Genomic DNA, 45,440 nt, shown 5'->3' on the forward strand with positions numbered 1-45,440 from the left:
CAATGGTTAGCTACACACTTAGCAAGACTGAATTATGAGTGTTTTTTACGTTAACTGTAGATTGATGCTAATTTTTCGGGGACAGCCTGTCAGTCCAGACAGGAATCTCTGCGTTTATAGCAGGAACTTGAATATCAAAGTTCAGATATTGCCAGTTCCTGCTAATGAACTTACATATTTATCCGTTTCTTTCTATTAGTTGAAATATGCGGTTTTGTGTTTGATCTGTATTTGGAATAACTTTATTTACTTTTTGATATCCAATTCATTAATGATATTCTTCGCTCCTCCTAATACATCTATGCACCATAAAACATAGCGAATATCTACATTAATGGATCTTTTAAAATTTTTATCAAAAGCAATATCACCGCTCATCGCTTCCCAATTTCCGTCGAAGGCCAGACCTATTAACTCACCTTTTCCGTTAATTACAGGAGAACCGGAGTTACCGCCGGTAATATCATTGTTTGAAATAAAGTTGACAATTAAAGTCCCGTTTTTGCCATACTGGCCGTAATTCTTTGCATTGAAAGCTTCAATGAAATTAGCAGGCAAATCAAACTCATCATCTTTAGGAATATACTTCGCCATTGCTCCTTCTATAGTAGTAGTCTCTTTATAAAGGACACCATCTTTCGGAGAATAGTTCTGTACGTTTCCATAAGTAATTCTCATGGTAGAATTTGCATCCGGATACATCAATTTATTATTATTCTTTTTCAGTAAGGCCTGCATGTATAAATGATCCAGCTCAGCTTTTTTATTTTCAAAATTTTTCAACCTGTCGCCAAAATTCTCCTTGATATAATCGGCAATCACCAGATTTTTAGCATAAGCAAAGGCAATATCCCCTTTATATTTAGCTAAACTCGGGTCAGCTAAAAATGCTCTCAATTTATCGGGCTGAATCAGGTTCGATTCTTTCCATAATATATCAGCATATTTTCTGAAAGTTGCTTCTGCACTTCCATTCCAATATTTATCAGTAATTACCTTGAAAAATTGAGGATGTTGATTTTTAGGAATATCATTATAAAAAGTGGCTAACATTGTAGCGAACACAGATTTATCTGCAGTTTCGTTATATGTGGCTTCGTATGTTTCTAAAGAAGCCAAAGTCTCCTGCTTCATTTTTTCGTAAGCATCTGTTCCTTTTACAGCCTCTAAAGCTTCTATACTTTTCTCTAACCTCAAGGCATTTGTCACCCATTTAGACGCTAAAAATCCTTCGGTAATAAAAACCCTATGACGGGCATACGGAGCATAAGCCTTATACAATTCTGCGTATTGGGACATCAAATTAGCATACTGAGGTTGAGCAGTCGCCCAGCTTGTAAATTCTTGTTCTTCTGCCTTTTTCTTGTGTTCTATCTTAAGTGCCTTCAGTTGCTCGCCCTGACCAATAAAATATTTCCAATAATTAGCTACACTTGCATATTGAGAAGATACTTTTAGTCTGAAAGCAACGTTTTTATCCATTTCTTTTTTCCAGGCTTTTAAACGGATATCTCTTAATTTCACGATCTCCGGGGAAATAGAATCTAAAGCCAACTCTACTCCGTAAGAGGTAAGAAATCTATCGGTTCTTCCGGGGAAGCCATAAACCATTGCAAAATCGTTATTTTCTACTCCTTTAATTGATACAGGTAAAAATTTCTTAGGCTTGTAGGGTCTGTTTTCTGTAGAATAATCTGCTGGTTTATTGTCTTTTCCTGCGTAAACTCTAAAAATGGAGAAGTCACCGGTTTGTCTTGGCCAAACCCAATTATCTGTATCTCCACCAAATTTACCAATAGATTGTGGCGGCGTTCCCACCAAACGGATATCCGTAAATTTCTCCATTACGAATAAGAAGTATTGATTTCCTTTATAGAAATCTCTTACAAAAGCGTTATAGTGTGTTCCTTTTGTCGCTTCTTCACTAATACTATTACTTAATTCAGTTATTTTAGTTTCTTTAGCCTCACCCGATAGATTGGCAGTTTCTTTTAAAATCTTATCTGTAACATCTTCTATCTTAACCAGAAAATTAACAAATAAGCCTGGAACAGGCTTTTCTTCATCGTTGTTCTTAGCATAGAAACCATTATCCAGTATATTGTCTGCCGGTGTAGATTTAGAAGCGATGGCATCGTATCCGCAATGGTGATTGGTAAACAACAATCCGTTTGCAGAAACCAGTTCTCCGGTACAGAAACCGCCAAAAGACACTATTGCATCTTTTAAACTCGCTTTATTAACATCATACAAATCTTTTGGAGTCAATTTGAACCCCTGCTTTTTCATTTGGTCGTAATTCTTACCAATTAGCATCGGAATCCACATTCCCTCATCTGCTTTAGAAGGTTTGCCTATTAATAAAGACAATCCTAAAAGCACCGAAAGCAATTTCAATTTATTCATACTTACATTTAACATGTCTGCAAATTTAATGTTTGACCTACGCCTTGCCTATGGACACACAGTATTGTTACAAATAAAGTAAAAAGTTGAAAGTTATAAGTAAAAAGTTGAAAGCAGAAATCGAGAATAAAAAGTAGAAAATAGAGAGTGGGAAACGCCAGATTTGGTATCAATAAGTCTCTATTATCTATTTTATAATAAAAAACGGTGCGCATAAATTGACACAGTCAATTTATGCTATACCGAATTTTGCTTGTTGATATATAGTTTCTTTGTTATTTATTGTGCCGTTAGTTCGATAATAGAACTGGATACCGCTTGTACTTTTCCCGGAGCCAGATTTAGACCAACCTTCATTAGGAAATCTCCACTGTAAACCTTTCCGTTTTCTGCTAATGCAGATTTTGTTCCGCGCATAAGGTTTACTTCTTCAATTTTATATTTTTTATTTGCATCTAATCCATCTAATTTTACCTTACTTAAGTATTCTTTCCGTCGATAATTTAAGATATAATTGAAGACTACAGCTTTATCTTTATTTTTATCGGCATACATCAATACTGCTCTTGGTTCTTCATAGGGAGAAATCAAACGGTACAAATCTCCAAACCAAATAACATCACTTAACTTCTTATAGGTTTCAACCGCCTGATTACTGAACTCGATCTCCTCTGCTGTCATTTTATTTACCCGGATATCGTAGCCCATTTTACCCATCATGGCAACATCTGTCCGAAACTTTATAGGCTGTTTTCCCATAGATGTGATATGACTGGACACTGTTAAAGCCGGAAAGAAATTTAAATATCCCCACTGGATAAAAATGCGTTCGAAACCGTCTGTATTATCACTTGGCCAAAATTCAGTAAAATATTTTAGCGCTCCATAGTCCGTTCTTCCGCCGCCGCCAGCACAAAGCATAACTGGCAAATGCGGATATTTTGTCCTTAATCTTTCCAATACTTTATACAAACTTTTGGTATAATCTACATAAGTATTAGACTGATTAGTTTTTAAATAAGGAGAGTAAGTATTGGTCATTGGCCTGTTGCAATCCCATTTTATAAAAGCAATGTTCGGATTTTCTTTCATCAAATCATCTACAACTTTAAACACAAAATCCTGCACTTTAGGATTCACCAAATCTAACACCAGTTGATGCCTGGACAAGCTTTCCTCCCTATTAGGTAATTTTAAAATCCAATCCGGATGCTTTTCGTAAAGTTCACTTTTAGGGCTTATCATTTCCGGTTCTAACCAGATCCCAAACTTCAGTCCTTTAGTTTCCGCTTGTTTTACCAGATAACCAATTCCACTTGGTAATTTCTTCTTATCAGTTTGCCAATCGCCTAAAGCAGTTTTATCTGCATCTCTTGGATATTTGTTTCCGAACCAACCGTCATCCAACAAAAACAAATCTACACCCAATTTCTTAGCTCCATCAAACAGTTCTACCAGAATATCCTGGTTAAAATCCATATGAGTAGCTTCCCAGTTGTTCAATAAGGTCATTCGTGGTTTTGTCCCGTCCAATACACCGTAATTTCTTGCCCAGTCATGCAAATTTCTGGTAGCTTGCCCCTTGCCGTTCAGTGTATGTGTAAAAATGAATTCAGGTGTAACAAAAGTTTGTCCCGCAGCCAGTTTATAGTCAGAAGCATAAGGATTAATACCGTTTATTACCCTAAGATTATTAGCTTGGTCAATCTCAAAAGAAGATTGAAAATTGCCCGACCATCCTAAAGTACCTGCAATCAGCTCTCCAGTTTTTTCTGTAGATAAATTTCCTAAAGACAGATAGAAAACTGGTGTACGATACATATGTGCTCTTGATCCCAGTTTACTATCCATCGTTTTAATCCCTGTAGTTAGCTTAGATTCTTTCATTCGCATCTCAGTCATATAATCACCATCAAATTGGCTTAACCAATAGCTTGGCGCACTGAAATGCAACATAGAAGAAGCATAATTATATAAGGTGATGGTTCCCTTTTCTCCGTTCCTGATCTCTGTCCAGGTTTTAATTACATCTTCATTAAAGAAACTTTGAAAATGCAATACAACCTGTGTAGGATATTTAGGATCTTTCAGCGTAATACTTGCCGTTGTTATATTACCTTCCTTATTGATTCTCTGATCTGATACTCTAAGATCCAGAGAGGGGTTTCCGTCTGCATGAACCACTCTGATTGCAGGCTCGAAGAAATCTTCCATGCCTGCACCAATATAGGCCTCTTTCTGTGGCCCTCCTACCTTAGCATAGTCTGAGCTTTGATTAAGCTTTTGCCCTAAGTAAGCCTGATAGACTTTTTGATTATCTTTTACGACATAAACTAATGCCGAATTCTTTGTCTCTAAAACAATCTCCTTGTTTTGTGCATGTACCCCCAGAGTTGCAGTAAAACTTAGAAACGCAATAAATATCTTCTTCATTTTATTAATTCGCTTTCGCTGATTTTATAAATTGATTAATTGTGTAGCTCCATCTTTAATGCTATACTTTTTAGTATTCGCTCCTTCTTTCACACTGATATTCAATTTATTTCCGGCAGCTCTTTCTATAGTCAGATCGAATACTTTTCCGAAAGAGTGGATATTCTTAAGTGCCATTTTATTCCATTCTTTAGGCATTCTGAGCGTACAATTGAAACTTCTAAATCCGACAGGTCTCATTCCGAAAACACCTTCGGTATAAATTCTGCAATACAAACCGCTTTCCGCAGAAAGATGTCTTTGGTTTCCCTCCGGGTAAGCTTCTACCGGATAAGGTACGTGTTCCCCTAATAGTCTCCGGTTAGAATAGTATTTCAGATAATTCATCGCTTTTTCAGTTTCACCTGCTTCAAAAACACCTCGTAAGGCATACAAGGTAGATCGGTCCCAAAAAGTTTCTTTTCCTGCCTGCGTGGCTAAACCGTCCGGAGTCCATAATCGTGGAGAAAACAAAGCACTGATAGTACCTTCTTTTCTGTCAAGAATACCAACGGTTAGTGGTAAACATATCCATGCTCTTAACACCTCATTCCCTTCGTGATATCGGTAAGTTTCAAAGCCCTCGACTTTACCACCAAAGTACTTTTCTATGTTATTTTTTAATGCATCAGCTTGTTTTTGATATTTATCTACCTGAGCTTTTGGCTTCCCTAATAATTTAGCGAGATAAACAGAAGATCTTAGGGCATCATAATACAAACTATTGGTTGACAAGTTAGCTTTACCCGCAGAAAATCTATTTTCAAGTTCGTCACTATCTGATGTTACAACGCCTTCTGCGTTCATTTTTCTATTGCAATATTCTAATGTCCATTCTATTAATGGCCATAGCACCCTTGCAGAATCTATATTGCCATTAGCTAATGCGTACCTTGATGCGCCATAAGCGATCATGGCTGCATCTCCTCTATCGCCTGCACCTTTCCAGATACCATCTCCTTCGGCAACTATAGAACTTGGAATGGGTTTATATTCCGGATTCATAAACTTAGCAAACCATCTGTAAGAATTCATCGCAGATTTGCTTCCTATTTTATCTCCAAGAAAAGCAAAGAATGGATTGATATATTCTGCCTGGTCATTAGCCCAAAGCGCAGCATAATAAGACAAACCACCCGGACCATGCATGTAACCTCCTTTAGTTAAATAGATACTTTCGGTACCTCTTATTTTTGCAAAATCAAAAGCGGTATTCAAAGTTTGATCTGGCGTTTCCAAAACCAATTTTGACGTAATTTCTTTTACCCGATTCTCTCTGTTTCTTTGTTCCTGCTCCGGATTGATAGCAAATACATTCTGAGGAGTATCTGTAGCTAAGTAATAAACAGAAAAAGAAGTTGCTTCTCCCGGCTTCAATGTCTTAAAGCCATCTCCAACGGTTCCCATCAAAATAGAATGCGGTGCTACTTTGCTACGCTCTGCATTGGTTCTTATTTCTTTTTTTACATATTCGCAGGCAACAGTCACATCCTGATTGCTGGTATTGATGATATCGAACTTTTCAATAGCCAAAGGTTTATCTACTGAAGGGAAAAATGTTCTTTTCATATTAACCAGGACCGGCGAAGATACTGCTGCATTTACCCGCATAATTCCTTTATGGATGATTTCATTTACATCGTAATTGATGCTGCCTGATCGACCTGCTTTTATGGTATTGTAATCAATCATTCTATTATTGATGTAGATGCGTGGTAAATCTGTATCCTGAAAGGTATGGGAAATATGACTTCTGGTATTATCAGGCAATACTCTAAACGTTGGAAAAACAATTGTACGCGTAAACTTCGCCCTGTGGTTTTCATCTAATCCATATTCTACCCATAGTGAAATTTTCTCGCCACTCATTTCTATGTGATCTTTATGGGGTAACCTTCCGTTTGTTTTCCACACAATACTACCATCATTTTGAATATTCCATCTGTTCTGACTAAATGCTTTTGTTGTACACACCACTAAAGCTAAAGAGCCTATTAACAAGTATTTCGTTATCATGATTATTGGTTTGGTTTATTTAATATGGTCTTCAATAACAAAAAAGTGGACCGAGATCCACTTCCTTACGAAAAATTACTCTAAAAGTGCCGCTGCAGTCCAAAGTACCGGAGCCTGCCCATGCAAATCGCCTGTGATTCTCTTCCTATCAAAATAATATTGTTTATCGTTCTTTTTATTTGTGCCTTCGCACACATCTCTAACGTTATTATTTTCATCGATAAAATTAACTACTGCCAGCCATGCCTTTCTAGCTACCGGAGCATATTTAGATTTATCTAACCACCCTTTTTTCACTCCCGTTACCATGGCATAAGCAAACATTCCGGTACAGGAGCTTTCCTCCCATGAAGAAGGTTCATCTACCAATTGTCGCCATGCTCCGGATGGAGCCTGATATTGTAATAAAGAAGCCATCATTTTGTGGTAACCTTCCAATATTCGTGGTCTGTTAGGATTATTTTCTGGTAAAGAACTTAAAATCTCTGTCATTCCCGCAGCCATCCAGCCATTACCTCTGCCCCAGAAATAGGGAACATCTGGTGCATGATAGAAAAGTCCGTTATCTTTCTGTAAAGAATCCAGATAAACCACCATTTCTTTAGCTGCCCTTTCAATATATTTAGGATCTTTTGTTATTCGATATGCCTGAGTTTGCAGGGCATTAATCATATACATATCATCAATCCACATACGGGTTTGCCAGGTAAGGCCTTGTGCATAATATATGTGTGACGCAGGTACAACACGTGGTCCTTCTGGCGGCCCCCATTGTTTATTTGCTATTCGCATACCCAGATCGTAGTATTTCTTTTCTTTAGTTTGTCTATATAATTCCAAAGGTACCGATCCAAAAACGCAATAATCTACGTGGTCCGGAACCGGGATCATCTTTGCCTCTTCGTGAAAAAGTGGTTCAAATCTATTCGCCAGTTTTTTTGTTAAATCTTTATTTCCGGTTACACGGGCAAAAGTTAAAGCACCATACCATGTACAGCTTTCCGGATATGTAATTACTCTCGGAGGCGTGGGTCTGTTGAAATTTGTATGTGGGGTGATTACAAACTTCTCGGCAATTTTTAGCCCGACTTCTTTGGGTGAAGCACCTTTAGGCCAATTTTTCAAATCTGAAGACTGAGAATAAGCGTGAACACCGGTAAAAAGCAAAGCGACTAATGTGGACAGATACCTTTTCATTTTCTTATGCTGGTTAGTTTAATTAATACTGGTCCTGCAAGAAACCAAATTGAAATGAAAGCTTATTTAGTTAAATTGGCATCTCATTAAACCAAATTGACATTTAGCATTTAAATGTAAACGGATTATAAAAAAGAGAGTCGACACCAGTTAATAGTATCGACCCTCTTGCTACTGTAATAAAAGCATTTATTACCAGCCTCTTACAGCTCCTCCTTTAAATGCCTTTTCTGCAGCCTGTGCTACTTCGTCAGACTGATATGCTTTTACAAAATTTTTTACTTTTTCCTGTTCTTTATTATTTTCTCGTGCTACTATCACATTTACATAAGGCGATTCTTTATCCTCTTTCAGTATACCATACTTTCCAGCATCCAAACCTGCCTGCGCTGCAAAATTATTATTAATAATGGCTACAGTCACTTCTTTATCATCGATTACCCTACTCAATTGCGGAGCTTCTATTTCCAATATCTTTAAGTTTTTGGGATTACCTACAATATCGGTAGCTCTGGGTAAAAGCCCTACTCCATCTTTTAGTTTCAACAGACCACTTCTTTGTAAAAGCAGTAAAGAACGCCCGCCGTTTGTCGGGTCATTAGGTATAGCAATAGTACTTCCCGGTTCCAGCTCATTAATATTTTTTATCTTCTTAGAATAAGCTACTATAGGATATACAAAAGTTTTTCCAACCACAGCTAGCTTGTAGCCTCTTTTTGCAGATTGTTCTTCTAAATAAGGACCATGCTGAAAAACGTTTACATCGATGTCGCCACTATTTAATGCTTCATTTGGAACAACATAGTCATTAAAAGTAACCAATTCTACATCTAAATGATATTTCTCCGCCGCAACTTTTTTAGCAGCTTCTGCCAATTCTCTTTCTGGTCCTGAGGTTATTCCTACTCTAATAAAATTAGGGTTATCTTTTTTTGTTCCACCTCCACAAGCCTGTAACAGCAATGGAATTATAGCCAGTATAAATATCTTTTTCATTTTTTTAAGTTGAAAGTGTAAAGTTAAAGGTTAAAGCTGATGTAGCAGAGTATAAATGTCCGAAATAGAGCTATCTGTGATCAAACTTTCCTGAAAGCCTGTCACCAATATATTGAATAGCAAATACCAACGCTACCAATAAAACTAATACGATGTTCATCATCATAACATCATAACCTATATATCCATATTGATAGCCGATTTGCCCAAGACCGCCCGCTCCTACAGCGCCCCCCATAGCCGAATAACCAACCAGTGTTATTAATGTTATAGAAACATTATTTATTAACGAAGGCAATGCCTCTGGCAATAACACCTTACGCACTATCTGCATAGGGCTTGCACCTAATGCTCTTGCAGTTTCTATTAATCCTACAGGCACTTCCAGCAAACTGTTCTCTACCAAACGGGCTACAAAAGGGGCCGCTCCAATGCTTAGAGGTACTAGTGCTGCATATATACCAATAGAGGTTCCAATAATCGCCCTCGTAAACGGTATCATCCAGACTATTAAAATAATAAAAGGTATAGAACGAAACACATTGACGAAGAAAGACAGTATACGATTATAAAATTTACTTTCCAGCAATTGCCCTTTTCTTGTTAAGAATAGGACGGTGCCCACAGGTAACCCCAACACAAAGCCAAAGAAACCTGCTGTAAATGTCATAAAAACAGTTTCCCAAAGGCCTTTCAGCAATAAATCAACACTTATATCGTCAAGCATAGCCTCTAATTATATATTGGACATTTCTTGTATTAAGATAATTAAAAATTATATTGTTCTCTTCGGAAGAACCTCTCAGATGCAATTGCAGTTTTCCAAAGTCTAAGATTCCGGTTTGTCCTATATCCACTTTAAATAGTTTATAAGGAACTTTTTTTAGATGGATAAAGTCAAGGATCTGTTCTACTTTAATTTCACTATTTAATTCCATTTCAATTAATGGGGATAATCCAGAATCAGCCTTTTCGCTCAGTACAGCCCTTAGTTCTTGCGGAATTTCTAAACCTTTTCCTACAATTAATTGCGCTATGATTGGATGAGATCTTTCACGATATAATTGTTCCAGTGTGCCTTTTGCCAGTAACTCGCCACGATCTATTACAGCGACATTATTGCATATTGACTTAACCACTTCCATTTCATGCGTAATTAAGAGAATAGTTATTTTTAGTTGCTGATTAATATCTTTCAACAACTGCAAAATAGACTGTGTTGTTAAAGGGTCAAGTGCACTTGTAGCTTCGTCACAAAGCAATAAATGCGGATCGTTTGCAAGCGCCCTGGCAATGGCCACCCTTTGTTTTTGCCCTCCGGACAAACTTCTGGGATAGTCGTTTACCTTTTCATGTAATCCAACTGTTACCAGAAGCTTATTCACTTTTTGAGCGATGGTCGCTTTATCCAGCCCGTCGAGCTCTAAAGGTAATGCCACGTTCTGGAATACTGTTCTGGAAGAAAGCAGATTAAAATGCTGAAATATCATTCCGATTTTCTTTCTTTCCTGCGCCAGCTCATTAGCTTTTAAGGGCATTAAATCTTTGCCGTTTACAATTACCTCACCTGTATCTGGCTTTTCCAACAGATTAACACAACGGATAAGGGTACTTTTGCCTGCTCCGGAAAAGCCTATAATACCTAATATATCTCCCCGATTAACTTTTAGATTGATATTCTCTAAAGCTTTAAATGACTGCCTGCCCCGATGAAAAGTTTTGGATACATTTTTCAGCTCAATCATTGCTTCCTGTTTTTCTTTTTGCATTAGCCTTAGTTATGTCTATTTAAGAAAGTCTCCTTACCATTCGGAAATGACCTTCAGAATCATAACTATATTTTCATTCCACGAAAATAATGCTTTTATCAGCAACTAATCTATAAGCAAGCAGTTTTTTACATTTACCACAGAGCTGTCGAAGCAAGCTATTGCAATCTCAGACATCATTCAATAAACGAATAAAGTCTTATGGCAAATAATTAACCAATGCAGATTTTAATTTATTATCATAACCATAAACATCATCTATCCAGTTTACATCACCTTTGTCATCTGCAAGTGCAGTGTAATAAGTGAGATATACTTTTACTGGATTTTTAACCTTAACCCACCTGGACCTGGTATCTTCTCCTGTAATCTCGGATTTCACTTGTTCTCTTTCCTGAGGGTTGTCCAAAAGAAAATCAACCAGCTTAAGCGGATCTTCTACCCTTACACAACCATGACTTACGGCTCTATTCTTTTCTTTAAACATTTCTTTTGCAGGAGTGTCATGAAGATAAATTGCATAAGGGTTGTAGAATATAAATTTAACCCTGCCAAGAGAATTATCTGCACCAGGATTTTGTTTAAACGAATAATCCTGAACTGATGCGCTACTCCAATCTACCGATTGGGCATCTACCGCACCACCTGATTTATCATAAGCTACCATATTATTCTCTTCCAGATAGGTAGGATTGTTTATTAATTTTGTCATAATTTCTTTACCCGCGATGCTTTTTGGAATATTCCAAACAGGGTTCACCTGCATCCGATCAATAGAACCACTTAAGACAGGGGTTTCATGGTTTTTGCCATTTCTTGAAAAAGGGGCATTTGCTGTTTCGCCTACACAAACTTTCATTGCTAATTTTTCCTTTTTATTTGCTATCAGTCTCAGTTTGAATTCAGGGATATTCACTAAAATGTATTTATCGGGAAAATCTGCAATACGCCACCTTAATCGTTCTAAATTCAAGTATATTTTTTCTTTTTCGGCAGCTGTCAAAGAATTGCTTAATTTATTCTGCAGATTTTTATAGCTATCGTTTTTAGGCTGTACATCATGCAGGAAACCTAACAAATCCAATTGTTCCAGCATTTGCTGCGATTCTATAAAATCTGGCCTTTCTACAGCATCGTAGTACCTGCCGTAAAGTTTCTTCGGATTTAATGCGCCATGTTTTAAGATATTAGCGTAATTAATTAAACCATCAGCACTTAAAATTTCTAATCTGGCTAATACGGGGTATGCATCTTCTACTTTTTTAAATTTGTTATGTTTTACACTATCCAGCAAATGTTCTATTGCCGAAGCATGAAAATAGGTTGGGTTTAGGCCATGGATGTGAGCTTGTGATAAGTATGAGGTAAGAGAATCTATGCCATCATTCAATAAAAAACTGCCCAGTAACGTAAGTCCCTTATCTTCTGAATTATAGATTTTTTTTAACCATTTTGGATGATGGACAGATGCGCTTTCTTTCTTTAATTGTTCTTTAAAAACCGCATAATATGCCGTTGTATCAAAGTCCTTATAAGATTTACTTTTAAAGGCTTTCGCTAAATTTCTTCCAAACTCTTCGTGTTTGTATTTTTTACAGGACGCAGTAATAAATAAAATACCGGCTAAAAGGATAAATAATGATTTAATCTTCATAAATAACATGTTTAGACATATTATTACAATTTATATGCCTTCATATTATTTATAATTTGGTTAAGCTATATTGGTGTATATTAATTTAATGTAAATAACAATATTAAATAGTTTTTATAACCATAATCAGGGTTAAAAGCATCAGCTTTATATCAAAACTATAATTTCAATAATTTGGCTTCTTCTTTTGCTATCTGTTACAAAACGATGAGGCTTTACGAAATACAAGTAAGTATTTATTTCTTCTATTTAATGAACTACCGGCTGTATTTATTTCTATATTCTACAGGGGTTAAACCAGTTATTTTTTTAAAAACGTCTCTAAATGCTTTAGTATCTGTATAGCCAACATCGAACATAACTTCTGTTACATTCTTACGTGAAGCTTCGAAACTGCGTTTTGCTGCCTCTACCCGCACCCGTTGCATATATTCTACCACCGTATTATTAGTTGCTTTTTTAAATCGGCGTTCAAAACTTCTACGGCTTATATTAATTAAATCGGCGAGCTCTTCTACGGTAACCTTTTTGGTATAGTTTACTTCCAGATATTCCTGTGCTTTTAATATTTCTTTGTCCCGATGATCTTTCTGACCTGAAAAAATAGTAAACGCTCCCTGATTATCTCTGTCTATATCGATAGCAAAATATTTAGACGCTAATATAGCCACATCCCTGTCTGTGTACGTCTCGAGCATGTAGAGCAACAAATTCCAAATCGAATTGGCCCCGCCGCTTGAATATAGTTTTCCCTCGTCAGTAATTACACCTCCGTCTACAATTTCAACATCAGGATACATTAGTCTGAACTCGTTATAATATGCCCAGTGTGTAGAACATTTTTTTCTGTTGAACAAACCTGTTGCTCCTATCAGAAATGCTCCGGTACATAGGCTAGCTACCTCTGCTCCTTGCAAATGCATCTTTTTTATCCATTCCAGAGATTTCTCATTACTTTCCACAGCATCATTCATTGCACCATATAAAGCCGGTACTATTACTACATCTGTGTTTTCCACACTATCAATCAAACGGTTTATTTTTACGGTATATTCTCCGTCGTTTACATCGATATTTTTTTGTAACCCCACATATTCTACTTCAAACAGCATTTCTTTCCCTGATACTTTTAAAAATTCGTTTGCTGTTTTAAAAAGGCGATAAGGAGGTGTTATAGCTTCTATAACAGCATTTTGAGGAACATAAACGGATATTCTTTTCATTAAATTTGTTTGAAGTAAACCAAAAGTAACAAAAAAATTGTCGCAATCGCCCTTATTAACAGGCGTTTTCATATATCTTTTCTCTCCCCTAATATCCTCAAATTTGTATTATACAATCAAAAAGAAAATGTCAGCACAAGATAAACCAACAATTACTGTGGAAGTTACGGTAAACGTAAAACCCGAAAAAGCCTGGGAACTCTATAATACTCCAGAACATGTACAGCAGTGGAACAATGCTTCACCAGACTGGCACACTCCAAAGGCTGAAAATGATTTAACTGAAGGCGGAAAATTTTGTTATCGTATGGAAGCTCGTGACGGTAGCTTCGGCTTCGACTTTTCGGGAACATACCACAAAATAGTTCCTCAGAAAATCCTGGAATACAGGATGGACGACGACAGACTTGTTGAGGTACTCTTCGGTTCAAAAGACGGAAAAACTGATATCAGCGTAACATTTGAAGCCGAGAGCATAAATTCTTTAGAACTTCAACGTGATGGTTGGCAAGCTATCCTGAATAATTTCAAGGGTTATGCCGAACAAGTAAATAAATAATTTTCAATTTCAAATAACTTTAAAACGCAAAAAAATGAGCAAAAAAATTTTCATCAACCTACCTGTTTCAGATCTTAAAAAATCAATGGATTTTTATACGGCAATTGGATTCACCAACAATCCGATGTTTACAGATGAAACGGCTGCATGCATGGTGCTTACCGAGGAAATTTATGTTATGCTGCTAACCCACAATAAATTCAGCGAGTTTACGACAAAAGAAATTGCAGATACCAGCAAAACTGCAGCTGTTATTAATTGTGTGTCTGTAGATAGCCCGGAAGAATTAAACACATTTATAGACAGTGCTCTTAATGCCGGTGCAAAAGAGACTAAGGAGCCTATTGACTTTGGTTTTATGCAGCAAAAGAGCTTTGAAGATATAGACGGACATCTTTGGGAAGTAACTTATATGGATATGAGTAAATTCCCACAAGAGTAAACTATAACGCTCTAAAATGAAAATGTCTGTATACTTAACATTTTCTGGCAACTGTCATGCTGCAATGACTTTTTACCAGCAATGTTTTGGAGGTTCTCTCAGGTTTCAAAAACTGGGAGAAACTCCTTTTCCTGACAAAATACCATCGCACTTTAAAAGTTTGATAATAAAAGCTACTCTTATAAATAATGATTTTGATCTAATTGCAACAGACTTTGCCAGCGATACCGGGCTTATTACTGGTAATAACATATCATTACATCTTAACTGTTCCAGTAAATCGCAGATATTTTCCCTGTATAACAAATTATCAAAAAATGGCAAACAACTTTATCCTGTTGAAGAAACACATTACGGAGATTTACAGGGAAGTATTACGGATAAATTCGGAATAAACTGGCTGCTGCATTTCTCTAAAAAATGATGGCTTTGAGATTTTGAAAACCCCGTTTCCCTGGCGAGTCGTCTCAGAGAAATATCAGACAGGAATTAAATTTCGCATATTCATTTGTATTCTGCCCAATGCTTTTATATATTTGTGGCATCTAATATTTCTCATCAAAAGGAAATTATTAAAAGAGACAAAATGAACAAGTTTTTGAGTACCGTACATCATCATCTTCATCATCGCCATTTGGGCGATGTTATATAGTATGTTTTGTACGTCAAAACGATTTGTCATTTTATCAAACAATCAGTCTTTTATTAATAATTTAAAATCATCTTGAAAACTTTAAAAATAGCTATCCAGAAGTCGGGAAGACTTAACGAAAAATCTGTAGAATTACTTAAGAACTGTGGTTTAAGCTTCGAAAACTATAAAAGCTCTTTAATATCATCTGTATCTAATTTTCCTTTAGAAATTCTCTTTTTAAGAGACGACGATATTCCCGAGTATGTACAAGATGGCATTGCAGATATAGGTATTGTTGGTGAAAATGTTATCCAGGAAACAAAAGTTGAAGTTGCTTATTTACAGCGTTTGGGCTTTGGGAAATGCACACTAAAATTGGCTGTTCCTGTAGATAGCCCAATAAAAGAAGTAAAAGATTTAGAAGGCAAAGCTATTGCTACTTCTTATCCGAATATCCTGAGTAATTTTCTGAGCAAAGAAAATATCAATGCTGATATCAAAATGATCTCGGGATCTGTAGAGATTGCCCCTGGTTTAGGTTTAAGCGATGCCATTTTTGATATTGTGTCTACAGGCGGAACATTAAAAAACAACGGGCTAAAACCTTTCCATAACGTGATTTCTTCGGAAGCCATTTTAATCGGCAGAAAAGGTGAAGAAAATGGAGAATTGATTCAGGAACTGATTCAAAGGATACAATCTGTTCTTAGAGCTAAGGACAATAAATATATCGTCTTAAATGTAGAACGCAAAAACTTAGAAAAGGTTACTGCTTTGTTACCTGGCGTAAAAAGCCCATCGGTAATTGCTTTGGCTGACGAAGATTGGGTTGCTGTGCACACTGTGATTCCTGAAAAGGATTTCTGGGACAGAATCAATGAGCTAAAAAGTGCTGGCGCTCAAGGTATTTTAGTAATGCCTATAGAAAAAATCATTATGTAACGCTATTATATGCCGAACAATGATGAAAATATATAAATACAACGAATTAAGTGAAACGGCTGTTGCAAAACTGGTTTCAAGAAATGCAGACAGCAATAACGAAATTCGCGGTGCTGTAGAAAATATTATTGCAGAGGTTAAAGCAAATGGCGATGATGCCCTTAAAACTTTTGCCAGCAAATTTGATAAAGTAGAACTTTCTTCTTTATATATAGGAAAAGAAGCTATTTCAGAATTGGCTGATACTATAGAAGAGAATGTTAAAAAAGCTATTCAAACAGCTTACCACAACATCAAAAAATTTCATGAGACTCAAAAATCTCATGCAGAAAAAACGGAAACATCTGTCGGAGTAACCTGTTGGAGAGAAGTAAGAGCTATTGAGAAAGTAGGTTTGTACATTCCTGGTGGTTCTGCGGTTCTACCAAGTACTTTTTTGATGTTGGGTGTTCCTGCAAAGATTGCCGGTTGCAAGGAAATAGTTGTTTGCTCTCCGCCTCAAAAAAACGGATCTATAAACGGATATGTGGCCTATGTAGCTCAACTTTTAGGTATTGAGAAAGTATATCTGGTTGGAGGTGCACAGGCTGTTGCAGCTATGGCTTACGGTACAGCAAGCATCCCCAAAGTAGATAAGGTTTTTGGCCCCGGAAACCAGTTTGTAACTATGGCTAAAACCATTATACAATCTACTACTAATACTGCTATCGATATGCCCGCCGGTCCTTCGGAAGTTCTGGTTTTAGCTGATGAAACTGCAAATCCAAAATTTGTAGCTGCTGATTTACTGGCACAAGCAGAACACGGAGCAGATAGTCAGGCTGTACTGGTTTCTACATCTGAAACAATTTTACAAAAATCTATAGCTGAATTAGAGCAACAAATTACGGTTCTGCCAAGGCATGAAATTGCGGCAAAAGCTATTGCGAATTCTTATGCAGTTTTAGTGAGTGATTTAACAGAAGGTATGGCATTCAGTAATGAGTATGCACCTGAACATTTGATTCTGGCGACAGAAAACTGGTCTTCTGTCACTAATCAAATTGTAAATGCAGGTTCGGTATTCTTAGGCAACTTAACTCCAGAAAGTGCGGGAGATTATGCCAGCGGAACTAACCATACCCTGCCAACAAGTGCTTATGCAAAATCTTACTCAGGCGTTTCTTTAGATTCTTTTGTTAAGAAGATTACTTTTCAGCACATTAGTGCGGAAGGAATTAGAACACTGGGGCCAACAGTAGAAATATTGGCAGAGATTGAGGGTTTACAGGCGCATAAGAACGCAGTAACAGTTAGATTATCTGATAATAAATAACATTAAGAGATGTCATTCAACATTGATAATATAATTAGAGAAAATATAAAGAAACTAAAACCTTACTCATCTGCCAGAGATGAATTCAAAGGTGAAGCTTCTGTCTACCTGGATGCTAACGAGAATGCTTATGGTTCTCCACTTGAAAGAAATTTTCATCGTTACCCGGATCCTATGGCATATGCCGTAAAGCTGGAGTTGAGTAAGATTAAAGGTGTACCACCAAGAAATATTTTCTTAGGAAACGGTAGTGATGAAGCTATAGATATTCTTTTCAGAAGTTTTTGCAATCCGGGAACCGACAACGTAATCATCGTCCCTCCTACCTACGGTATGTACGAAGTTTCTGCCAATATCAACGATATTAGCTTAAAAAGGGTTAATCTGACAGCAGATTACCAATTGGATTTAGATAGTATTGCAGCAGCAATTGATGAACATACTAAAATGATTTTCATCTGCTCGCCTAATAATCCAACAGGCAATAGTATTCGCAGAGAGGATATTGAAACATTACTGGCTAATTTTAATGGTCTGGTAGTTGTTGACGAAGCTTATATCAATTTCTCAAGACAGAAATCTTTTATTCAGGAGCTTACCGAGTACAGCAATTTAGTTGTTTTACAAACTCTATCAAAGGCCTGGGGATTGGCGGGTTTACGTGTAGGTATGGCTTTTGCCAGTGAAGAGATTATTGAAATCTTCAATAAAGTAAAACCTCCTTACAATTTAAATGAAGCATCGCAGGAATTGGCTTTGGCCGCATTGAAAAACGTAAATCAGGTAAATGAATGGATTAAGGAACTGTTAAAAGAGAGGGACAGTTTAGTTTTAGCACTTAAAAACTTCGATTTTGTACTGGATATTTACCCTTCTGATGCCAACTTTATTTTAGTGAAAACAACCGATGCAAACGGTATTTATAACTATTTGGTAGAACAGGGTATCATTATAAGAAACAGAAACAAGGTAGAACTTTGCGAAGGCTGTGTGCGTATCACTATTGGCACACCAGAAGAAAATAATACATTAATAGACAGTTTAAAATCCTATAAAGCATAAGGATGAAAAAGATACTTTTTATAGACAGGGACGGTACTTTAATTTTAGAACCTGCAGATGAGCAGATAGATTCTTTTGCAAAATTGATTTTTTATCCGGGTGCTATCAGCAATTTAGTTAAGATTGCAAAGGAACTGGATTACGAATTGGTAATGGTGAGTAATCAAGACGGACTGGGAACAGATTCTCATCCGGAAGAAAACTTTTGGCCGGTTCATAATTTTATTATTGAAACTTTTAAAAACGAAGGAGTAGACTTTTCTGAAGTTATTATTGATAAAACTTTCGCCAAAGACAATGCACCTACCCGTAAACCTGGCACCGCTTTGTTAACACATTTTTTCGATAACGAAAAATATGATTTAGCTAATTCTTATGTAATTGGTGACAGATTAAACGATGTTGTTCTTGCTAAAAACCTAGGTGCAAAAGCCATTTGGCTAAACAGTAACCCAGAATTGGGGGCCTCAGAAGCGCAGAATAAGATTGAGAACGCTCATGAAATTTTAGCTTTGGAAACCACAGACTGGCAAAAGATTTACGAGTTTTTAAAGGTTGGAAAAAGAGCAGTTAAGCATGTTAGAAAAACCAAAGAAACAGATATTACCATAGAAGTAAATCTGGATGGTAAAGGCGACGCCAATATTTCTACAGGTTTGCACTTTTTTGACCATATGCTAGATCAAATAGCCCGCCACGGAGGAATAGATCTTACAGTGATTACCAAGGGGGATTTACATATTGATGAACACCATACTATCGAAGATACCGGTATTGCGTTGGGCGAAGCTTTTCTTGAAGCACTCGGTAATAAAAAAGGAATTGAAAGGTATGGATTTTGCTTACCTATGGACGATTGCCTGGCGCAGGTAGCTATTGATTTTGGTGGTAGAAACTGGATTGTTTGGGATGCAGAATTTAAAAGAGAAAAAGTTGGAGATATGCCTACAGAAATGTTCTTTCATTTCTTCAAATCGTTCTCTGACGCTTCAAAATCAAATTTAAATATTAAAGCCGAAGGCGATAATGAACACCATAAGATAGAAGCTATTTTTAAAGCTTTTGCAAAAGCCATTAAAATGGCCATAAAACGCGACGTAAACAATATGCGTTTACCTAGCACCAAGGGATTGTTATAATTGGAGGTAGTAAGTATCAGGTAGCTAGTATAACGACTACATGGTACTGATTACTTGATACAAAGTACTTGATACTAAACACATGATAGGCATAGTAAATTACGGCGCTGGAAATATTTTCTCACTAACATCAGCCCTTGAAAGGCTGGGGTTGGGCTATGGCATGGTTAATACAGAAAGTGATTTTGATAAATATGACAAGATTATAATCCCAGGAGTTGGACATGCCGGAACGGCCATGCAAAAATTAACCGAAACGGGATTGGTTCCGGCTATCAAATCGTTAACTAAACCAGTCCTGGGGATCTGCGTTGGCATGCAATTACTAACTGATTTTTCTGAAGAAGGAAATTCTGATCTTTTAGGCATTATCCCTCTAAAAACGCTTCGTTTTAGCGAAGAAATTTCCAAAAAAGTACCACATATGGGCTGGAATCAGATTAAACCCGCGAATGATAGCCCTTTATTTAAGGGAATAGAAGATAAAACGTACTTTTATTTCGTTCACTCCTATTTTATAGAATTTAATACTAAATTTACAGCCGCAATTTGCGAATACGGGACTAGCTTCTCGGCGGCAATACAAAAAGATAACTTTTATGCAGTACAGTTTCATCCGGAAAAATCTGGTGAAGCCGGAGAAAGACTGCTTAAAAATTTTGCAAACTTATAAAAAATAGAAAATGTATATCATTCCTGCAGTAGATGTTCTTAATCAAAAAGTTGTTAGACTACGCGAAGGCGATTATAATCAGGTTACAGAATACGAAGTCTCTCTAGAAGAACAAATTACGACTTATCACTCTAACGGAACCGAGTTTGTACACATCATAGACTTAAACGGTGCTAAAGGCGATTTTAGCAATCAACAATACCTGTTCGATATTATCAAAAAAACGGATATGAAAGTTCAGTACGGTGGCGGTGTTAGAAGTGTAGAAAAAGTAAAAGAACTTATTGATGCAGGAATTCACCGCGTAATTGTAGGAACTCAGGCAATCACCAATCCTAACTTTTTGCAGGAATTAAGTGAGGCTGTTTCTGGAAATAAAAAATTATCTGATCATATAGTTGTTGCTATTGATGTTTTAGACGAAGTGATTAAGTACTCTGGCTGGATGGAAAGCTCTCCTATCAAGCTATTAGATTATGTAGACAAATGCTTAAACTTAGGATTCTTCAGATTTCTTTGTACAGATATCAGTAAAGACGGAAAACTAGGTGGTGCAGGTGTAGAATTATATAAAAAATTATTATCTCACTCTCCTTTTATAAAACTAATTGCTTCTGGTGGTATCAGCTCTATGAAAGATATCGAAGAATTAAGCCAATTGAAATTGGAGTCTTGCGTTGTAGGTAAAGCAATTTACGAGAACCGTATTTCTATTGAAGACGTAAAACTTTGGAATTTAAAAGCTTTAACATCTCTCTAAAATTAATCAATCTTGTTAAGTAAACGTATTATCCCTTGTTTAGACGTCAAAGATGGCCGTACAGTAAAAGGCATTAATTTTGTCGATCTCCGCGATGCAGGAGACCCTGTAGAGTTAGCCTGGCAATATTCTCAGCAAGGTGCAGATGAATTGGTTTTTCTGGATATTACTGCAACCCACGAAAAGCGTAAAACTACGCTGGAAATGGTTAAAGCAGTGGCCCGTCAAATCAATATTCCTTTTACTATTGGTGGCGGTATTAGTGAAATCAAAGATGCTGAGGCATTATTAAATGCTGGTGCAGACAAAATTTCAATCAATTCAGCCGCTGTTCGCAGACCTGGATTGATTGATGAATTAGCCAAAGCTTTCGGCATTCAATTCGTTGTCGTAGCAGTAGATACCAAACATTTACCAGAAGGAGACATTGTTCATTTAAATGGTGGCCGTCTGCCAACAGAAATTCATACCCAGAACTGGATTAGGGAGGCTGAAAGCCGAGGGGCCGGAGAGATTTTACTGACTTCTATGGACAAAGACGGAACAAAATCTGGGTTTGATAACGTGTTGCTGAAAGAAATAAACGACATGGTTAGTATTCCTGTTATTGCTTCTGGTGGGGCTGGAAATCAGCAGGATTTTATAGATGTTTTCCAAAAAACAGATGTAGATGCAGCTTTAGCTGCTTCAGTTTTTCATTATGGGGAGATTTTAATTCCTGATTTGAAAAACTTATTGAAAGAAAATAATATTCCGGTTAGATTATAGCTGGAATTTAAACAGATTTGTCATGAGCTTAGCGAATAAAGTAGATTTTAATAAAAGTGATGGTTTGGTTCCTGTTATTGTGCAGGATGTTAAAACTTTAGAGGTTTTAATGTTAGGCTATATGAATCAGGAAGCTCTTATTAAAACAGAACTAGAAAAAAAAGTAACCTTTTTCTCCAGATCTAAAAGCAGGCTATGGACAAAAGGAGAAGAAAGCGGAAACTTTCTTCTGGTTAATTCTATCTCGATTGATTGCGATAAAGATACTATTCTGATAAAAGCTAAACCTGTTGGCCCTACTTGCCATACGGGATCCAGAAGTTGTTTCTTTACTGAATACAACCAGAATTTCATTTTCGAGTTGGAAAATATCATCAATGACAGATATGAAAATCCAAGCGAAAGTTCTTACGTAAACAAGTTAAGAAATAAAGGAATCAACAAAATTGCACAAAAAGTTGGTGAGGAAGGTGTAGAAACTGTAATTGCTGCTTTAGCAGAAACAGATACTGATTTTATTAATGAATCTTCTGATCTAATTTTTCACTTATTGGTATTGTTAAGGGAAAAAGGATTCACACTAAACGATATAGCCAAGAATTTGGAGTCCAGACACAAGTAATGCCCCAAATAAAAAAGAAGTATTTTAAAATACTTGCATACTAAAGAGCTGTCTTTCAACAAGCCAGAGTCAAAATAATTTTGTCAGAAACATCTGGAAAAGAGATTACTCTCCAATAGAAAATTTGGAGTTGGTGCTTCTCATGCGTTTATTTTGTCATACTGCTTTAATAGGTCAAATTCAATTCTCTTATCTTAGTAACAATCAACTTAAACCAAGGTGTGTATTTCTCAGCATGCTCCAAAAATTCAGCTTCTATTTTATCTAAACTTAAATATTTCCAATCCTCTACTTCTTCCGTATTGATCAATGGACTACCGGAAAATGTTCCAAAAAAAACATGGTCAAATTCGTACTCAAATAAACCATTGTTAAATTCTGCCTGATACGTAAAATCAAACACTTCAGTAAGATCAGTTATAATTCCCATCTCTTCCATTAATCTCCGATTTGCTGCATTTATGGTATCTTCCTTAGGTCTGGGATGACTACAGCAAGTATTTGTCCATAACCCGCCGCAATGGTACTTATTTAACGCTCTTCTTTGCAATAACATTTCCCTCCGATCGTTAAATAAACAAACTGAAAAAGCTCGGTGTAATCTGGGCTGCAAATGGGCCTCCATCTTTTCCAGCACACCAATAGCTTCATCTTTTTCATTAACTAATATAACTTGTTCTTCCATGCTCTATTCCAGTTTTACCAATTGTGGATTAAGATAATTCAAAATCGTCAATATTTAGATTACAAGTACCCTCTAACTTTGTTTTTTACAAAGCTGTGCCATTTGCATACCATACAAGCTGTAATTTTGACTTACTTTTGTGAACAAATAAATCCGAGAAATGATTAAGCATTTAAAGACTTTAGAAGGCCATCAAAATCCAGTATATGCCCTAAGTAATTTCAGTAAGAAAGCGGTTTTCTTTAGCGCAGGAAATGATAAAGGTGTAGTAGAATGGTCTTTTGATACACTTGCATTCTCTAAGGTTTTAATGCCTATAAGCAGCTCTTCTTATGTAATTTTGAATGTGGAAGACAAATTGTATGTAGGTATGAGAAGCGGTTTAATCTCTGTTTTTGACGTTTCTGATAATAAAAGCATACATACGCTGAATAAACACCACAAGGCTGTCTTCGATATTAAGTTTCTTAATTACAAAAAGGAAATAGTTTCTGTTGGAGAAGACGGGTTAGTGAATATCTGGTCTTATGAAAGCGGAAATCATCTCTATCAATTTGAGGCCAGCAAAACAACCATCCGAACCATTGCGATCTCTAATGATGAAAAAGAATTAGCCATTGGAACTAAAGACGGAATAATTAAAATATTCGATACTTCTGATTTTTCATTAAAGAAGGAATTTCAGGCACACGATAGACCCGTTACATCTCTGGCCTTTCATCCAAACAACATTCACTTATTATCTGGAGGAAGAGATGCTCAATTAAAAATCTGGAATATCGGAGATCTTTATAGTCTAGAGAAACAGGTTACGGCACATATGTTTTCTATCTACGGAATAATCTTTCACCCAGTTTTAAATTATGTGGCTACGGGCAGTCAGGATAAAAGCATAAAGATCTGGGATGCTACAGACTATCGCTTGTTGAAAATACTTAGTCTGGAAAAATTAGGAATTGGCCACACGCACTCGATCAATAATATAATATGGAGTCCTGATGGTAAATTTCTAATTTCCACAGGAGATGACAAAAATATCAATATCTGGACTTTCGAAAATTAGATATAGCGTTTAATTATTCGCAGTTTATGACTGTATCGCTTTAAATCTGAAGAGAAAATCCCCTGATCATCAATTAAATCTATTTTCACTCTTCCTGAGGCATGGATTATTAAATTATTATTAATCATGATACCGACATGGGTTATTCTTCCTTCCTCATTGTCAAAAAAGGCTAAATCACCGGTTTGTGCCTGTGAAAGAAAATCTACTAATTTCCCTTGTTCTGCTTGCTGCCATGCATCTCTTTTAATCTTTATCCCGCAAACTTTGTAAACAATTTGCGAAAACCCGGAACAATCTATACCAAAATGGGTTCTCCCGCCCCATAAATACGGAACATCTATAAATTGTTTTGCAATATCTAACACATGCTCTTTAAAAGTAGAGACATCTGGTTTAATAATATGTTGCAAGCTTTCTAAATCATATATATGCTGTGCAATTTCGACCTTTCCCTGTTTATTAACTGGCAAACTAGCTCCTAAAGGAAGGAAAGTTCTGTTATCTGTTTGATTTTTTATGGCAATTGCGCCAAAAGAATTACTGAACCTTATGTCAAAGTGTTCAGTTTTTTGATAGTCATTGTCTAAATAAATCACCTGTTTTTCATCTACCCACCCTTCGTAATCATCATACAGATTTTTTATTTTAATCCATTCCCTATCTTTCTCCAAAACTTCAAAACACTCTCCAAATAGAATCTGAGAGATGATTTCTGAACGGTGTGACGCTTCTGCCCTTACTGGAACAACAGCTAAAAAAGTAGATGCTAAAATATTGCCCATTTTTTGCGGAAGATTTTTTGTAAATTAACCTAAAACAAATATCATGGAAAATTCGGTTATTTTTAATAAAATTTTAATTGCTGTTGACGACAGCAAATTCTCCTATGCCGCTGCTGAATATGGCTTCGGTTTAGCCAGAGCTTTATCTTCTGAAGTAGCACTAGTCCATATTAGTGCTTATCCAGTTACGACATCAATGACTGGTGATCCTATATTGGGTGACCCGGGTATTATTATTCCGGATATGATGGACGCTCAAAGAGAAGCAGCAAAGCAACTTTTTCAGAAATTAAGGAGTGAATTAGCTCCGGACACCCCAATACGTGAATTTATATTAGAGGGAAATATTAAAGAGGAAGTAGTCAATGTAGCGAAGGAATTTAAAGCTTCGCTAATTGTCATGGGCACTCATTCCAGAAAAGGCCTCGATCTTTTTTTATCAGGTTCGGTAGCCGAAAGTGTAATGCGTAATGCTAACTGTCCAGTTTTAGTTGTTCCTCATAAGGAATAAAAAAAGCTTCTAGCAATCTAGAAGCTTTCCTATTATCAAAAAACTGAATTAAGCTTCCTGATGTAACCAGGCTTTCTTAGCTAATAACTCTTCTTTAGTTTCTCTCACATCTTCATCATCTACACAACAATCTACCGGACACACTGCCGCACATTGTGGTTCGTCGTGGAAGCCAACACATTCTGTACATTTATCAGATACAATATAGTATACTTCATCAGAAATAGCACTTTGTGTTTCTTCAGCGTCTAAAGTTTCTCCACCACCAAAATCAATAACTCCTCTTAAAGCCGTACCTTCAGAAAATTTCCAGGGCTGGCCAGCATCATAAATCGCATTATTGGGGCATTCCGGTTCACAGGCTCCACAATTTATGCACTCATCTGTAATTTTAATAGCCATATCTTATAATAATCTAACGTCTTAAACGTAGTTTTGTAACCTAATTGAGCTGCAAATATAAGACATTTACAGCATTTGATTTTCACTAATATGTCTATTTTTAATAAAGAAATAAAAATTAAGGCTCTATCGGCACTTGGTACCTATCTGTTAATTGGAGATGAAGAACTCAGAAAGACTATCATTTCTGCAAAAAACAAAAATGCCTGGTTTACAGAAGACCAGGTAGAAAATGCCGTTATTGCTACAGGAAGACTTTTAAATGAAGAAAATTTAAACAGATGGATAGAAAATCATCAATTTAATTCTTCTAAAAAAATAGGACTTACACTTGCGGGAAATATCCCTTTAGTTGGTTTTCATGATATCTTAGCTGTTTTAATATCTGGAAATATTGCGCTGATTAAGTTATCCGGTAGCGATGACATACTCATTCCTTTTATTTTAAAAAAGCTTATAGAGATAGAGCCTTTATTTAAAGAGCAAATTCAAATTATTGACAAGCTAAGTGATTTTGATGCGGTTATTGCGACGGGTAGCAATAATACGTCCCGTTATTTCGAATATTATTTCTCAAAGGTCCCGCATATCATACGAAAAAACAGAAACAGCGTTGCCGTATTAAATGGTAAAGAATCTAACGATGATTTAAAAGCTTTAGGACGGGACATTTTAGATTACTTTGGTTTAGGCTGCAGAAATGTATCTAAAATTTATGTTCCTAAAAATTACTCATTTATCCCGTTTTTTGAAGCTATTCAGGAATATCATTCTATTATAAATCATCATAAATACAGTAATAATTACGACTATAATAAATCCATTTTTTTGGTAAATAAGGTAGAACATTTAGATAATGGTTTTCTTCTTGTAGCAAAAAACGAATCGTTGAGTTCGCCTTTATCTGTAGTATTCTATGAAGAATATGAAAATCTAAGCGAGGTACAGAAAACACTTGAAGAAAAGCAGGAGAATATACAAGTCGTTGTCTCCAAGAGCATAAGCGACATTCCTTTAGCCACTACTTTTTTTGGAAACAGCCAGCAACCCAATCTTTGGGATTATGCAGACGGCATAGATACTTTAAAATTTTTATCGTCGTTGAATTAACAAAAAGGAATTTCGATAGACAAAAAATTCTAACTTTGAGACATGTATATCATCAAGGTCAAAGGAGTAGCAAAAATACCGGATTATGTGCAACTTCGCGATGAAAAGTTCACGCTTCTAGCCTATTTTAGGGTAGACAGACCAGATAAGTCTTTGGAAAAAGTGGGTTTGGGAGATAAAGCTGAATATATAATGAATTTAATACAAGATCTTCCTTTTGGAAAGATTCTTAAACTAGACATCTAATGATTGGAAACTCGGTAATAGAATTAAACAACGTTGACATTTTTCAACAAAAACATCTGGTTTTATCTGCGGTAAATCTTCAGGTAAACAGAGGTGAATTTGTTTATCTGATTGGACAAACAGGATCTGGAAAAAGTAGTCTCCTTAAAGTTATGTATGGAGAATTACATATCGCCAATGGTGACGGACATGCTGTTGGATTCCCTCTTAAAACCTTAAAAGAAAATGAAGTACCTTTTTTAAGACGTAAATTAGGAATAGTTTTTCAGGACTTTCAACTGTTAACAGACAGAACTATAGAAGAAAATCTTCAGTTTGTTCTTAAAGCCACGGGGTGGAAAGACAAAAACTTAATAGACGAACGTATAAAAGACGTTTTGGATAAAGTAGGTTTAAGAAGCAAAATAAAGAAAATGCCTCACGAAATTTCGGGCGGCGAACAACAGCGCATTGTTATTGCAAGAGCTTTATTGAATGACCCGGAATTGATTTTAGCGGATGAGCCTACTGGAAACCTGGACCCCGAAACTTCTGAAGAAATTATCATTCTGCTCAGACAAATCAGTCAATCTGGTACTGCCGTTATTATGGCAACCCACGATTATCATATCATCAGAACTTTTCCTTCCCGTATTCTTAAATGTGAGAGTGGAAAAGTAGTAGATAATATTACGGTTTAAATATTAAGAAAGCAGTCATATCACCAGTTTAAACACTACGCAAACTGACATATTGACTGCTTTAATCTATATGGCAAAGTTTTAGCACTCTTCGCTAAGATTAAATAACATTCAATATTTAATAAAAAAGAAGCGACAGAAGAACAGGAGAATAGCAAAATGGCAGAAAATACACAAGAGAATCAGGAACAAAACACTCAGGAAAATATTGAAAATATCAATAACACGGCAGAAGCGAATAAACAAGAAGTTAATGAAGAAACAGCTTCTGAAGAGTCTGAAATTGAAAAATTAAAAAGTGATCTCAATGAGGCTAACGATAAGTATTTAAGGCTTTATGCTGAGTTTGATAACTACAAACGCAGAACGGCTAAAGAACGTGTAGACTTTTTACAAACAGCAGGCAAAGATGTTATTGTTTCACTTCTCGCTATTTTGGATGATTTTGAACGGGCAGAAAAAGCAATAGAATCTGCACAGGAACTTACTCCGGTAAAAGAAGGTGTCGAATTAATTCATCAAAAGCTAAAATCTATTTTAACCCAGAAGGGTCTTAAACCAATGGAAAGCCGGGGTGAACAATTCGATGCAGAAATACATGAAGCAGTAACAAATATTCCTGCTCCGTCTGAGGATATGAAGGGCAAGGTAATTGATGAGTTGGAGAGAGGTTATTATTTGAACGATAAAGTAATACGTTACGCTAAAGTTGTAGTGGGCGCATAATTAAGAATAAAAATGAGCAAGAGAGATTATTACGACATACTTGGCGTCTCTAAATCTGCTTCTGCAGACGATATAAAAAAAGCTTACAGGAAGCTTGCGATCAAATACCACCCAGATAAAAATCCGGATGACAAAGAGGCAGAAGAGAAATTTAAAGAAGCGGCAGAAGCTTATGAGGTTTTAAGCAATCCTGAGAAACGTCAAAGATATGACCAGTTTGGCCATGCCGGAGCACAGGGTGGCTTTGGTGGCGGATACGGTGGTGGCGGCATGAATATGGAAGACATATTTAGCCAATTCGGTGATATATTTGGTGGAGGTAGCCCTTTTGATAGCTTTTTCGGGGGCGGTAGCAGCCGTGGAGGAGGCAGAAGAGTACAACGTGGCTCTAACCTTAGGATTAAGGTTAAGCTTACCTTAGAAGAAATTGCTCATGGTGTCGAAAAGAAAATAAAAGTAAATAAGCAAGTTGTTTGTAATACTTGTCATGGTTCGGGTGCAAAAGACAAGAATTCGGTCCAAACCTGTAAGACCTGTGGTGGAAGTGGTTCTGTTAGAAGGGTAACCAATACCATTTTAGGGCAAATGCAAACAACCAGCACCTGTCCTACCTGTAACGGAGAAGGAACAACAATCACTTCCAAATGTACTTCATGTCATGGTGACGGTATCGTAAGAGGCGAAGAAACTATAAGCATTAATATTCCTGCTGGCGTTAGTGAAGGTATGCAATTAAGCATGAGCGGAAAAGGTAATGCTGCTCCTAGAGGCGGTGTTCCGGGAGATTTAATTATTCTGATTGAAGAAATCCCTCATGAGACTCTTAAACGTGAAGGAAACAATGTAATTTACGATTTGCATGTAAGTTTTGTAGATGCCACTTTAGGAACCAGTATTGAAATTCCAACGATAGACGGTAAGGCCAGAATTAAATTGGAACCAGGAACTCAGGGTGGTAAGATATTGAGACTAAAAGGAAAAGGTATTCCGGAAGTAAACTCTTACCACAAAGGTGACCAATTGGTACAGGTAAATGTGTGGACTCCTAAAGCATTGAATAATGAAGAACGGGAACTTTTAGAAAAACTGAGGGCTTCTGAAAACTTCAGACCAAATCCGGGTAAAAATGAAAAAAGCTTCTTCGACAGAATGAAGGAGTATTTTGAGTAAACACAAGATATAATTGAAAAGAATGCTTCTCTAACAGGAAGCATTTTTTGTTTTATTAATGTTCTTCTAAGAGCTGAACCTCTCTCCTTATTTATCTTGATTCTAAGTCGAATAATATTTAATATTATCTCTAAAACAGATAGTATATAAAATCTGTTATTTGCGCAATATTCGACATCAAAATGGCAAAACAACTCTTTACAATATTTTCTATCATCATTATGATAGCAATTTTCGGTTTCTCCAAAACGGAAAAAAAAGAACTTGCTATCATTCACCGTCAACCATCAACAGGCAACGCTGCCATACATTACAAGAACAATTGCTCCAGCTGCCACGGCGAAAAAATGGAGGCTTTTGTAGATAGAAAATGGAAATACGGAAAATCAAGAGAAGATATCTTTAAATCCATAAAAAACGGATATGAAGAAGGCGGAATGCCATCTTTCAAAACCGCTTTTAAGGACGGAGAAATATATGCGCTTGCGGATTATATTCTAAAAGGCTTAAGCAGTATGGATAAATACGCAGGATCGTCTAAGCCTAAATCTAATATTTTCGAAACAGAAAAAATGAAGATTAAGCTGGACACAGTTTATACAGGCGGAAATGTTCCGTGGTCTATTTCCTTCTTACCAAATGGGGACATTCTGGCTACTGATCGCGGAGGCATACTCACCAAAATTTCGAAAGATAAAAAAAGCATTCAGATAAAAGGAACACCAGAAGTTGTTGCCAAAGGTCAGGGTGGTTTAATGGAAGTTTTAGTCCACCCCAATTTTGATAAGAATCAAACCGTGTACCTCTCCTATTCCAAACTGAAACAAGAAAATGGAAAAACACTAATTACTACAGCTATTTTACGGGCCAAATTAAATGGGAATACTTTAACAGAACAGAAAGATATTTTTATTGCCGAACCTTATTTAAGCACTCAACATCACTATGGTGGGAAAATGGCTTTTGGGAAAGACGGATATTTATATTTTTCTGTTGGAGAACGGGGTAAACAAAAAGAAAATCCCCAGAATTTAAAAAACAACAGTCTTGGCAAAATACATCGTATAAAAGATGACGGGTCTTTGGTAAACAGCAATCCTTTTATTAATATGAAAGATACACCATCTTCCATTTACTCTTACGGACACAGAAATCCACAGGGATTGGCATTTCATCCGAAAACCGGAGTTTTATGGTCTAATGAACATGGACCAAGAGGTGGTGATGAATTAAATATTGTACAACCGGGTAAAAACTATGGATGGCCGGTAATTTCTTACGGTATTAATTACAACGGCACTACGTTTACCGACATCACCAGCAAAAAAGGAATGGAACAGCCACAACATTACTGGATTCCTTCTATTGCCACTAGTGGTTTAACTTTCGTTAACTCGCCTATTTACAAAGGCTGGGAAGACAACGCTCTTATTGGTTCTTTAAGATTTGAGTACCTGAACAGATGCGAGATTAAAAACAATAAAGTTGTTCATGAAGAAATCCTTTTTAAGAATATTGGCAGATTAAGGGATGTAAGGCAAGGTCCGGATGGTTATATATACATTGCCGTAGAAAAACCCGGAAGAATATTTAAGTTGGTTCCCCTCAACTAAAAAAACGCAGATTTAAATTTAAATCTGCGTTTTTAAATTCTCTCCCCTCTATATTTGCTTTACAAATTTTTCTCATCTATGCTAAGCATCCAAAACATTGTTAAAGAATACGCCAAACACCGAGCTCTGGACAACGTCAGTTTAGAGATAAAACAAGGACAAATTTTTGGTTTATTAGGTCCAAACGGAGCTGGTAAAACTTCACTCATAAGAATCATCAACCAAATTACAGCTCCGGATAGTGGACAAATTTTATTTGATGGGGAAAAGTTAAACACCGGGCATGTTGGAAAAATAGGATATCTTCCAGAAGAACGCGGTCTCTATAAAAAAATGGAAATTGGCGAACAGGTACTCTATTTAGCACAATTAAAAGGTTTAAATAAAACGGATGCTATTAAACGAATCAAATACTGGTTCGAAAAAATGAGCATGCAGGATTGGTGGAATAAAAAAGTTGAGGACTTATCTAAAGGTATGCAACAAAAAGTACAATTTGTTGCTACAGTAATACATCAACCAGAATTGATTATTCTGGACGAACCATTCTCTGGTTTTGATCCTCTGAATGCAGACATCATTAAAAAAGAAATCTTAGAGCTGAATAAACAAGGGGCAACAATTATATTTTCTACACATAGAATGGATACTGTAGAAGAACTTTGTGATCATATAGCTTTGATTAATAAATCACAAAAAATACTTGATGGCAGTGTAAAAGACATAAAAAACGCCTATCGTAACAATACCTTTAAAGTTCACTTAGATGGTGATTTAGAAAATTTTAGTCCTGATACCTTCTCTATCTTAGATAATAAACAAAATGCTGATAATTTCGTTGAACTAACAATTCGAATTAAAGAGGGCTTTAAATCAAATGATGTCCTGAAAGAGCTGATTCCCTTAACTAATATTTACCATTTAAGTGAAGTTGTTCCAAGTATTAACGACATATTTATTGAAAAGGTAAGCCATTTAAACTAAAAAAATGCAAAAGATTTTATTGATTATCAAAAGGGAATATTTTAGCAGAGTTAGAAAAAAATCTTTTCTTATATTAACCTTTCTGGTGCCATCTCTCTTTATTGCAATGTATGCTGCCATTTTCTTCATTTTTAAAAATGGCGACAATAAAACTCAGACATTTATTGTTTTAGATGAAAGCGGAAGTTTTAAAAATAAGCTTCACAATAAAGAAAACTTAATATTCACTTTTTCTAACGAGAAGTATAGTAATTTAAAAAATCAGATCAGAGGCAAAAAGGAAGCTTTTCTTCTTTATATTCCAGCAGATTATGCCGAAGGGGGAAATGTCGAAATTATCTCGGATAAAAAAGCAAGTTTTTCTAATATTGCTGAAATTGAGAATCAGCTTACAAATATTCTTCAAACAGAAAGGCTGCTGGCAAATGGTATAGATACAGCTTTAATTAACCAAAGCAAGTCTCATATATCATTAAACACCAAACAATTTACCGAAAATGGAGAAAAAGACGCCAGTATTGCTGCCACCTATGTAGTAGGTTTCGCTTCTTCATTTTTAATTTATTTGTCGTTGCTGATATATGGAACGCAGGTTATGCGAGGTATTATTGAAGAAAAAACCAATAGAATTATAGAAGTTATTATTTCTTCTGTAAAACCTTTCCAATTAATGATGGGCAAAATATTGGGTATTGGTGCCGTTGGTTTAACTCAATTTTTGTTATGGATTGTTCTTACATCCACAATTTCATCATTCGCTGGTGGATTCTTTTCGCTGGATCTATCTAACAAAAAAGAAAATGTAATCAATCAGGATACCAGTACAAAACAAAGTACAACAGACTCTCCTACCCAGGAATTTTTAAAGGCTGCAAACACTATCAATTTTCCTTATGTGTTAGGTACTTTTATATTTTATTTCCTTGGAGGCTATTTGATATATAGCGCGTTGTTTGCCGCTGTTGGATCGGCTGTAGACAACGAAACCGAAACACAACAATTTATGTTTCCAATAACCTTGCCTCTCATTTTCACTTTTATTGTGGGCATGAATGTAATTGTAAACAATCCCGATAGCTCTTTATCTTTTTGGTTATCAATAATCCCGTTAACATCTCCTATTGCAATGATGATACGTGTTCCTTTTGGTGTACCGGGATGGGAGCTGGCATTATCCATGTTTCTGTTAGTAGCCGGATTTGTACTAACCACATGGATTGCTTCCAGAATTTACAGGGTGGGAATATTAATGTACGGCAAGAAAGTAAGCTATAGAGAACTCATAAAATGGTTTACATATAAAGGCTAATGACTCTGCTGGAGTAGTCCTAAGAGCGACGTATGAGGTTTTCTTTGCATAACCGCTGCTAATGACTGTTTCAGCTAATGACTAATAAACTAAAAACATGAAAGCAGCAATAGATATGGGAACAAATACCTTTCACCTATTAATTGGTGAAGCGGTAAATGGAAAATTAGAAATTACCTACAAAAAGACTATTCCTGTTAAATTAGGAGAAGGCGGGGGTATTAGCAGAGGTGAAATTATTCCGCTTGCATATCACAGAGGTTTGGAAGCTTTAAAAGATTTCAAAAAAATTATTGATCAATTTCCTGTAAAAGAAGTAAAAGCTACGGCAACTGCAGCCATTAGAGATGCCAATAACGGCTCTGATTTTATAGAAGATATTTATCAGCTTACACAAATTAAAATCGATATTATTACAGGTCAACAAGAAGCAGAATATATTTATAAAGGTGCTAAGGCCGCCGGTATTCTTACAGATGAAAAGGTCTTAATTATCGATATTGGTGGTGGAAGTACCGAATTGATTATTGCCAATCAATCGCAGATTTTTTGGAAAGAAAGTTACAGAATAGGTGCCGCCAGATTACTTGCAGACTTTCATAAAAGTGATCCGATTTCATCGGAAGACACCTATGCGTTAAACACACATCTCGACCAGATCTTGGCCGATTTCTTTGAAGCTTATGAACAATACAAGCCGTACACATTGATCGGAACTGCCGGCTCTTTCGATTCATTCAGGGATATGATATTGATATCTGACGCTGAACACCCGGAACACATTAACTATAAATTTCAAAAGCAGCAATTAACAGCATTGTTGCTCAGAATTATCAGATCTACTCATGAACAACGGACTCATATGCCAGGACTTATCCCTTTACGTATTGATATGATCTTAATGGCCTCCCTATTGATAAAATTTATTTTAGATAAAACCGGGATAAACCAAATTTATTCTTGTTCTTATTCTCTAAGAGAAGGTATTTTATCCGAGATCTGACAACCTCTAATTTATTTATAGCTCTTAACAACAATTGCCAAAACAGCATTTTAATTTCGAAAGCAATGTCTAAAAAAATCATAGAACATTTCAGAAAGTTCATAGAAATAGACCCAATAGATGAAAATGGAATATTAGATTTTTTTCAAGAGAAAACTTTTGCAAAAAAAGAGAATTTAATCGAATCTGGTACAAGATGTAAATTCCATTTCTTTGTATTGAATGGATGCTTAAGGCTCTTTTTTGTTAATAATAAAGGTATAGAGCAAACCACACAATTCGCTATTGAAAATTGGTGGCTAACAGATTATTTCGCATTCGAAAATCAGGCCATAACCGACTTTACCACACAAGCTGTGGAACAAACCGAAGTTTTAATAATTAGTTTTCAAAACCAGGAGAAGTTACTCTTGCAATACCCAAAACTCGAACGCTATTTCAGACTTATTTATCAACGGGCTTATTCAGCATCACAACTCCGCACTAAATATCTTTTTGATTTTTCAAGAGAAGAATTCTATCATCACTTTAACGACAACTTCCCAACGTTTTCCCAAAGAATCCCTCAACATTTATTGGCTTCTTACCTTAATATGACCCCTGAATATTTAAGCGAAATTAAAAGTAAAAAACGTTCTTAAACCAGTTTAAGATTTTCCTGCTAATAAGCTTCTATTTTTGTTGAAATAAAAATAAAAAAAATGGAAAACAGAATCGATATTCAGGAACTCGAGCCTAATGCGTATAAGCATATGTTAGCTCTAGAGAATTATTTACAAAATTCGCAACTTACAAAAACACATTTGGAATTAATAAAAATACGGGCCTCACAAATCAACGGATGTGCGTTCTGTATCAATATGCATACATCAAGTGCTTTAAAACAGGGCGAGACAAATCAACGAATTTTTCTGCTTAATGCCTGGAAAGAAACCGAGCTTTTTACACAAGAAGAAAAAGTTATTTTATCAATGACTGAAGAAATTACGTTAATTCACAAAAATGGACTTTCGGACGAAACCTACAAACAAGCAGAAACTTTTTTTGACAAAAACTATATCGCTCAGATCATTATGGCAGTAGTAACTATTAATGCATGGAATAGAATTGCAATCAGCGGAAGAAAATCCATATAAAAATTAAAAGCATAGGTTAAGGCTTAGGAGAATACGCAGAGGAACACTAATTTACGGAACAAGTTCCTATATTACATCTCGAATCTCATATCGAAAAATAAAAAATTCGTACTTTTGCAAAAAATTTCATCATGAGTTTATCTTCACTATATGCTGTTTCTCCTGTTGACGGGAGATATTACAATACAACAAAATCTTTAGGAGAGTTTTTTTCAGAAGCTGGTCTGATAAAATATAGAGTATTCGTAGAAATCGAATACTTTATCGCATTATGCCAAATTCCTCTTCCTCAGTTAGCAGATTTTGATCATGAAAAATTTGAAGCCTTAAGGGAAATTTACAAAGACTTCAAAGAAGCATATATTTTAGAAGTAAAAGAAATAGAAAAGACTACTAATCACGATGTTAAAGCGGTAGAATATTTTATCAAAAACAGGTTTGATGAATTGGGACTAGAGAAATACAAAGAGTTCATTCATTTTGGTTTGACTTCGCAAGATGTCAACAACACAGCTATTCCTTACTCATTAAAAGCAGGATTGGAGAAAGTAATTAATCCCGAAATTCAAGCTTTAATAGACTTATTGAAAGGTTTGGCTAGCGAGTGGAAAAATATCCCTTTGTTAGCTCATACACACGGGCAGCCGGCTTCTCCCACTAAATTGGGGAAAGAAATACTGGTTTTTGTAGAACGTCTGGAAAAACAATTCGAACAATTGAAAACTATTCCATTCTCTGCAAAATTTGGCGGTGCAACGGGTAATTTCAATGCACATCATGTAGCTTATGGAAATATTGGCTGGCAAGATTTCGGAAATAAGTTTGTTAACGAACAATTAGGCCTAAGTCGCTCGCAATACACCACACAAATTGAGCATTATGATAATATTGCTGCGCTTTTTGATGCTTTAAAGAGAATTAATAGTATTATTCTGGACTTAGATAGAGACATGTGGACATATATCTCTATGAACTACTTCAAACAGAAAATCAAAGCTGGCGAAGTTGGTTCTTCGGCAATGCCACACAAAGTTAACCCTATAGATTTCGAAAATTCTGAAGGTAATATTGGTATTGCAAACGCCTTATTTGAACATTTGTCGGCCAAGCTTCCGGTAAGCAGATTACAGAGAGACCTGACGGATTCTACTGTTTTAAGAAATATAGGGGTTCCTTTGGCTCACACATTAATTGCTATTAAATCGAGCGTAAGAGGTTTAAACAAGTTGTTACTAAATGAAGCAGCCATTTCTCAAGACTTAGAAGACAACTGGGCAGTTGTTGCAGAAGCAATCCAGACAATTCTTAGAAGGGAAAACTACCCTAATCCGTACGAAGCATTAAAAGCATTAACGCGTACAAACGAAGGAATAAATGCCAAAACAATTGCAGAATTCGTAGATACTCTTGATATTTCTGAAGCTGTAAAAGCCGAATTAAGAGTAATTACACCAGGCAATTACACCGGTATTTTTTAAAGTCATATATTAGTAAAAACAAATGCAAAATATGTTTTTGCATTTGTTTGCTTATTACCTTTGTTCTATTAAATCTTGAAAGTTATGAATATAACAGTATATACCGAATCAACTCCAAATCCAAATACAATGAAATTCATTGTAAATAAGTTGTTGATTAATGGAAGTGTTGATTATCCGACAAAGGAAAGTGCCAATGAATCCAGATTTGCATCGGAACTTTATAAATTTAGTTTTGTAAACGGGGTTTTCTTTGCGAGTAACTTTGTGACTATCACAAAATCGGAAGATGCTGAATGGACAGATATCGAACCTATTTTAAAAGAGTTTGTAAAGGGAGCTGTAGAATCGGAATACTCCGTACAGGCAGCTAAAGCAGATGAGGCCGTTAATTTTGAAGGTAGCGACGTAGAAATAAAAATCCAGCAAATTCTTCATGATTATGTAAAACCTGCCGTTGAACAGGATGGTGGTGCAATTGCCTATAAATCTTTTGAAGACGGTGTAGTAACTGTAGAACTAAGAGGCTCTTGCAGCGGATGCCCTTCTTCTACCATTACTTTGAAATCTGGTATCCAAAGCTTATTACAAAGAATGGTTCCTGAAGTTAAAGAAGTGGTTTCAGAAGCGTTGTAAACACAATAAACAAAAATATACCAAGGTCTTTCTTATTAAAATAAGAAAGGCTTTTTTATTATTGGATATTTTTATAAGCATCCTAAAAATCGTATCTTAAGATTATTTGTTCACATTAAAATCTGTACTTTATGAGACAAACTTTCATATGGTCTTTTACAATCATCATATTATTGGTTTTTGCCATTAGTTTTTATGCTCCCGGTATTTTATGGAGTTACATCATCATCATTCCATTATTTTTTTTAGGTATTCAGGATTTAATTCAAAAAAAACATGCTATACGTAGAAATTTCCCCCTGTTTGGAAGATTGCGCTATGTATTAGAAGGCATGGGACCTAAAGTCTATCAATATTTTGTTGAAAACGACACCGATGGGAGACCCTTTAACAGAATACACAGAAGTGTCATTTATCAGCGGGCAAAGAAAGAATTAGATACTACTCCTTTCGGGACTCAGTTAAATGTATACGACGACAATTACGAATGGTTAAATCACAGTATCAATGCACTGGATTTTTCTAAAGTTGATAAAAGTCCGAGAGTATTAATTGGCGGACCAGACTGCCTGAAGCCTTATGAGGCAAGTATATTCAATATTTCGGCAATGAGCTATGGCTCTCTGAGCTCCAATGCCATTTTAGCTTTAAGTGAAGGAGCAAAAATGGGTGGATTTGCTCATAACACAGGAGAAGGTGGCGTAAGTGATTACCATCTTAATGGCGGAGGAGATCTAATCTGGCAATTGGGAACAGGTTATTTCGGATGCAGGGCCGCCGATGGAAATTTTGACCCTAAACGTTTTGAAGAGCGTGTGTCTCTTCCGAATATTAAAATGATAGAGGTAAAACTTTCTCAGGGGGCAAAGCCCGGACATGGAGGAATGTTACCTGGTGCAAAAGTAACTGCTGAAATTGCCAGAATACGTGGCGTAGAAATAGGTAAAGATGTAGACTCTCCTCCTTACCATAAGGCTTTTTCTACACCGTTAGAATTACTTTATTTCATTAAACAATTGAGAGATTTATCAAAGGGAAAACCAATTGGTTTTAAACTGTGTGTTGGTCACAAAAATGAGTTTGTATCTATATGTAAAGCTATGATAGAGACCAATATCTATCCCGATTTTATTACGGTAGATGGTGGAGAAGGCGGTACAGGTGCAGCTCCTTTGGAATTTTCCAATTCCGTTGGTATGCCTCTACGTGATGGATTAGCTTTTGTATATGATACATTAACCGGATTTGATTTAAAGAAACATATTAAAATTATTGCCTCGGGAAGAGTTGTAACGGGATTTGATCTGGTTAAGAACTTTGCACTTGGCGCAGACCTGTGTAATAGTGCCAGAGGAATGATGATTGCTTTAGGCTGTATCCAGGCTTTGGAATGTAACTCCAATACCTGTCCAACGGGTGTTGCTACTCAAGATCCCGAATTAAGAAAAGGGTTGGTAGTCGCAGAGAAAAACAAAAGGGTGGCAAATTTCCATAAAGAAACTGTAAAAAGTGCATGCGAATTAATGGCTGCTGCCGGAGTTCCGCATCCAAGTAAAATGCATCGCGTACATATACACAGACGCGTGTCTCCTAACCATATTCAAACTTATGTAGAAAGCTATCCATATATTGCTAAAGCTTCATTATTACAGCAACCGTATCCGGAAAGCTACGAAATCTTAATGAACATCAGCAGAACAGATACTTTTAAACCTGATTTTTCTGAGTTCGATCTGGATAAATATCAATGGGCCAGAAAGCCTAAAGTAAAAGATAATTAAAAAAATAAGGGGAAGACAGCAATCTTCCCCTTATTTAATTCAATACGAATAAGTTTAGTAGTCTATTTCTAACAAACTATGGGTAGAAATCAAAACGCCTCCTTTTAATTCAAGATAATCCGGAGTTACATTCCAGATAGTTGTTTCTACCCGTTTTGGTCCACTGGTTGTATTAAAAACAATATTGGCTTTGGACTTAAAAGTATTTCCCAATCTTAAAGCGCCTTCTAACTTATCTCTTAGCTCTGTAGAGTGATCTTGCGGAGCATTAATGATTTTATAATTCGTAATTTCTTCTTTCGGGATTAAATCTGCTATCATCATACTCTAAATTTTATACCGTAAATAAACTATGTACTTACATTAAATATAGAAAATAATGCCAAAAACACAAATAAAAGAACTACGATTTTATTGTCATTTTTACTTAAAGATACGTTCCGGCTGCTCAATCATGCCTTTAAATCCGTCTTTATTAAGCGATCTCGGATTGCTTAGAATAGTTGCCTCGCCAGCCCCGCTCCTGCTCTGGACACTTGCAGAAAAAGAGCCGTTCATTAAATAATCAATAGCTGCTGCTGTATTAGATTCTGCAGGATCCCCCAATTCTTTATTGTATGGATAATCACTTACGGCTTTATCTACCGACATTCCATTGTAATAACCACCTTCATCTCGTGAATTAAAAGATTCAAACATAGAATAATAAACATCATATTTATCAATTCTTATAGGGAAGAAACCAACTGGCTTACCATAGGTTTTTTCTCCTACTAATTTCACATCTATATAAGGTTTTAAAGCATTAATAGTAAGCTCACTTGCCGAAGCAGTTCCACCACTAACTATAAAAACAACTTTTCTAATATTTGTTAAATAGCCGGAAGCACTCTTATTAGCATTAGCTTTTATATTGGTATAACTTCCATAATACGATTTCTTCACTCCGCCAACTGTATAAAACTGATTTTTCAATATAGTGGCTTTCCCCGTCCGCATGGTTTCGTTATATTTCTCTGTGAACAGTAATTGTCCGTTATATTCATAAGGAATTATCAGATTGATCAATTTTTCTGCAGACGAAACATAACCGCCTCCATTATACCTTAAATCAACAATGAGCTTATTTACATTTTTAGAAGCAAACCTTTCGAAGACTTCATCTTATGCAGGTTCCGAATCATCTTTTTCAGAAAAACGGGCATAAGCTAAATATCCTATATTATCTGCATTTCTTACATATACCGTATCCTTGAATATTGGAGAACTTTTATACCGCACTTTGTTTAAAGATACATTCTGACTTACTGAAGAAGACGGTGGGTATAATGTTAATGTAACAGAAGCAGCATCTGTTGCATCTAAAAAATCGTCAATTTCTGCATCAAAATTAGAACCATAACTTCTTCCATTAACCTTTGTAATAATTGATCCTCTTTTTATTTTCTGCGCTGCTGCTGGCGATCCCGGATTTACATATTTGACAAAAATGTAATAGTTATTATTCGAACCTATATATGCTAAACCCAAACCAATATCGTCCCCCCATCCGTCTAGTTCTACATAAGATTTTTCGCCATTAAACCTTGCAATTACACCGTTATTCTGCGCTTCCTCTATATAAGAATATTTTGGATCATCATATAAAACACCTCCACTGCTATACCAGCGTTCATTATCTGTATACCTGGTTATTTTTAACAGTTCATCCTGGTAATTCTCAAACTCATCTCCATATTTTGTAAAAGAGCGTGGATTAAATACCGCATAACTAGGTAAAGCAGTATTCCAAAGGTATACCTCCTTCGCATATAGAAAAATAGAATCTTTTGTTAGTTCTGTTCTATTTGCATTTTCTTTCGGCTTATCAGGATCTACTTTATCCTTTTTGCAAGACAATATGCTCAGCAAGAAGAAAAAACAGATTAAGCTCTTTAAGCATAGTCTATTGCACATATTAATATAAATATTTTGTTAAACGTATTTTGGACCTATTAATTATTAACACTCACAAAACTTAAACCAGATATATGAGCATCTTCTTGATCTGACAGTCTGCCTATAAATGTTATATCTTTTTTATCCAATTTGTTTTGCTGCAATAATGTATCCAGGGCTTTACAGAAATTGTTCTCAAACTCTTCCAAATAATAAACTTTCAGATACTTTTCCAGTCCGTTCCATTCCATTTGGGTAATTTTATTGAATTGAATTTTAGCATCACCTCGGGTAAAGATAAATATTTGCTTTCTATCAACAACCAGCTCCTGCATAAATTTCAATATTTCTTTATAAAGCAAAAGTTTTAATGGCAATTTAGCATTTTCATATAGCCTGTTGTAATTCTCTTTATATTTGACATCTATACCAAAAGTCAAACTCACCTCATCAAACATGTTGTCTTTGCCATGCACTTCATATCTTTTACTCATGAAGTTAATCATATCCTGAGCTGGCGGAAACTGTTCTACGTACTCCATAAAATTGGCAAACAGATAAAAGACTTGCAGGTCATAATCTTTCTTTGGAAATAAGACATCATCCAGTTCTAAAATAACAGCCTTTTTTTCGGCTTCTAAATCACTATATTTTATCATACAACCTGATTTTTAATCCTTACAATCTGATTTCCATTAATAGTGACTTCATAAAATCCGTATAATTTTTCCTTCTTGAATATATTTCCTATAAGCTTTCTTAATTCATCGCCTATTTGTTGATAGCTATAAATTGACTCGCCTTCACTAAATACATCAATATTAAAAATAGAGTCTCCTTCTAAACGATAAATTTTTATACCGTCGAATTGATTACTCTTTAGCAACTTATTAATCTGAATAAATGACGCTTTTAAAGGCAAGTCCCATATATTTACCTTTTCAGTACAAGAATCGTCTATTTTTATCAGGTTACCTTTCCCATTGAGACTACCAATAGCCACAGATTGATTCGGATATCCCATTTCCAATAAACTTTTAGAAAAATCTTCTAAATTCTTAACCGTTAAAAAAGGTACAAATTCATCTTCTGAAATATCTCCCAGAAGCTTCAATTGATTTAAATCCGGAATTAAAACCTGAATTTCATATTCTTCAAATAAGATTTTAGCTTCGGCTAAAGCCACAACCTCTTTTTCTTTTAAAGGAATAACATGAGAAATATGGTTACTCAAACAAAGACTTAACAGCTCATGAGCAAACGATGCGCTATTTTCATCTGGAATTTTAAAAGCTATATTATTTTTATCGCCGAAAATTAAGTTAGCTCCCTCTCCTATAAAGTGACTTAACAAACACGCTTTCGCATGGCTGCCAGCAGTTATTAAAATTGTCTTCAAAATCTAATTAAGAAAAAATAAGTCCGTCTTTCATGGTAATTTTTCTATCCGCCATATCTGCTAACTCTTCATTGTGGGTAACGATAACGAACGTTTGGCTAAACTGATCTCTTAAATCAAAAAAGAGCTGATGCAGTTCTCTGGCGTTATTAGAGTCCAGATTACCAGAAGGCTCATCTGCCAAAACCAATGCTGGGTTATTAACTAAGGCCCTGGCAACTGCAATCCTTTGTTGTTCTCCCCCAGACATTTCATTAGGTTTATGATTTTTTCGGTGAAGCAGTCCCAAAATATCCAACAATTCCATAGCTCTTTTCTCCGCATCACCTTTTTTCATTTTAGCTATAAACGCTGGGATACAGATATTTTCCAAAGCAGTAAATTCGGGTAATAAATGATGAAACTGAAAAATAAACCCGATGTTTTTATTCCTAAACTGGCTTAATTCTCGGGCGCTTAACCGGTTAACATCTGTATTATTAATTAACAAATTACCGGAATTTGGTTTATCCAAAGTTCCTATAATATGCAATAGTGTACTTTTTCCAGCTCCAGATGCACCAACAACACTCACTACTTCACCCTTATTTACAGATAAGTCTACGCCTTTCAATATTTGTAATTCCCCAAATTTTTTCGTTATAGATTGAGCTTTAAGCATATTACAAAGCTATAAATTATCGCTATTCATTGTATGTCTTTTACCTGTAACTATTTCATATTAATGACAAAATTTCAAAATAATTGGCATTTCGGTTTCTTTTATAGCGAGGTATTTGTAATTTCACAGCAAATTTTTAATAAGATGAACATTCACGAATATCAAGGTAAACAAATATTAAAAAGTTTTGGTGTACGCGTTCAGGAAGGTATTGTAGCAGATACTCCGGAAGAAGCTGTAGAAGCAGCCAAAAAAATGAAAGAGGATTTCGGATCTGATTGGGTTGTTGTAAAGGCTCAAATTCACGCTGGTGGACGTGGAAAAGGCGGTGGTGTTAAATTAGCTAAAAATTTGGAAGAGGTAAAACAGAGAGCTTCTGATATCATCGGTATGCAATTGGTTACCCCTCAAACTGGACCTGAAGGTAAAAAAGTAAATAAAGTTTTAATCGCTCAGGATGTTTACTATCCGGGAGAGTCTGAAACAAAAGAATTCTATATATCTGTACTTTTAAACAGATCTACAGGTAGAAACATCATTATGTATTCTACTGAAGGCGGAATGGATATTGAAGAAGTAGCAGAAAAAACTCCGCACTTAATTTTCAAAGAAGAAATTGATCCAAAAGTTGGTCTGCAAGCTTTCCAGGCCAGAAAAATTGCTTTCAACTTAGGTACTTCCGGAAATTCTTTTAAAGAGATGGTGAAATTCATCACAGCTCTTTATAAAGCTTACGATTCTATTGATGCCTCGATGTTCGAGATCAACCCTGTTTTAAAAACTTCTGATGACAAAATACTAGCTGTGGATGCTAAAGTGAATTTAGATGAAAACGCTTTATACCGTCATCCAGACATCGCTGCTATGCGTGATATTACAGAAGAAGATCCAACAGAAGTTGAAGCTGGTGAATCTAACTTAAACTACGTTAAATTAGATGGTAACGTTGGTTGTATGGTAAATGGCGCTGGTTTAGCAATGGCGACAATGGATATCATTAAATTAGCTGGTGGCGATCCTGCTAACTTCCTGGATGTTGGTGGTACTGCCAATGCACAAACTGTAAAAGCAGCTTTCAATATTATATTAAAAGATCCTAACGTTAAAGCTATTTTAATTAACATCTTCGGCGGTATTGTTCGTTGTGACAGGGTTGCACAAGGTGTAATTGATGCTTACCAGGAAATTGGAGACATTAAAGTTCCGATTATTGTACGTTTGCAAGGTACAAATGCAGAAGAAGCTAAAAAATTAATTGACGAATCCGGGTTGAAAGTTTATTCTGCTATATTATTAAAAGAGGCTGCAGATCTTGTTTCTAAAGTTATTGCTTAAGATAAAGACGTATAAATATATTTAAGAAAAGGCATCAGTTTGATGCCTTTTTTATTTCTTTCTAAAAACTAACTTTATTCATATGTACAAACGTTTGTACATTAGAAAAAGTAAAGCTATCTTTGGATAAGAGATGGCGA

44 protein-coding genes and 2 pseudogenes are annotated in these 45,440 nt (G+C 35.8%); 28 read left to right on the top strand and 18 right to left on the bottom strand.

What is annotated here, in order from left to right:
- Positions 1 to 246 precede the first annotated feature (246 nt).
- The 9 genes and pseudogenes from ABWO41_RS00485 to ABWO41_RS00525 form a co-directional block, all read right to left on the bottom strand.
- Positions 247 to 2,406 (bottom strand): S46 family peptidase, encoded by a 2,160-nt coding sequence (locus tag ABWO41_RS00485; RefSeq protein WP_353131956.1) that lies wholly within the window; start codon positions 2,404 to 2,406, stop codon positions 247 to 249.
- Positions 2,407 to 2,685: 279 nt separating this feature from the next.
- On the bottom strand, positions 2,686 to 4,839 hold the full coding sequence (locus tag ABWO41_RS00490; RefSeq protein ID WP_353131958.1) for an alpha-galactosidase: 2,154 nt from the start codon (positions 4,837 to 4,839) through the stop codon (positions 2,686 to 2,688).
- 24 nt (positions 4,840 to 4,863) lie between these two features.
- Positions 4,864 to 6,894: a glucosidase family protein gene (locus ABWO41_RS00495; protein ID WP_353131960.1), complete on the bottom strand. Its 2,031-nt coding sequence runs from the start codon at positions 6,892 to 6,894 to the stop codon at positions 4,864 to 4,866.
- 75 nt (positions 6,895 to 6,969) lie between these two features.
- Positions 6,970 to 8,091 carry a glycoside hydrolase family 88/105 protein gene (locus ABWO41_RS00500; RefSeq protein ID WP_353131962.1) on the bottom strand — a complete coding sequence of 374 codons (1,122 nt, stop codon included), beginning with the start codon at positions 8,089 to 8,091 and terminating at the stop codon, positions 6,970 to 6,972.
- 192 nt (positions 8,092 to 8,283) lie between these two features.
- Positions 8,284 to 9,090 (bottom strand): annotated as a pseudogene (gene metQ, locus ABWO41_RS00505) (methionine ABC transporter substrate-binding lipoprotein MetQ); the annotation flags it as partial.
- Between the two features lie 67 nt (positions 9,091 to 9,157).
- Positions 9,158 to 9,814: a methionine ABC transporter permease MetI gene (gene metI, locus ABWO41_RS00510; protein WP_353131964.1), complete on the bottom strand. Its 657-nt coding sequence runs from the start codon at positions 9,812 to 9,814 to the stop codon at positions 9,158 to 9,160.
- Positions 9,807 to 10,856 (bottom strand): methionine ABC transporter ATP-binding protein, encoded by a 1,050-nt coding sequence (locus tag ABWO41_RS00515; RefSeq protein WP_353131966.1) that lies wholly within the window; start codon positions 10,854 to 10,856, stop codon positions 9,807 to 9,809. The genes metI and ABWO41_RS00515 overlap by 8 nt, the downstream gene beginning before the upstream one ends.
- A 199-nt stretch (positions 10,857 to 11,055) precedes the next feature.
- Positions 11,056 to 12,510 carry a L,D-transpeptidase family protein gene (locus ABWO41_RS00520; RefSeq protein ID WP_353131968.1) on the bottom strand — a complete coding sequence of 485 codons (1,455 nt, stop codon included), beginning with the start codon at positions 12,508 to 12,510 and terminating at the stop codon, positions 11,056 to 11,058.
- Positions 12,511 to 12,767: 257 nt separating this feature from the next.
- Positions 12,768 to 13,733 (bottom strand): GlxA family transcriptional regulator, encoded by a 966-nt coding sequence (locus ABWO41_RS00525; RefSeq protein WP_353131970.1) that lies wholly within the window; start codon positions 13,731 to 13,733, stop codon positions 12,768 to 12,770.
- Between the two features lie 127 nt (positions 13,734 to 13,860).
- On the opposite strand from ABWO41_RS00525, the gene ABWO41_RS00530 reads away from it, so the two are divergent.
- From ABWO41_RS00530 to hisIE, 11 genes are all read left to right on the top strand, one after another.
- A complete protein-coding gene (locus tag ABWO41_RS00530; RefSeq protein ID WP_353131972.1) occupies positions 13,861 to 14,292 on the top strand; it encodes an SRPBCC family protein in 432 nt (143 codons plus the stop codon).
- A gap of 34 nt (positions 14,293 to 14,326) precedes the next feature.
- On the top strand, positions 14,327 to 14,734 hold the full coding sequence (locus ABWO41_RS00535; protein ID WP_353131974.1) for a VOC family protein: 408 nt from the start codon (positions 14,327 to 14,329) through the stop codon (positions 14,732 to 14,734).
- A gap of 16 nt (positions 14,735 to 14,750) precedes the next feature.
- Complete coding sequence (locus ABWO41_RS00540; protein ID WP_353131976.1) at positions 14,751 to 15,158, top strand: VOC family protein; 408 nt, start codon at positions 14,751 to 14,753, stop codon at positions 15,156 to 15,158.
- A 300-nt stretch (positions 15,159 to 15,458) separates the two neighbouring features.
- Entirely contained in the window at positions 15,459 to 16,310 is an 852-nt protein-coding gene (hisG, locus tag ABWO41_RS00545; protein WP_353131978.1) for an ATP phosphoribosyltransferase, read from the top strand.
- 22 nt (positions 16,311 to 16,332) lie between these two features.
- Entirely contained in the window at positions 16,333 to 17,625 is a 1,293-nt protein-coding gene (hisD, locus tag ABWO41_RS00550) for a histidinol dehydrogenase (protein ID WP_353132042.1), read from the top strand.
- A gap of 9 nt (positions 17,626 to 17,634) precedes the next feature.
- Positions 17,635 to 18,687, top strand: a complete 1,053-nt coding sequence (hisC, locus tag ABWO41_RS00555) for a histidinol-phosphate transaminase (RefSeq protein WP_353131980.1) — start codon at positions 17,635 to 17,637, stop codon at positions 18,685 to 18,687.
- 2 nt (positions 18,688 to 18,689) lie between these two features.
- On the top strand, positions 18,690 to 19,826 hold the full coding sequence (hisB, locus tag ABWO41_RS00560; RefSeq protein WP_353131982.1) for a bifunctional histidinol-phosphatase/imidazoleglycerol-phosphate dehydratase HisB: 1,137 nt from the start codon (positions 18,690 to 18,692) through the stop codon (positions 19,824 to 19,826).
- An 82-nt stretch (positions 19,827 to 19,908) separates the two neighbouring features.
- Positions 19,909 to 20,499 (top strand): imidazole glycerol phosphate synthase subunit HisH, encoded by a 591-nt coding sequence (gene hisH, locus ABWO41_RS00565; RefSeq protein ID WP_353131984.1) that lies wholly within the window; start codon positions 19,909 to 19,911, stop codon positions 20,497 to 20,499.
- 10 nt (positions 20,500 to 20,509) lie between these two features.
- Positions 20,510 to 21,259 carry a 1-(5-phosphoribosyl)-5-[(5-phosphoribosylamino)methylideneamino]imidazole-4-carboxamide isomerase gene (locus tag ABWO41_RS00570; protein ID WP_353131986.1) on the top strand — a complete coding sequence of 250 codons (750 nt, stop codon included), beginning with the start codon at positions 20,510 to 20,512 and terminating at the stop codon, positions 21,257 to 21,259.
- A 12-nt stretch (positions 21,260 to 21,271) separates the two neighbouring features.
- Complete coding sequence (gene hisF / locus ABWO41_RS00575) at positions 21,272 to 22,027, top strand: imidazole glycerol phosphate synthase subunit HisF (protein ID WP_353131988.1); 756 nt, start codon at positions 21,272 to 21,274, stop codon at positions 22,025 to 22,027.
- A gap of 22 nt (positions 22,028 to 22,049) precedes the next feature.
- The gene (gene hisIE, locus ABWO41_RS00580) at positions 22,050 to 22,649 is read left to right on the top strand and encodes a bifunctional phosphoribosyl-AMP cyclohydrolase/phosphoribosyl-ATP diphosphatase HisIE (protein ID WP_353131990.1); all 600 of its coding nucleotides are present in this window, start codon (positions 22,050 to 22,052) and stop codon (positions 22,647 to 22,649) included.
- Between the two features lie 166 nt (positions 22,650 to 22,815).
- Here hisIE and idi read toward each other — a convergent pair whose 3' ends face one another.
- Complete coding sequence (gene idi / locus ABWO41_RS00585) at positions 22,816 to 23,334, bottom strand: isopentenyl-diphosphate Delta-isomerase (protein WP_353131992.1); 519 nt, start codon at positions 23,332 to 23,334, stop codon at positions 22,816 to 22,818.
- A gap of 160 nt (positions 23,335 to 23,494) precedes the next feature.
- Between idi and ABWO41_RS00590 the strand changes: the two genes are divergently transcribed.
- Complete coding sequence (locus ABWO41_RS00590; protein WP_353131994.1) at positions 23,495 to 24,397, top strand: WD40 repeat domain-containing protein; 903 nt, start codon at positions 23,495 to 23,497, stop codon at positions 24,395 to 24,397.
- On the opposite strand, the gene ABWO41_RS00595 is transcribed toward ABWO41_RS00590, so the two are convergent.
- Positions 24,394 to 25,182 carry a C40 family peptidase gene (locus ABWO41_RS00595; RefSeq protein ID WP_353131996.1) on the bottom strand — a complete coding sequence of 263 codons (789 nt, stop codon included), beginning with the start codon at positions 25,180 to 25,182 and terminating at the stop codon, positions 24,394 to 24,396. The genes ABWO41_RS00590 and ABWO41_RS00595 overlap by 4 nt on opposite strands.
- 43 nt (positions 25,183 to 25,225) lie before the next feature.
- On the opposite strand from ABWO41_RS00595, the gene ABWO41_RS00600 reads away from it, so the two are divergent.
- Positions 25,226 to 25,693 (top strand): universal stress protein, encoded by a 468-nt coding sequence (locus ABWO41_RS00600; RefSeq protein ID WP_353131998.1) that lies wholly within the window; start codon positions 25,226 to 25,228, stop codon positions 25,691 to 25,693.
- Positions 25,694 to 25,741: 48 nt separating this feature from the next.
- On the opposite strand, the gene ABWO41_RS00605 is transcribed toward ABWO41_RS00600, so the two are convergent.
- Positions 25,742 to 26,095, bottom strand: coding sequence for a 4Fe-4S dicluster domain-containing protein (locus ABWO41_RS00605; RefSeq protein WP_353132000.1), 354 nt, complete (start codon positions 26,093 to 26,095; stop codon positions 25,742 to 25,744).
- Positions 26,096 to 26,185: 90 nt separating this feature from the next.
- Between ABWO41_RS00605 and ABWO41_RS00610 the strand changes: the two genes are divergently transcribed.
- The 14 genes from ABWO41_RS00610 (at position 26,186) to ABWO41_RS00675 (ending at position 39,967) form a co-directional block, all read left to right on the top strand.
- Positions 26,186 to 27,205, top strand: coding sequence for an acyl-CoA reductase (locus ABWO41_RS00610; protein ID WP_353132002.1), 1,020 nt, complete (start codon positions 26,186 to 26,188; stop codon positions 27,203 to 27,205).
- A gap of 42 nt (positions 27,206 to 27,247) precedes the next feature.
- Complete coding sequence (locus tag ABWO41_RS00615; protein WP_353132004.1) at positions 27,248 to 27,451, top strand: fructose-6-phosphate aldolase; 204 nt, start codon at positions 27,248 to 27,250, stop codon at positions 27,449 to 27,451.
- Complete coding sequence (locus ABWO41_RS00620) at positions 27,451 to 28,131, top strand: cell division ATP-binding protein FtsE (protein ID WP_353132006.1); 681 nt, start codon at positions 27,451 to 27,453, stop codon at positions 28,129 to 28,131. The genes ABWO41_RS00615 and ABWO41_RS00620 overlap by 1 nt, the downstream gene beginning before the upstream one ends.
- A gap of 159 nt (positions 28,132 to 28,290) precedes the next feature.
- Positions 28,291 to 28,857 (top strand): nucleotide exchange factor GrpE, encoded by a 567-nt coding sequence (locus ABWO41_RS00625; RefSeq protein ID WP_353132008.1) that lies wholly within the window; start codon positions 28,291 to 28,293, stop codon positions 28,855 to 28,857.
- A gap of 12 nt (positions 28,858 to 28,869) precedes the next feature.
- Positions 28,870 to 30,027 carry a molecular chaperone DnaJ gene (dnaJ, locus tag ABWO41_RS00630; protein ID WP_353132010.1) on the top strand — a complete coding sequence of 386 codons (1,158 nt, stop codon included), beginning with the start codon at positions 28,870 to 28,872 and terminating at the stop codon, positions 30,025 to 30,027.
- Positions 30,028 to 30,209: 182 nt separating this feature from the next.
- Positions 30,210 to 31,640, top strand: coding sequence for a PQQ-dependent sugar dehydrogenase (locus tag ABWO41_RS00635; protein WP_353132012.1), 1,431 nt, complete (start codon positions 30,210 to 30,212; stop codon positions 31,638 to 31,640).
- A gap of 54 nt (positions 31,641 to 31,694) precedes the next feature.
- The gene (locus tag ABWO41_RS00640; protein ID WP_353132014.1) at positions 31,695 to 32,624 is read left to right on the top strand and encodes an ABC transporter ATP-binding protein; all 930 of its coding nucleotides are present in this window, start codon (positions 31,695 to 31,697) and stop codon (positions 32,622 to 32,624) included.
- A gap of 4 nt (positions 32,625 to 32,628) precedes the next feature.
- Positions 32,629 to 33,933, top strand: a complete 1,305-nt coding sequence (locus ABWO41_RS00645) for an ABC transporter permease (protein WP_353132016.1) — start codon at positions 32,629 to 32,631, stop codon at positions 33,931 to 33,933.
- A 97-nt stretch (positions 33,934 to 34,030) separates the two neighbouring features.
- Entirely contained in the window at positions 34,031 to 34,936 is a 906-nt protein-coding gene (locus ABWO41_RS00650; RefSeq protein WP_353132018.1) for a Ppx/GppA phosphatase family protein, read from the top strand.
- Between the two features lie 65 nt (positions 34,937 to 35,001).
- The gene (locus ABWO41_RS00655) at positions 35,002 to 35,577 is read left to right on the top strand and encodes a Crp/Fnr family transcriptional regulator (protein WP_353132020.1); all 576 of its coding nucleotides are present in this window, start codon (positions 35,002 to 35,004) and stop codon (positions 35,575 to 35,577) included.
- A 60-nt stretch (positions 35,578 to 35,637) separates the two neighbouring features.
- Positions 35,638 to 36,072: a carboxymuconolactone decarboxylase family protein gene (locus ABWO41_RS00660; protein WP_353132022.1), complete on the top strand. Its 435-nt coding sequence runs from the start codon at positions 35,638 to 35,640 to the stop codon at positions 36,070 to 36,072.
- A 131-nt stretch (positions 36,073 to 36,203) separates the two neighbouring features.
- Positions 36,204 to 37,550 carry an adenylosuccinate lyase gene (purB, locus tag ABWO41_RS00665; protein WP_353132024.1) on the top strand — a complete coding sequence of 449 codons (1,347 nt, stop codon included), beginning with the start codon at positions 36,204 to 36,206 and terminating at the stop codon, positions 37,548 to 37,550.
- Positions 37,551 to 37,634: 84 nt separating this feature from the next.
- Positions 37,635 to 38,186: a NifU family protein gene (locus ABWO41_RS00670; protein ID WP_353132026.1), complete on the top strand. Its 552-nt coding sequence runs from the start codon at positions 37,635 to 37,637 to the stop codon at positions 38,184 to 38,186.
- A gap of 131 nt (positions 38,187 to 38,317) precedes the next feature.
- A complete protein-coding gene (locus ABWO41_RS00675; RefSeq protein ID WP_353132028.1) occupies positions 38,318 to 39,967 on the top strand; it encodes an FMN-binding glutamate synthase family protein in 1,650 nt (549 codons plus the stop codon).
- A gap of 54 nt (positions 39,968 to 40,021) precedes the next feature.
- On the opposite strand, the gene ABWO41_RS00680 is transcribed toward ABWO41_RS00675, so the two are convergent.
- From ABWO41_RS00680 to ABWO41_RS00705, 6 genes and pseudogenes are all read right to left on the bottom strand, one after another.
- Positions 40,022 to 40,291 (bottom strand): hypothetical protein, encoded by a 270-nt coding sequence (locus tag ABWO41_RS00680; RefSeq protein ID WP_353132030.1) that lies wholly within the window; start codon positions 40,289 to 40,291, stop codon positions 40,022 to 40,024.
- Positions 40,292 to 40,390: 99 nt separating this feature from the next.
- Positions 40,391 to 41,116, bottom strand: a pseudogene (locus ABWO41_RS00685) (S41 family peptidase); the annotation flags it as partial.
- A 15-nt stretch (positions 41,117 to 41,131) separates the two neighbouring features.
- On the bottom strand, positions 41,132 to 41,878 hold the full coding sequence (locus tag ABWO41_RS00690) for a PDZ domain-containing protein (protein WP_353132032.1): 747 nt from the start codon (positions 41,876 to 41,878) through the stop codon (positions 41,132 to 41,134).
- A gap of 83 nt (positions 41,879 to 41,961) precedes the next feature.
- Positions 41,962 to 42,564 (bottom strand): hypothetical protein, encoded by a 603-nt coding sequence (locus ABWO41_RS00695; RefSeq protein WP_353132034.1) that lies wholly within the window; start codon positions 42,562 to 42,564, stop codon positions 41,962 to 41,964.
- The gene (locus ABWO41_RS00700) at positions 42,561 to 43,304 is read right to left on the bottom strand and encodes an ATP-grasp domain-containing protein (RefSeq protein WP_353132036.1); all 744 of its coding nucleotides are present in this window, start codon (positions 43,302 to 43,304) and stop codon (positions 42,561 to 42,563) included. Before ABWO41_RS00700 ends, ABWO41_RS00695 begins: the two co-directional genes overlap by 4 nt.
- A gap of 7 nt (positions 43,305 to 43,311) precedes the next feature.
- Complete coding sequence (locus ABWO41_RS00705; RefSeq protein ID WP_353132038.1) at positions 43,312 to 43,965, bottom strand: ABC transporter ATP-binding protein; 654 nt, start codon at positions 43,963 to 43,965, stop codon at positions 43,312 to 43,314.
- Between the two features lie 144 nt (positions 43,966 to 44,109).
- Here ABWO41_RS00705 and sucC point away from each other — a divergent pair, with 144 nt between their 5' ends.
- Positions 44,110 to 45,300, top strand: a complete 1,191-nt coding sequence (sucC, locus tag ABWO41_RS00710; RefSeq protein ID WP_353132040.1) for an ADP-forming succinate--CoA ligase subunit beta — start codon at positions 44,110 to 44,112, stop codon at positions 45,298 to 45,300.
- Positions 45,301 to 45,440 lie beyond the last annotated feature (140 nt).

The organism is Pseudopedobacter sp., from assembly GCF_040392825.1.
Classification (GTDB): Bacteria; Bacteroidota; Bacteroidia; order Sphingobacteriales; family Sphingobacteriaceae; genus Pseudopedobacter.

Excerpts from the sequence above, each read along its gene's own strand:
- ABWO41_RS00485 (WP_353131956.1), bottom strand. The coding sequence starts at position 2,406 with ATGAATAAATTGAAATTGCTTTCGGTGCTTTTAGGATTGTCTTTATTA.
- ABWO41_RS00490 (WP_353131958.1), bottom strand. The coding sequence starts at position 4,839 with ATGAAGAAGATATTTATTGCGTTTCTAAGTTTTACTGCAACTCTGGGG.
- ABWO41_RS00495 (WP_353131960.1), bottom strand. The coding sequence starts at position 6,894 with ATGATAACGAAATACTTGTTAATAGGCTCTTTAGCTTTAGTGGTGTGT.
- ABWO41_RS00500 (WP_353131962.1), bottom strand. The coding sequence starts at position 8,091 with ATGAAAAGGTATCTGTCCACATTAGTCGCTTTGCTTTTTACCGGTGTT.
- metI (WP_353131964.1), bottom strand. The coding sequence starts at position 9,814 with ATGCTTGACGATATAAGTGTTGATTTATTGCTGAAAGGCCTTTGGGAA.
- ABWO41_RS00515 (WP_353131966.1), bottom strand. The coding sequence starts at position 10,856 with ATGCAAAAAGAAAAACAGGAAGCAATGATTGAGCTGAAAAATGTATCC.
- ABWO41_RS00520 (WP_353131968.1), bottom strand. The coding sequence starts at position 12,510 with ATGAAGATTAAATCATTATTTATCCTTTTAGCCGGTATTTTATTTATT.
- ABWO41_RS00525 (WP_353131970.1), bottom strand. The coding sequence starts at position 13,733 with ATGAAAAGAATATCCGTTTATGTTCCTCAAAATGCTGTTATAGAAGCT.
- ABWO41_RS00530 (WP_353131972.1), top strand. The coding sequence starts at position 13,861 with ATGTCAGCACAAGATAAACCAACAATTACTGTGGAAGTTACGGTAAAC.
- ABWO41_RS00535 (WP_353131974.1), top strand. The coding sequence starts at position 14,327 with ATGAGCAAAAAAATTTTCATCAACCTACCTGTTTCAGATCTTAAAAAA.
- ABWO41_RS00540 (WP_353131976.1), top strand. The coding sequence starts at position 14,751 with ATGAAAATGTCTGTATACTTAACATTTTCTGGCAACTGTCATGCTGCA.
- hisD (WP_353132042.1), top strand. The coding sequence starts at position 16,333 with ATGAAAATATATAAATACAACGAATTAAGTGAAACGGCTGTTGCAAAA.
- hisC (WP_353131980.1), top strand. The coding sequence starts at position 17,635 with ATGTCATTCAACATTGATAATATAATTAGAGAAAATATAAAGAAACTA.
- hisB (WP_353131982.1), top strand. The coding sequence starts at position 18,690 with ATGAAAAAGATACTTTTTATAGACAGGGACGGTACTTTAATTTTAGAA.
- hisH (WP_353131984.1), top strand. The coding sequence starts at position 19,909 with ATGATAGGCATAGTAAATTACGGCGCTGGAAATATTTTCTCACTAACA.
- ABWO41_RS00570 (WP_353131986.1), top strand. The coding sequence starts at position 20,510 with ATGTATATCATTCCTGCAGTAGATGTTCTTAATCAAAAAGTTGTTAGA.
- hisIE (WP_353131990.1), top strand. The coding sequence starts at position 22,050 with ATGAGCTTAGCGAATAAAGTAGATTTTAATAAAAGTGATGGTTTGGTT.
- idi (WP_353131992.1), bottom strand. The coding sequence starts at position 23,334 with ATGGAAGAACAAGTTATATTAGTTAATGAAAAAGATGAAGCTATTGGT.
- ABWO41_RS00590 (WP_353131994.1), top strand. The coding sequence starts at position 23,495 with ATGATTAAGCATTTAAAGACTTTAGAAGGCCATCAAAATCCAGTATAT.
- ABWO41_RS00595 (WP_353131996.1), bottom strand. The coding sequence starts at position 25,182 with ATGGGCAATATTTTAGCATCTACTTTTTTAGCTGTTGTTCCAGTAAGG.
- ABWO41_RS00600 (WP_353131998.1), top strand. The coding sequence starts at position 25,226 with ATGGAAAATTCGGTTATTTTTAATAAAATTTTAATTGCTGTTGACGAC.
- ABWO41_RS00605 (WP_353132000.1), bottom strand. The coding sequence starts at position 26,095 with ATGGCTATTAAAATTACAGATGAGTGCATAAATTGTGGAGCCTGTGAA.
- ABWO41_RS00610 (WP_353132002.1), top strand. The coding sequence starts at position 26,186 with ATGTCTATTTTTAATAAAGAAATAAAAATTAAGGCTCTATCGGCACTT.
- ABWO41_RS00615 (WP_353132004.1), top strand. The coding sequence starts at position 27,248 with ATGTATATCATCAAGGTCAAAGGAGTAGCAAAAATACCGGATTATGTG.
- ABWO41_RS00620 (WP_353132006.1), top strand. The coding sequence starts at position 27,451 with ATGATTGGAAACTCGGTAATAGAATTAAACAACGTTGACATTTTTCAA.
- ABWO41_RS00625 (WP_353132008.1), top strand. The coding sequence starts at position 28,291 with ATGGCAGAAAATACACAAGAGAATCAGGAACAAAACACTCAGGAAAAT.
- dnaJ (WP_353132010.1), top strand. The coding sequence starts at position 28,870 with ATGAGCAAGAGAGATTATTACGACATACTTGGCGTCTCTAAATCTGCT.
- ABWO41_RS00635 (WP_353132012.1), top strand. The coding sequence starts at position 30,210 with ATGGCAAAACAACTCTTTACAATATTTTCTATCATCATTATGATAGCA.
- ABWO41_RS00645 (WP_353132016.1), top strand. The coding sequence starts at position 32,629 with ATGCAAAAGATTTTATTGATTATCAAAAGGGAATATTTTAGCAGAGTT.
- ABWO41_RS00650 (WP_353132018.1), top strand. The coding sequence starts at position 34,031 with ATGAAAGCAGCAATAGATATGGGAACAAATACCTTTCACCTATTAATT.
- ABWO41_RS00655 (WP_353132020.1), top strand. The coding sequence starts at position 35,002 with ATGTCTAAAAAAATCATAGAACATTTCAGAAAGTTCATAGAAATAGAC.
- ABWO41_RS00660 (WP_353132022.1), top strand. The coding sequence starts at position 35,638 with ATGGAAAACAGAATCGATATTCAGGAACTCGAGCCTAATGCGTATAAG.
- purB (WP_353132024.1), top strand. The coding sequence starts at position 36,204 with ATGAGTTTATCTTCACTATATGCTGTTTCTCCTGTTGACGGGAGATAT.
- ABWO41_RS00670 (WP_353132026.1), top strand. The coding sequence starts at position 37,635 with ATGAATATAACAGTATATACCGAATCAACTCCAAATCCAAATACAATG.
- ABWO41_RS00675 (WP_353132028.1), top strand. The coding sequence starts at position 38,318 with ATGAGACAAACTTTCATATGGTCTTTTACAATCATCATATTATTGGTT.
- ABWO41_RS00680 (WP_353132030.1), bottom strand. The coding sequence starts at position 40,291 with ATGATGATAGCAGATTTAATCCCGAAAGAAGAAATTACGAATTATAAA.
- ABWO41_RS00695 (WP_353132034.1), bottom strand. The coding sequence starts at position 42,564 with ATGATAAAATATAGTGATTTAGAAGCCGAAAAAAAGGCTGTTATTTTA.
- ABWO41_RS00705 (WP_353132038.1), bottom strand. The coding sequence starts at position 43,965 with ATGCTTAAAGCTCAATCTATAACGAAAAAATTTGGGGAATTACAAATA.
- sucC (WP_353132040.1), top strand. The coding sequence starts at position 44,110 with ATGAACATTCACGAATATCAAGGTAAACAAATATTAAAAAGTTTTGGT.